General features: G+C 70.0%; 54 protein-coding genes (1 of these 54 only partly in view). 21 read left to right on the plus strand and 33 right to left on the minus strand.

Annotated features, from left to right (window positions below; translation table 11 throughout):
- The 7 genes from hrpB to MKL11_RS11880 form a co-directional block, all read left to right on the plus strand.
- Nucleotides 1-1,423, plus strand: partial view of an ATP-dependent helicase HrpB gene (gene hrpB, locus MKL11_RS11850; protein ID WP_243943488.1) — the 3' portion only. The gene continues 1,031 nt to the left of window position 1, outside the view; the window shows 1,423 of its 2,454 coding nt (coding positions 1,032-2,454); the start codon falls outside the window, past its left edge; its stop codon occupies nt 1,421-1,423.
- 48 nt (nt 1,424-1,471) lie between these two features.
- Nucleotides 1,472-1,897: a PaaI family thioesterase gene (locus MKL11_RS11855; RefSeq protein ID WP_243943491.1), complete on the plus strand. Its 426-nt coding sequence runs from the start codon at nt 1,472-1,474 to the stop codon at nt 1,895-1,897.
- A gap of 79 nt (nt 1,898-1,976) precedes the next feature.
- Complete coding sequence (locus MKL11_RS11860; RefSeq protein ID WP_409565850.1) at nt 1,977-3,188, plus strand: SMP-30/gluconolactonase/LRE family protein; 1,212 nt, start codon at nt 1,977-1,979, stop codon at nt 3,186-3,188.
- A gap of 83 nt (nt 3,189-3,271) precedes the next feature.
- Nucleotides 3,272-3,856 carry a DUF1285 domain-containing protein gene (locus MKL11_RS11865; RefSeq protein WP_243943493.1) on the plus strand — a complete coding sequence of 195 codons (585 nt, stop codon included), beginning with the start codon at nt 3,272-3,274 and terminating at the stop codon, nt 3,854-3,856.
- Complete coding sequence (locus MKL11_RS11870; protein WP_243943495.1) at nt 3,853-4,500, plus strand: CoA pyrophosphatase; 648 nt, start codon at nt 3,853-3,855, stop codon at nt 4,498-4,500. The genes MKL11_RS11865 and MKL11_RS11870 overlap by 4 nt, the downstream gene beginning before the upstream one ends.
- Nucleotides 4,501-4,628: 128 nt before the next feature.
- The gene (locus tag MKL11_RS11875) at nt 4,629-4,886 is read left to right on the plus strand and encodes a DUF6111 family protein (protein WP_243943497.1); all 258 of its coding nucleotides are present in this window, start codon (nt 4,629-4,631) and stop codon (nt 4,884-4,886) included.
- The gene (locus MKL11_RS11880) at nt 4,883-6,133 is read left to right on the plus strand and encodes a CCA tRNA nucleotidyltransferase (protein WP_243943500.1); all 1,251 of its coding nucleotides are present in this window, start codon (nt 4,883-4,885) and stop codon (nt 6,131-6,133) included. Before MKL11_RS11875 ends, MKL11_RS11880 begins: the two co-directional genes overlap by 4 nt.
- Here MKL11_RS11880 and MKL11_RS11885 read toward each other — a convergent pair.
- The 7 genes from MKL11_RS11885 to MKL11_RS11915 form a co-directional block, all read right to left on the minus strand.
- Nucleotides 6,130-6,531: a F0F1 ATP synthase subunit epsilon gene (locus MKL11_RS11885; protein ID WP_243943502.1), complete on the minus strand. Its 402-nt coding sequence runs from the start codon at nt 6,529-6,531 to the stop codon at nt 6,130-6,132. The genes MKL11_RS11880 and MKL11_RS11885 overlap by 4 nt on opposite strands.
- A gap of 156 nt (nt 6,532-6,687) precedes the next feature.
- Nucleotides 6,688-8,145 (minus strand): F0F1 ATP synthase subunit beta, encoded by a 1,458-nt coding sequence (gene atpD / locus MKL11_RS11890; RefSeq protein WP_243943504.1) that lies wholly within the window; start codon nt 8,143-8,145, stop codon nt 6,688-6,690.
- Between the two features lie 42 nt (nt 8,146-8,187).
- Entirely contained in the window at nt 8,188-9,078 is an 891-nt protein-coding gene (locus MKL11_RS11895; RefSeq protein WP_243943506.1) for a F0F1 ATP synthase subunit gamma, read from the minus strand.
- Nucleotides 9,079-9,239: 161 nt separating this feature from the next.
- Complete coding sequence (gene atpA / locus MKL11_RS11900) at nt 9,240-10,775, minus strand: F0F1 ATP synthase subunit alpha (protein WP_243943508.1); 1,536 nt, start codon at nt 10,773-10,775, stop codon at nt 9,240-9,242.
- A 55-nt stretch (nt 10,776-10,830) separates the two neighbouring features.
- Nucleotides 10,831-11,403, minus strand: coding sequence for a F0F1 ATP synthase subunit delta (locus MKL11_RS11905; protein ID WP_243943510.1), 573 nt, complete (start codon nt 11,401-11,403; stop codon nt 10,831-10,833).
- Between the two features lie 215 nt (nt 11,404-11,618).
- On the minus strand, nt 11,619-12,311 hold the full coding sequence (locus MKL11_RS11910; RefSeq protein WP_243943512.1) for a DsbA family protein: 693 nt from the start codon (nt 12,309-12,311) through the stop codon (nt 11,619-11,621).
- Between the two features lie 93 nt (nt 12,312-12,404).
- The gene (locus MKL11_RS11915; RefSeq protein WP_243943515.1) at nt 12,405-13,031 is read right to left on the minus strand and encodes a 2-hydroxychromene-2-carboxylate isomerase; all 627 of its coding nucleotides are present in this window, start codon (nt 13,029-13,031) and stop codon (nt 12,405-12,407) included.
- Nucleotides 13,032-13,235: 204 nt separating this feature from the next.
- Between MKL11_RS11915 and MKL11_RS11920 the strand changes: the two genes are divergently transcribed.
- The gene (locus MKL11_RS11920) at nt 13,236-14,474 is read left to right on the plus strand and encodes an argininosuccinate synthase (protein ID WP_243943517.1); all 1,239 of its coding nucleotides are present in this window, start codon (nt 13,236-13,238) and stop codon (nt 14,472-14,474) included.
- Nucleotides 14,475-14,493: 19 nt separating this feature from the next.
- On the opposite strand, the gene MKL11_RS11925 is transcribed toward MKL11_RS11920, so the two are convergent.
- Complete coding sequence (locus MKL11_RS11925; protein WP_243943519.1) at nt 14,494-15,114, minus strand: hypothetical protein; 621 nt, start codon at nt 15,112-15,114, stop codon at nt 14,494-14,496.
- 63 nt (nt 15,115-15,177) lie between these two features.
- Complete coding sequence (gene mtgA, locus MKL11_RS11930; protein ID WP_243943521.1) at nt 15,178-15,840, minus strand: monofunctional biosynthetic peptidoglycan transglycosylase; 663 nt, start codon at nt 15,838-15,840, stop codon at nt 15,178-15,180.
- A 144-nt stretch (nt 15,841-15,984) separates the two neighbouring features.
- On the opposite strand from mtgA, the gene MKL11_RS11935 reads away from it, so the two are divergent.
- Together MKL11_RS11935 and MKL11_RS11940 are read left to right on the plus strand one after the other, a co-directional pair.
- A complete protein-coding gene (locus MKL11_RS11935) occupies nt 15,985-16,956 on the plus strand; it encodes a polyprenyl synthetase family protein (RefSeq protein WP_243943523.1) in 972 nt (323 codons plus the stop codon).
- Between the two features lie 112 nt (nt 16,957-17,068).
- On the plus strand, nt 17,069-17,422 hold the full coding sequence (locus MKL11_RS11940) for a hypothetical protein (protein WP_243943526.1): 354 nt from the start codon (nt 17,069-17,071) through the stop codon (nt 17,420-17,422).
- Between the two features lie 32 nt (nt 17,423-17,454).
- Here MKL11_RS11940 and mmsB read toward each other — a convergent pair whose 3' ends face one another.
- The 4 genes from mmsB to MKL11_RS11960 form a co-directional block, all read right to left on the minus strand.
- Complete coding sequence (mmsB, locus tag MKL11_RS11945; RefSeq protein ID WP_243943528.1) at nt 17,455-18,684, minus strand: multiple monosaccharide ABC transporter permease; 1,230 nt, start codon at nt 18,682-18,684, stop codon at nt 17,455-17,457.
- Entirely contained in the window at nt 18,681-20,216 is a 1,536-nt protein-coding gene (mmsA, locus tag MKL11_RS11950; protein WP_243943530.1) for a multiple monosaccharide ABC transporter ATP-binding protein, read from the minus strand. The genes mmsB and mmsA overlap by 4 nt, the downstream gene beginning before the upstream one ends.
- Nucleotides 20,217-20,315: 99 nt before the next feature.
- On the minus strand, nt 20,316-21,389 hold the full coding sequence (chvE, locus tag MKL11_RS11955; protein ID WP_243943532.1) for a multiple monosaccharide ABC transporter substrate-binding protein: 1,074 nt from the start codon (nt 21,387-21,389) through the stop codon (nt 20,316-20,318).
- 439 nt (nt 21,390-21,828) lie between these two features.
- The gene (locus MKL11_RS11960; RefSeq protein ID WP_243943534.1) at nt 21,829-22,581 is read right to left on the minus strand and encodes an SDR family oxidoreductase; all 753 of its coding nucleotides are present in this window, start codon (nt 22,579-22,581) and stop codon (nt 21,829-21,831) included.
- 196 nt (nt 22,582-22,777) lie between these two features.
- On the opposite strand from MKL11_RS11960, the gene MKL11_RS11965 reads away from it, so the two are divergent.
- The 5 genes from MKL11_RS11965 (at nt 22,778) to mutS (ending at nt 29,209) form a co-directional block, all read left to right on the plus strand.
- Nucleotides 22,778-24,511 (plus strand): patatin-like phospholipase family protein, encoded by a 1,734-nt coding sequence (locus MKL11_RS11965; RefSeq protein WP_243943536.1) that lies wholly within the window; start codon nt 22,778-22,780, stop codon nt 24,509-24,511.
- A 139-nt stretch (nt 24,512-24,650) separates the two neighbouring features.
- Complete coding sequence (locus tag MKL11_RS11970) at nt 24,651-24,866, plus strand: hypothetical protein (RefSeq protein ID WP_243943538.1); 216 nt, start codon at nt 24,651-24,653, stop codon at nt 24,864-24,866.
- A 61-nt stretch (nt 24,867-24,927) separates the two neighbouring features.
- Entirely contained in the window at nt 24,928-25,788 is an 861-nt protein-coding gene (locus MKL11_RS11975) for an alpha/beta fold hydrolase (protein ID WP_243943540.1), read from the plus strand.
- A 255-nt stretch (nt 25,789-26,043) separates the two neighbouring features.
- A complete protein-coding gene (locus tag MKL11_RS11980; protein WP_243943542.1) occupies nt 26,044-26,340 on the plus strand; it encodes a hypothetical protein in 297 nt (98 codons plus the stop codon).
- 151 nt (nt 26,341-26,491) lie between these two features.
- A complete protein-coding gene (gene mutS / locus MKL11_RS11985; protein WP_243943544.1) occupies nt 26,492-29,209 on the plus strand; it encodes a DNA mismatch repair protein MutS in 2,718 nt (905 codons plus the stop codon).
- Between the two features lie 177 nt (nt 29,210-29,386).
- On the opposite strand, the gene MKL11_RS11990 is transcribed toward mutS, so the two are convergent.
- Together MKL11_RS11990 and MKL11_RS11995 are read right to left on the minus strand one after the other, a co-directional pair.
- Nucleotides 29,387-29,830: a response regulator gene (locus MKL11_RS11990; protein WP_243943546.1), complete on the minus strand. Its 444-nt coding sequence runs from the start codon at nt 29,828-29,830 to the stop codon at nt 29,387-29,389.
- A 66-nt stretch (nt 29,831-29,896) separates the two neighbouring features.
- Nucleotides 29,897-30,937, minus strand: coding sequence for a PAS domain-containing protein (locus tag MKL11_RS11995; RefSeq protein WP_243943884.1), 1,041 nt, complete (start codon nt 30,935-30,937; stop codon nt 29,897-29,899).
- Nucleotides 30,938-31,177: 240 nt separating this feature from the next.
- Here MKL11_RS11995 and MKL11_RS12000 point away from each other — a divergent pair, with 240 nt between their 5' ends.
- The 3 genes from MKL11_RS12000 (at nt 31,178) to MKL11_RS12010 (ending at nt 34,400) form a co-directional block, all read left to right on the plus strand.
- Entirely contained in the window at nt 31,178-32,560 is a 1,383-nt protein-coding gene (locus MKL11_RS12000; protein WP_243943548.1) for an AmpG family muropeptide MFS transporter, read from the plus strand.
- Between the two features lie 25 nt (nt 32,561-32,585).
- Nucleotides 32,586-33,524: an EcsC family protein gene (locus MKL11_RS12005; protein ID WP_243943550.1), complete on the plus strand. Its 939-nt coding sequence runs from the start codon at nt 32,586-32,588 to the stop codon at nt 33,522-33,524.
- A gap of 216 nt (nt 33,525-33,740) precedes the next feature.
- On the plus strand, nt 33,741-34,400 hold the full coding sequence (locus MKL11_RS12010) for an MgtC/SapB family protein (RefSeq protein ID WP_243943552.1): 660 nt from the start codon (nt 33,741-33,743) through the stop codon (nt 34,398-34,400).
- Here MKL11_RS12010 and ilvA read toward each other — a convergent pair.
- The 3 genes from ilvA to MKL11_RS12025 are packed head-to-tail and all read right to left on the minus strand — an operon-like array spanning nt 34,397 to nt 36,536.
- On the minus strand, nt 34,397-35,980 hold the full coding sequence (gene ilvA / locus MKL11_RS12015) for a threonine ammonia-lyase, biosynthetic (protein WP_409565853.1): 1,584 nt from the start codon (nt 35,978-35,980) through the stop codon (nt 34,397-34,399). The genes MKL11_RS12010 and ilvA overlap by 4 nt on opposite strands.
- Nucleotides 35,981-35,997: 17 nt before the next feature.
- Nucleotides 35,998-36,288 (minus strand): type II toxin-antitoxin system RelE/ParE family toxin, encoded by a 291-nt coding sequence (locus MKL11_RS12020; protein ID WP_243943557.1) that lies wholly within the window; start codon nt 36,286-36,288, stop codon nt 35,998-36,000.
- Nucleotides 36,285-36,536 (minus strand): type II toxin-antitoxin system ParD family antitoxin, encoded by a 252-nt coding sequence (locus MKL11_RS12025; RefSeq protein ID WP_243943568.1) that lies wholly within the window; start codon nt 36,534-36,536, stop codon nt 36,285-36,287. The genes MKL11_RS12020 and MKL11_RS12025 overlap by 4 nt, the downstream gene beginning before the upstream one ends.
- A gap of 152 nt (nt 36,537-36,688) precedes the next feature.
- Between MKL11_RS12025 and MKL11_RS12030 the strand changes: the two genes are divergently transcribed.
- Nucleotides 36,689-37,258 carry a DUF433 domain-containing protein gene (locus MKL11_RS12030; RefSeq protein WP_243943570.1) on the plus strand — a complete coding sequence of 190 codons (570 nt, stop codon included), beginning with the start codon at nt 36,689-36,691 and terminating at the stop codon, nt 37,256-37,258.
- Nucleotides 37,242-37,607 carry a DUF5615 family PIN-like protein gene (locus tag MKL11_RS12035; RefSeq protein ID WP_243943572.1) on the plus strand — a complete coding sequence of 122 codons (366 nt, stop codon included), beginning with the start codon at nt 37,242-37,244 and terminating at the stop codon, nt 37,605-37,607. The genes MKL11_RS12030 and MKL11_RS12035 overlap by 17 nt, the downstream gene beginning before the upstream one ends.
- A gap of 13 nt (nt 37,608-37,620) precedes the next feature.
- Here MKL11_RS12035 and MKL11_RS12040 read toward each other — a convergent pair whose 3' ends face one another.
- The 4 genes from MKL11_RS12040 to MKL11_RS12055 form a co-directional block, all read right to left on the minus strand.
- A complete protein-coding gene (locus MKL11_RS12040) occupies nt 37,621-37,968 on the minus strand; it encodes a diacylglycerol kinase (protein WP_243943574.1) in 348 nt (115 codons plus the stop codon).
- A complete protein-coding gene (locus MKL11_RS12045) occupies nt 37,965-39,023 on the minus strand; it encodes an AbrB family transcriptional regulator (protein WP_243943575.1) in 1,059 nt (352 codons plus the stop codon). The genes MKL11_RS12040 and MKL11_RS12045 overlap by 4 nt, the downstream gene beginning before the upstream one ends.
- 360 nt (nt 39,024-39,383) lie before the next feature.
- Complete coding sequence (locus MKL11_RS12050; RefSeq protein WP_243943577.1) at nt 39,384-40,874, minus strand: argininosuccinate lyase; 1,491 nt, start codon at nt 40,872-40,874, stop codon at nt 39,384-39,386.
- A gap of 259 nt (nt 40,875-41,133) precedes the next feature.
- Complete coding sequence (locus tag MKL11_RS12055) at nt 41,134-42,063, minus strand: LysR substrate-binding domain-containing protein (protein WP_243943579.1); 930 nt, start codon at nt 42,061-42,063, stop codon at nt 41,134-41,136.
- A 137-nt stretch (nt 42,064-42,200) separates the two neighbouring features.
- Here MKL11_RS12055 and MKL11_RS12060 point away from each other — a divergent pair, with 137 nt between their 5' ends.
- Entirely contained in the window at nt 42,201-43,790 is a 1,590-nt protein-coding gene (locus MKL11_RS12060) for a catalase (protein WP_243943581.1), read from the plus strand.
- 103 nt (nt 43,791-43,893) lie between these two features.
- Here the strand turns inward: MKL11_RS12060 and MKL11_RS12065 are convergent, their stop codons facing one another.
- From MKL11_RS12065 to tsaB, 11 genes are all read right to left on the minus strand, one after another.
- Nucleotides 43,894-44,409 carry a BA14K family protein gene (locus MKL11_RS12065; RefSeq protein ID WP_243943583.1) on the minus strand — a complete coding sequence of 172 codons (516 nt, stop codon included), beginning with the start codon at nt 44,407-44,409 and terminating at the stop codon, nt 43,894-43,896.
- Nucleotides 44,410-44,599: 190 nt separating this feature from the next.
- Nucleotides 44,600-45,829, minus strand: a complete 1,230-nt coding sequence (locus tag MKL11_RS12070; RefSeq protein WP_243943585.1) for an MFS transporter — start codon at nt 45,827-45,829, stop codon at nt 44,600-44,602.
- The gene (gene lnt / locus MKL11_RS12075; RefSeq protein ID WP_243943886.1) at nt 45,826-47,442 is read right to left on the minus strand and encodes an apolipoprotein N-acyltransferase; all 1,617 of its coding nucleotides are present in this window, start codon (nt 47,440-47,442) and stop codon (nt 45,826-45,828) included. The genes MKL11_RS12070 and lnt overlap by 4 nt, the downstream gene beginning before the upstream one ends.
- Before the next feature lie 78 nt (nt 47,443-47,520).
- Nucleotides 47,521-48,651 (minus strand): hemolysin family protein, encoded by a 1,131-nt coding sequence (locus MKL11_RS12080; RefSeq protein WP_243943587.1) that lies wholly within the window; start codon nt 48,649-48,651, stop codon nt 47,521-47,523.
- 36 nt (nt 48,652-48,687) lie between these two features.
- The gene (gene ybeY, locus MKL11_RS12085; RefSeq protein WP_243943592.1) at nt 48,688-49,170 is read right to left on the minus strand and encodes an rRNA maturation RNase YbeY; all 483 of its coding nucleotides are present in this window, start codon (nt 49,168-49,170) and stop codon (nt 48,688-48,690) included.
- A gap of 85 nt (nt 49,171-49,255) precedes the next feature.
- Complete coding sequence (locus MKL11_RS12090) at nt 49,256-50,338, minus strand: PhoH family protein (RefSeq protein WP_243943594.1); 1,083 nt, start codon at nt 50,336-50,338, stop codon at nt 49,256-49,258.
- Between the two features lie 60 nt (nt 50,339-50,398).
- A complete protein-coding gene (gene miaB, locus MKL11_RS12095; protein WP_243943888.1) occupies nt 50,399-51,736 on the minus strand; it encodes a tRNA (N6-isopentenyl adenosine(37)-C2)-methylthiotransferase MiaB in 1,338 nt (445 codons plus the stop codon).
- Nucleotides 51,737-51,952: 216 nt separating this feature from the next.
- Nucleotides 51,953-53,686 (minus strand): L-lactate permease, encoded by a 1,734-nt coding sequence (locus MKL11_RS12100; RefSeq protein ID WP_243943596.1) that lies wholly within the window; start codon nt 53,684-53,686, stop codon nt 51,953-51,955.
- Between the two features lie 265 nt (nt 53,687-53,951).
- Complete coding sequence (locus MKL11_RS12105) at nt 53,952-54,821, minus strand: lysophospholipid acyltransferase family protein (protein WP_243943598.1); 870 nt, start codon at nt 54,819-54,821, stop codon at nt 53,952-53,954.
- A 4-nt stretch (nt 54,822-54,825) separates the two neighbouring features.
- On the minus strand, nt 54,826-55,341 hold the full coding sequence (locus MKL11_RS12110; RefSeq protein ID WP_243943600.1) for a GNAT family N-acetyltransferase: 516 nt from the start codon (nt 55,339-55,341) through the stop codon (nt 54,826-54,828).
- Complete coding sequence (gene tsaB / locus MKL11_RS12115) at nt 55,338-56,012, minus strand: tRNA (adenosine(37)-N6)-threonylcarbamoyltransferase complex dimerization subunit type 1 TsaB (protein WP_243943608.1); 675 nt, start codon at nt 56,010-56,012, stop codon at nt 55,338-55,340. The genes MKL11_RS12110 and tsaB overlap by 4 nt, the downstream gene beginning before the upstream one ends.
- Between the last annotated feature and the right edge of the window lie 380 nt (nt 56,013-56,392).

Consider the following 56,392-nt stretch of genomic DNA (forward strand, 5'->3'; position numbering starts at 1 on the left):
CGGCACCAGCGCGCTCGAACCGTTCACCCGTCCCGAGATCCTGTCGGCCGATCTCGCCGGGCTGCTCCTCGACTGCGCGGCCTGGGGCGTCACCGACCCGCGCAGGCTCGCCTTCCTGGATCCGCCGCCCGCGGCGGCGCTCACGGAAGCTCGCACCATGCTCGCCGCCCTCGGGGCGCTCGATTCCGACGGGCGGCTCACCGAGATCGGCACGAAACTGCGCGCCCTCCCGCTACCGCCGCGGCTCGCCCGGATGGTCACGGTGGCGGCGGGGGTCGGCCAGGCGCGGGCCGCCGCGGACCTGGCGGCGGTGCTGGTGGAGCGCGGGCTCGGCGGCGACGGCATCGACCTCGACGAGCGGGTCGAGCGCTTCCTCCGGGACCGGGGTGGCCGGGCCGCGGACATGCGTCGCCTCGCCGAGAATTGGGCGCGCATCGCCGGGGGCGCTCGACAGAACGACCGGGAAGCGGCCGGCCCGCTGCTGGCGCTGGCCTATCCCGACCGGGTCGCCCGCGCCCGGGGCCGGGAGGGCGAGTTCGTGATGGCCAGCGGTCGCGCAGGCCGGCTCGACCCGGCGAGCCCGCTCGCCCGGGAGACCTATCTGGTGGTCGCCGACCTCGCGGGCGCCGCCGGCAATGCCCGCATCCTGGCGGCGGCTTCGATCGGCGCCGAGGCGATCGAGCGCCTCTTCGCCGACCGGATCAAGGCCTGCACCGAGGTGACCTTCGATCCCCAGGCCGCCGCCCTGCGGGCGCGGGCGGTCCGTCGCCTGGGCGCGGTCGGTCTCGGGGAACGGCCGCTGCCGGTTCCGGCCGGCCAAGACTCCGCCGCGATCCTGGCCCAGGGCATCGTCGGGCTGGGCATCGATCGCCTGCCCTGGACGCCGGCACTTTCGCAATGGCGCGCCCGGGTTCAGTTCTTGCGCACGGCCGAGGGGGCCGAATGGCCGGACCTGTCCGATGCCGCCCTCGCGGCGAGCGCCGAGACCTGGCTGGCGCCGGCTTTGGTCGGGCGCAATTCCGTGGCCGCCATCACCGCGGACGACCTCGCGGGGTCCTTGCTGGGCCTGCTGCCCTGGCAGCTTCGCGGCCGCCTCGATGCCGAGGCGCCGACCCATGTCGAGGTGCCGACCGGCTCGCGCATCCCGGTCGACTACACCGAGGCCGAACCGATCCTGGCCGTCCGGGTGCAGGAGTTGTTCGGCCTCGACCGGCACCCGACCGCCGGCGGCCGGCCCCTCGTTCTGCACCTGCTCTCGCCGGCTCACCGTCCGATCCAGATCACCCGGGACCTGCCGGGCTTCTGGCGCGGCTCCTGGGCTTCGGTGCGGGCGGAGATGCGCGGGCGCTACCTCCGCCACCCCTGGCCGGAAGACCCGCTCGCCGAGGCGCCGACCCGGCGGGCCAAGCCCCGCGGGACATGAATCCCCGATGCTCATCGACCACCACCACGACAGGACGGACGCGACGCGATGACGACCGACCCGAAAACCTTCGATCCCGTATCCGAGGGCTGGGCGGCGGTAGAGGACAGGGGCTTCATCGCCCATGTCGGGCCACTGCACTTTCGCGACGCGGACGGGGCCTACGCGTTCCGGGCGGAGCAGAAGCACGCCAACCTGATCGGCGTGGTCCATGGCGGCATGCTGATGAGCTTCGCCGACCGGGCGCTCGGCGAGACCGCGATGCGGGCTGCCGACGGCGCCAATTGCGTCACGATCCAGCTCGAGATGAAGTTCATCGATGTCGGCCGCCTCGGCGACTGGATCGAGGTGCACCCCCAGGTGGTCAAGCGCACCGGCTCCCTCGTGTTCATGCGCGGGGACGTCCGGGAGGGTACGCGCCTCGTGGCGTCGGCCGACGGCGTCTGGAAGATCCTGCGGCGCCGGCCCGGTTGAACCGTCATAACACCGCGTCATAATGACGCGACTCGCGACGGTTCGATCGACGGTCGATCGACCCACGGGGAGGAATGTCATGCAGCAAATGCAGGATGATGCGACCAAGACCCGGCTCGCGATGCCGTCCCGGCGCACCATGCTGGTAGGTGCCGGCGTGGCCTTGGCCAGCACCACGAGCGCTTTCGGCCAGCCGGAGCCGCCGAGCACCGTGACCAACCCGCCGCGCGACTTCCGCCCCGGCGCACCGCCGACCACGTATTTCACCGATCCCGACGTACTCACGGTCGATCCGGCGTTCGAGCGATACATCGTGCCCAACAGCGCCATCCGCCGCCTCTGGACCGGCGCGCTTTGGGCCGAAGGGCCAGCCTGGAACAGTCTCGGCCGCTTCCTGATCTGGAGCGACATCCCGAACGACCGCCAGATGCGGTGGCTCGAGGAGGACGGCCATGTCGGAATCTTCCGCAGCCACAGCAACAACTCGAACGGCAACAGCTTCGATCGCCAGGGCCGCCAGATTTCCTGCGAGCACATCACCCGGCGGGTGGTGCGCTACGAGCTCGACGGCTCCGCAACCATCCTGGCCGACCACTTCGACGGCAAGCCGTTCAATTCGCCCAACGACATCGAGCAGCACGCCGACGGATCGTACTGGTTCACCGATCCACCCTACGGCGAACAATTGTACGAGGGAACGCCGGACGAGGCGGGCGGCCCCTCGAACCCGCAGGGTCGCCTCAATCCGCGGCTCGGGCAGCCGGCCGGTCTCTGGACGGGCAAGCGCGGGCTCCCCAACGCGCTCTACCGGATCGACCCGACCGGCCGGATCGACCAGGTGCTGACCGACGCGCAGGTGCCGAACCCGAACGGCCTCTGCTTCGCGCCCGACCACAAGACGCTCTACCTCTCCTCCACCGGCAAGGGCCCGGGCGATACCGGACCCGGCGGCAAGGGCGAGATCTACGCCTTCGATGTCGGGACCGGTCCCGCCGTCTCGAACAAGCGGCTGTTCTCGGATTGCGTCGTGGACGGCGTGAAATGCGGCCCCGACGGCATGCGGGCCGATGTCGACGGCAACCTCTGGGTGGCGAGCAATGCCGGCCGCGCCGTGGGCTACAACGGCGTCACGGTCTGGTCGCCGCAGGGCAAGCTGATCGGCCGGATCCGCCTGCCCGAGGTCTGCGGCAACCTCACCTTCGGCGGTCCGAAGCGGAACCGCCTGTTCATGACCGCCAGCCAGTCGCTCTACGCGGTCTACGTCAACACACAGGGGGCGGGACCGGCGTGAGCAGGGAGAGGCGGGTCGGGCAAGGGCGACAGGTAGCAATCTGACCGTGGTTGCCGGGCCTCCGCGGCGCTATCTGGAGCGGCATGAGCGACGATCCCGACCCCGACCCGAACCTGAGCCGCCTCAGCGCAGCCCTGGGCGACCTGCCCAGGCGCGGGCTGCCGCCGGTCGAAAAGTGGGATCCGCCCTATTGCGGGCCTATCGATATCCGCATCGCCGCGGACGGGACCTGGCATCACAACGGTTCGCCGATTCGCCGGGACAAGCTGGTCAGGCTGTTTTCCACGATCCTGCGGTGCGAGCCGGACGGGCGGGTCGTGCTGGTCACCCCGGTGGAGAGCGTCGGCATCACCGTGGAGGATGCCGCCTTCATCGCCGTGGAGATGGCTGTCGACGGCACCGGGGAAGGCCGGCGGATCTCGTTCCGGACCAATGTCGACGACCTCGTCAGTGTCGATCCCGAACATGGCCTGCGCTTCGAGCAGGGCCCGGACGGGGCGTTGAAGCCCTATCTCCATGTCCGGCGCGGGCTATGGGCGCTGGTGACCCGGGCGCTCACCTACGATCTGGTGGATCTGGCCGAGGAACGCTCGGTCGACGGGCGGCCATGGCTCGGCCTCTGGGCCGGCGGCACTTTCCACACCATTGCCCCGGCCGAGGCCGCGTGAGCGACCCGCGCGCCGATTTCCTCGCCCGCGCCGCGTGCCACCTGTCTCCGGACCCGCCGGGCCCGGACGACCCGACCTCGAATCCCGGGGGCGACCACAGCCTCGACCCGGGCGGCACCGCCCTGATCCCGCCGCCACCGCACCGGCGGGCCGCGGTGCTGGTCCCGGTGGTGTTCCGGCCGGCCGGACCGTACCTGGTGCTGACCCAGCGTGCCGCCAATCTGCGCGACCATTCCGGGCAGGTCGCGCTGCCGGGCGGCAAGATCGACCCCGCCGATCCCGGCCCCGCGGACGCGGCGCTGCGGGAGGCCCACGAGGAGATCGGACTTCCACCCGAATCCGTACGCCTGCTCGGCTATCTCGACCCCTACCTGTCCGGCACCGGGTTCCTGGTCACGCCGGTGATCGGCGTCGTCGGACCGGAAGCCACCTTCACGCCAAACCCCACAGAGGTGGCGGACGTGTTCGAGGTGCCGCTGGCGGTGCTGATGGATCGGGACCGCTACGTTCTGCAAGCCCGGGTCTGGCAGGGACGGCCGCGCCGATACTATGCCCTGACCTTCGAGGACCGGCTGATCTGGGGCGTCACCGCCGGGATCCTGAACAACCTCCGGGAGCGCCTCTACCCGGAGACGAGAGTGTGATGCGGCAAAGAGGATTCCGGTCTTTCGGACCTCTCATGCGATGACACGGAGTTGGAAACGGGCTGTCGTTCACGAAAAACTGCCGCTCGCTCCAGCGCTGACCCAGCGGGATAAGGCTACACACCGTCATGCTGCGCCGCCTCATCGAAGAGTTCGGCCTCTTCCTCATCCCCTTCGCCCTGTTCATGGTCTATCTCGTGCTGGCCGGCCGCAACCCGCTGCGCCGGGTGCATTGGGATCCGCACATCGTCCGCCTTGTGCTGGCCGGCCTTGCCGTGGTGATCGGCACGCTGGTCTACGAGGGCTTGTTCTCGGAGCGCCGGGCCGGCGGCTACGTGCCGACCCATATGGAGAACGGCCGCCTGGTGCCGGGCGCATTCAAGTGACGCGGGCGCTCGATCACGGCGCACTGACCGCCCTGCTCGACCAGCCGGGCGTGCGCCGGGCGCTCACGGCCCTGGATCGGCCCGGCGCCGAGACCCGCCTGGTCGGCGGCTGCGTGCGCGATGCGCTGCTCGGGACCCGGTCCGCCGATATCGACCTCGCGACCACGCTCCTGCCGGACGCGGTGATCGCCGCCGCCCGCACTGCACCGGGCCTCAAGGCGGTGCCTACCGGAATCGAGCACGGCACGATCACCCTTGTCACCGAGGACGGCCCGATCGAGGTGACGACCCTGCGCGAGGATGTCGAGACCGACGGCCGCCACGCGGTGGTGCGTTTCGGCCGCGACTTCGCTCGCGATGCCGAGCGGCGCGACTTCACCGTCAACGCACTGTCCCTCGCGGCCGACGGGCGCCTGCACGATACGGTCGGCGGTTTGGCCGATCTCAAGGCCGGGCGGGTCCGGTTCATCGGCGATCCGGCCACCCGCATCCGCGAGGATGCCCTGCGGATTCTGCGGTTCTTTCGCTTCCACGCACGCTTCGGCGCCGGGCCGCCGGATGAAGCCGCGCTCTCCGCCTGCATCGCCGCCCGGCAAGCCCTGGACCGGCTCTCCCGTGAACGGGTCCGGTCGGAATTCATGAAGCTGCTGGAAGCCCGGGGCTGTCTGCCGATGGTCCGCACGTTGAGCGCGACCGGACTGCTCCAGCAGATCACCGGCGGCGTCGCCGAACTGGGGCGGCTCGAGCGGGCGGTAACCGCCTCTCTCACACCCGTGATGCGGCTGGCGGCGCTCTCGGTCAATGGCCGGCACGACGCGGATCGGCTGCGGGATCGGCTGCGCCTGTCGAAGCAGGAGCACGCGCAGCTGACCGCCTACGCGGACGCGCTGGCGAACCTGCATGGCCGCGCGGCGATCGACGCGCAAGCGGCCAGGTCGCTCACGGCCGAGCACGGGTTGCCGGTGCTGAACGAGACGCTGGCGATCCTGGACGGCGGGCCGCGGCCCATCCTGGAGGATGAGGCCCGGCGGGCGCTTCAGGTTCTGGGCGGGGAGGGGGGCGCGCCGCGCTTTCCGCTCACGGGAGCGGATCTGGTGGCCGCGGGCCTATCGGCCGGACCGTCCATCGGCCGGGGATTGGCTGCGGCCCGAGCGCTCTGGCTGGAGCGCGGATGCCCGACCGACGCCGAGGCGCGGGCCGAGCTTTTAACGCACGCGCTCGACAGCGCGCGCCAATCCCACATTTAAAGCTTGAGGAGCGCCTTGGTCTCCCGGAGCTGGACGATCTGCCCGTTCAGCTCTTCGCGCTTCTGCAGATCCTCGGTGGCGTCCCGCTGCAGCTCGGCCGCCTCGATATCCTTGTCGAGGGAGTCGTGGGTCAGCTCCTCGATCGGCGCGGCACGCTCGGCGAGGACCGTCACGGCGGTCGGGCCGATATCGGCGAAGCCGCCGCGGACGTAGATCCGCTTGCCGCTGCCCTGGCTCTCGGTGATCACGATGACACCGACCCGCAGGGAGGTCAGGACCGGGGCGTGGCCCGGCATCACTGTCATCTCGCCCTCGGTGCCGGGCAGCTGAACGGCGGTCACTTCGCCGGAATACAGCGTCCGCTCGGGGCCGACGAAATCGAAGTGGAAGGTGGCCATCGGTCTCTAGCTTCCCGAACCCGCAACGCGCGCTCCTCCCCCTTGGGGGGAGGAGGTGGAGGTGGGGGTGTGGCAGGAGGCACCGGATCCGCTCAATCCTGCACCGGCCCCACCCCTAACCCCTCCCCGCAAGGGGGAGGGGATGCCCGCACTTACTTACGCGGCCTTGAGCTTCTTGGCCTTTTCCTGGGCCTGCTCGATCGTGCCGACCATGTAGAAGGCGGCCTCCGGCAGGTCGTCGTAATCGCCGTTCACCAGGCCCTTGAAGCCCTTGATGGTGTCTTCGAGCGGCACCTGCACGCCCGGCGAGCCGGTGAACACCTCGGCCACCGTGAAGGGCTGCGAGAAGAAGCGCTCGATCTTGCGGGCGCGGGCGACGGTGAGCTTATCCTCCTCGGACAACTCGTCCATGCCCAGGATCGCGATGATGTCCTGGAGCGCCTTGTAGCGCTGCAGGGTCTGCTGGACGCGGCGGGCGACGTCGTAATGCTCCTCGCCGAGGATCGCCGGCGACAGCATGCGCGAGGTCGAGTCCAGCGGATCCACCGCCGGGTAGATGCCCTTCTCGGCGATCGAGCGCGACAGCACGGTCGTGGCGTCGAGGTGGGCGAAGGACGCCGCAGGCGCCGGATCGGTCAGATCGTCGGCGGGCACGTAGATCGCCTGCACCGAGGTGATCGAGCCCTTGGTGGTGGTGGTGATGCGCTCCTGGAGGGCGCCCATGTCGGTGGCGAGCGTCGGCTGGTAGCCCACCGCCGACGGGATGCGGCCGAGAAGCGCCGAAACCTCGGAGCCCGCCTGGGTGAAGCGGAAGATGTTGTCCACGAAGAACAGCACGTCCTGGCCCTCGTCGCGGAACTGCTCCGCGATGGTCAGGCCGGTGAGCGCCACCCGCGAGCGGGCGCCGGGCGACTCGTTCATCTGGCCGTAGACCAGGGCGCACTTGGAGCCCTCGGCCGAGCCGCCATGCTCCTTCGGGTCGACGTTCACCTTGGATTCGATCATCTCGTGATAGAGATCGTTGCCCTCGCGGGTCCGCTCACCGACGCCGGCGAACACCGAGTAGCCAGAGTGAACCTTGGCGATGTTGTTGATCAGCTCCATGATCAGCACGGTCTTGCCGACGCCGGCGCCGCCGAACAGGCCGACCTTGCCGCCCTTGGAGTAGGGGGCCAGCAGGTCCACCACCTTGATGCCGGTGACGAGAATCTGCGCCTCGGTCGACTGGTCGGCATAGGACGGGGCCGGCTGGTGGATGGCGCGGTAGGTGTCGCACACCACCGGGCCGAGCTCGTCGATCGGCTCACCGATGACGTTCATGATCCGGCCGAGGGTGTTCATGCCGACCGGCACCTTGATCGGCTCGCCGGTATCCATGCACTCCTGGCCGCGGGTCAGGCCCTCGGACGTGTCCATGGCGATGCAGCGGACGGTGCTCTCACCGAGCTGCTGGGCCACCTCGAGGACGAGGCGGGCGCCGTTGTTCTTGGTCTCCAGAGCGTTCAGGATCTCGGGCAGGTGGCCGTCGAACTGGACGTCGACCACAGGGCCAATGACCTGGGTGATCTTGCCGACCTTGTTGGAGCCGGCGCCGGGGAGTGCGGTGTTCGCCATCGTAAACCTACCCTTCAAGCTGTGCGTTCAGGTCGGGGAGCCTCAGAGGGCTTCCGCGCCCGAGATGATCTCGATGAGTTCTTTGGTGATCATGGCCTGACGCGTGCGGTTGTAGATCAGCGTCTGCTTCTTGATCATCTCGCCCGCATTGCGGGTAGCCGAGTCCATGGCGCTCATGCGCGCACCCTGCTCGGACGCGGCATTTTCCAGGAGCGCCCGGTAGACCTGCACGGTGAGGTTCTTCGGCAGCAGCGTCTCCAGGATCGCCTCCTCGGAGGGCTCGAACTCCAGGGCGGCGTTGCCGTTGGCGCTCTTCGCGGAGGTGTCGGCCTCGGGCAGCTCCGCCGGGATCAGGCGCTGCGCGGTGGGGATCTGCGAGATCACCGACCGGAACTCGGAATAGAACAGCGTCGCGACGTCGAACTCGCCGGCCTCGAAGCGGGTGAGGATCTTGTCAGCGATCTCGGCGGCGAACTCGTAATCGACCGGGCGATTGCCGCGGATGTCCATGCTCTCGACGATCTGATCGCGGTAGAGGCGGCGCAGCTGATCGGCGCCCTTCTTGCCGACCGTCATGATCTTGACGGTCTTGCCCGCGGCGGTGAGCTTCTGGATGTATTCCCGGACCGCCAGACGGACGATCGAGGAGTTGAACGCGCCGCACAGGCCGCGGTCGCCGGTGCAGACGACCAGGAGATGGGTCTGCTCGGAACCGGTCCCGGAGAGGAGCTTGGGAGCGCCGACGCCGCCGACCAGATTGCCCGCGAGGTTGCCGAGCACCTGGGCCATCTTCTCGGCGAAGGGCCGGCCCGCCTCGGCGGCCATCTGCGCCCGGCGCAGCTTGGCGGCGGCGACCATCTGCATGGCCTTGGTGATCTTCTGCGTCGCCTTCACCGAGGTGATGCGGTTGCGCAGGTCCTTCAAACTCGCCATCGGGCCGCGTCCAGATCCGTTCCAGGGCCTCTCCTCCCCCGTGCGGGGAGGAGCCGAAGGTGGTGGCGGTGCCGGGTATGGCGGCCGACGGTGCCCGCGGCACCGGCTCCATCCCGATCCTCCCCACCGGAGGCGGGGAGGTCACCGTGGTGGCTATCCGATCAGTTGCCGATCGACTTGGCCACGCCCTCGACCACGCTCTTGAGCTTGCCGGCGCTCTCGTCCGACAGGTCCTTGGAGGTGGCGATGGCGCTGAGCAGGTCCTGGTGCTTCGAGCGCAGCGTGCTGAGCAGGCTGTCCTCGAAGGCGCGGATCTTGCTGACCGGGAGCTTGTCCAGGTAGCCGTTCACGCCGGCGTAGATCACCGCGACCTGCTCTTCCATCTTCAGCGGCGAGAATTGCGGCTGCTTCAGGAGCTCGGTGAGCCGCGAGCCGCGGTTCAGGAGCTGCTGGGTCGAGGCGTCGAGATCGGAACCGAACTGCGCGAAGGCCGCCATCTCGCGGTACTGCGCCAACTCGCCTTTGATCTTGCCGGCAACCTTCTTCATCGCCTTGGTCTGGGCCGAGGAGCCCACCCGCGACACCGAGAGGCCGACGTTCACCGCCGGGCGGATGCCCTGGTAGAACAGGTCGGTCTCGAGGAAGATCTGGCCGTCGGTGATCGAGATCACGTTGGTCGGGATGTAGGCCGAGACGTCGTTTGCCTGGGTCTCGATGACCGGCAGGGCGGTCAGCGAGCCGTTGCCGGCGGCGTCGCCCATCTTGGCGGCGCGCTCGAGCAGGCGGCTGTGGAGGTAGAACACGTCGCCCGGATAGGCCTCGCGGCCCGGCGGGCGGCGCAGCAGCAGCGACATCTGGCGGTAGGCGACGGCCTGCTTGGACAGATCGTCATACACGATCACGGCGTGCATGCCGTTATCGCGAAAGTACTCGCCCATGGCGCAGCCGGCGAAGGGCGCGATGAACTGCATCGGCGCGGCGTCCGAGGCGGTGGCGGCGATGACGATGGAATATTCCAGGGCGCCCTGGTCCTCCAGCACCTTCACGAACTGCGCCACCGTGGAGCGCTTCTGGCCGATGGCGACGTAGATGCAGTAGAGCTTGGACGCCTCGTCCCCGCTCGCGGCGTGGCCGGGCTTCTGGTTCAGGATCGTGTCGAGGGCGATGGCGGTCTTGCCCGTCTGGCGGTCGCCGATGATCAGCTCGCGCTGGCCGCGGCCCACCGGGATCAGGGCGTCGATCGCCTTCAGGCCCGTGGCCATCGGCTCGTGCACCGACTTGCGCGGGATGATGCCCGGGGCCTTCACGTCGACGCGGCGACGCTCGGTGGAGGCGATCGGGCCCTTGCCGTCGATCGGGTTGCCGAGGCCGTCGACCACGCGGCCGAGCAAGCCCTTGCCGACCGGCACGTCCACGATGGCGCCGGTGCGCTTGACGGTCTGGCCTTCCTTGATCTCGCGGTCGGAGCCGAAGATCACGATGCCGACGTTGTCCTGCTCGAGGTTGAGCGCCATGCCGCGCACCCCCGACTCGAACTCGACCATCTCGCCGGCCTGGACGTTGTCGAGGCCGTAGGCGCGGGCGATGCCGTCACCGACGGACAGGACCTGCCCGACCTCGGAGACCTCGGCCTCTTCGCCGAAGTTCTTGATCTGGTCCTTCAGGATCGCGGAGATCTCGGCTGCGCGGATGTCCATACTCGGGCCTCTGTCGCTAAATCGTCAGTGCTTGTTCGGATCGGATGAGGCGCGCTTACCGCGCGGCCTGCATCGCGAGGCGGATACCGTTGAGCTTGGTCTTCAGGGACGCATCGATCATGCGCGAGCCCATGCGGACGACGAGGCCGCCGATCAGGCTCGGGTCGACCACGAGGTCGAGATCGATATCGGCCTTGGCGACGTCGCGGAGCGACGCCTTGATCTCCTCGATCAGGGCGTCGGAGGGCCGTTCGGCCACCCGCACTTCGGCGCGCACGATTCCCTTGGAATCCTGCACCAACGAGCGGAAGGCGGCGATCATGCCCGGAAGGGCGAACAACCGCCGATTCGAGGCCGCGAGTCGGATGAAATTGCCGGCCAGTCCACCGATCCCGGCGCGGTCGAGCACCGCACCGATGGCGGCTTCCTGCTCGTTGGGCGTGAAGGCCGGGCTGCGGACGAGGCGGCGGAGATCCGCGCTCTCCTTCAGCAGGCCATCGAATTGATTGAGGCCCTCGGCGACGGCATCGATCTGGCGCTCGTCGCGCGCGAGCTCGAACAGGGCGGAAGCGTACCGGCCCGCCACGCCTGCAACCAGGGGACCAGCCTCGGAACCGTTCTGCGCCACCCGTCGCTCTCTTCTCTGTTGCCCGCCCGCTCCGCGCGCTCCGGCCGGGAACGCGGTGCGGAGACCGTACGGGACATGGGATCGCGCCAGCAGTGGAACGGTCGAGGACCAGCCCTTGTGGCGCGGCGACCGCCTAGCATGTCAGCATGGCCGCACGCAACACGGACCGGGGTGGCTCTGCGCGATACGGAGGCGGAAGTGTGACGCCGCGTGGTTCAGCAGGCGAGCCGATCGCATCGCCGGGTGCTGGCGATCATCCTCGCCATGGCGTTGGCGCCCGGATGGCCGAGGATGCCGCTGTTGCCGAGCACGTAGGACGGCGTCGCGTAGAGGCCGAGATCGGCCGCCATCCGCATCTGGCCCTTGAGCGCCAGACGGACCTCGTCGCTGTCGGCGATCTCCTCGATCTCCGCCTGCGGGATGCCGAGCGCGGCCGCCGCCGTCAGGGCGCCGGGTCCGTCGATGCGGCCGGGCTTGCCCAGGAGCGTGCGGTAGAAAGTCCACGCGGCGGCCGAGCCGAGCTTGCGCTGCACCGCGAGCATCACCTTGGCGGCCTGGGCGGATTGCGGCGACAGGATCGGGTTGCTGACGAGGCCGATGCGCAGGTCCGGATCGGACTCGTGCAGGGCGACGACGTCGGCCGCGGCCTTGCGGCAGTACGGGCAGTTGAAGTCGAAGAACTCGTACAAGGTGGTCTGAGCCTCGGGCGGTCCGGCATAGGTGACGCCGCGCAAGGCCGGGATCTGCCCGGTGATCTCCCCCGGCAGGATCGAGTTCGCGACCGCCCTGCCATCGTCGCCGGTCACGGCGACGCGCTGGCCGTAGGATTGCGCGCCGACACGCCCCGGTCCGGCACCCAGGGACGCGCCGGCAGCGATCGCGAGGAGGTGACGACGGGACAGCGTCATGGAAAACGTCCGGGCTAAAAGGTTGGTTCGGTCGAGGCTCGACCGGCCTGCGGGGTCGCCGCACCGTGATGGCGCAGGTCCGTCAACGCCGCCCTACCGGATCCCGGCCGGCCGGTCGCCCACCGCCCAGGCCAGGGCCTGCTCCAGGCGGTCATTGCCCCAGAACAGCTCGCCGTCCTCGGCCAGGAAGGTCGGGGCGCCGTAGATGCCCCGCGAGCGTGCCTCCTCGACGCTGACCCTGAGCCGCGTCTTGTTCGGCTCGCCGGCGGCGGCGCGCACGGTCTGGGTGCCGTCGAGACCCAGCGAATCGAGGATCTCGACCACGGCGGCCGGCTCCGCGATGGAGCGGCCCTCGGCGAAGCTCGCGGAAAACACCGCCTTCGAGAACGGCACCAGCCAATCCTGATCGTGGCCGTAGACCGCCGCCCGCACCGCGCTGAGGCTGTTCTGGGGAAACTGCGCCGGCCGGGTGAGCGGCGGCAGGCGGAGGCGGGCGGCCTCGCGCTCCACGTCGCGCCACATGTTCTTGCCCTTGGCCGGGTAGAGATTGAACGGCGAGGTCGTCCAGCCCTGCGACGCGAACAGCGGCCCGACCAGGAACGGCCGCCAGCGTATCGCGACCCCGGCCTCAGCGGCGGCGGCCTCGATTCGCATCGCCGCGAGGTAGGAATACGAGGAGGCGAATTCGTACCAGAACTCCAGGGTTGGCTGGCGCGCCATGGACTTCGCTTCTCCGATGCTCTTCATGCGGCGGGGATCAGGCAATGCCCGCGCCGCGCCGTGCCTCACACGGCCGCAAGGCCGTCATGAGGCGAAACGCTGTCGATCGTCCGGCAACAGGCTACGCGCGAAGCGGCACGCCGGTTGCAGGCCGGTGACACCCGCGATAAGCCGCCGACACCCCGCACCAGTTCCGGAACCAGCATGTCCGATCCCGCGAAGAGCCCCGTGAAGAAGGTGGTGCTGGCCTATTCCGGCGGCCTCGACACCTCGATCATCCTGAAGTGGCTGCAGACCACCTACGGCTGCGAGGTCATCACCTTCACGGCCGATCTCGGCCAGGGGGAAGAGCTGGAGCCCGCCCGCCGCAAGGCGGAGCTGCTCGGGATCAAGCCCGAGAACATCTTCATCGAGGACCTGCGCGAGGAGTTCGTGCGGGACTACGTGTTCCCGATGTTCCGGGCCAACGCCGTCTACGAGGGCGTGTATCTGCTGGGCACCTCGATCGCGCGGCCTCTGATCGCCAAGAAGCAGATCGAGATCGCCGAGCGGCTCGGAGCCGACGCGGTCTGCCACGGTGCCACCGGCAAGGGCAACGACCAAGTCCGGTTCGAGCTCGGCTATTATGCCCTGAAGCCCGATGTCACGGTGATCGCCCCCTGGCGCGAGTGGGACCTGCGCTCCCGCGAGCAGCTGATCGCCTTCGCCGAGCAGCACCAGATCCCGATCGCCAAGGACAAGCGCGGCGAGAGCCCGTTCTCGGTGGACGCCAACCTCCTGCACGCCTCCTCGGAGGGCAAGGTGCTGGAGGATCCGGCCGTCGAGGTGCCCGATTACGTCTTCTCCCGGACGATCTCGCCCGAGCAGGCGCCGGACACGCCGACCATCGTCACGATCGGGTTCGAGAAGGGCGACGCGGTCTCGATCGACGGCGAAAAACTCTCACCCGCGAGCCTGCTGGCCAAGCTCAACCAGCTCGGCCACGACAACGGCATCGGCCGGCTCGACCTCGTGGAGAACCGCTTCGTCGGCATGAAGAGCCGCGGCATGTACGAGACGCCGGGCGGCACGATCCTGCTGCCGGCCCACCGGGCGATCGAGTCAATCACGCTGGACCGGGGCGCGGCCCACCTCAAGGACCAGCTGATGCCGCAATACGCGGAGCTGATCTACAACGGTTTCTGGTTCTCGCCCGAGCGCGAGATGATCCAGGCGCTGATCGACAAGAGCCAGGAGAAGGTCACCGGCACGGTGCGGCTGAAGCTCTACAAGGGCGGCGTCCACGTGATCGGGCGCGAGAGCCCGAACTCGCTCTATGACCAAGACCTCGTGACCTTCGAGGACGGCGCCGTCGCCTACGACCACCGCGACGCGGCGGGGTTCATCAAGCTCAACGCGCTCCGGCTGCGCACCCTGGCGCAGCGCAAGAAGCGGGACGCCTGAGCCCCCCGGGGGCCCGCGCTCAGGCGGGCTCCCAGGCCGACGCGGCGTTGCGACGGAACAGGCCGGGCCCGAGATCGGCGTAGCGCAGAAAGATCTGGAAGGCCGGCTGCATCTCGCGATGGAGCCGGGCCATGCTGCCTGCGTCGGACGCGCCGCCGAGATGGCGGCCCATGTCCTGCGTGTACGGCTCCGTGCCGCCATAGGGCTGGTCCGGGTCGATGCGCGGCACGCCGTGGGTCTCGTCCCAGACGTGGTTGAGGCGCGGGATCAGCGCGAGGTGTTCGTCCGTCACCGCGAAAGTGATGTGCTCCGGCGTCTCGCCGGTGGCGACATCCCGGAAGACGTCGGTGATCGCCGCGCAATCCAGCTTGGCGAGCGGGTTGTGGTACTGGTAGCGGCCGGGCTTGAGCTTGGCGTTCTGCGAGAACACGGCGATCCCGTCCTCGAGCGCCCGGTGCTCCTCCTCGGCGCCGTCATCGTCCCCGGTGACATTGGCGATGTCGCCGTCCCGATCATGGCTGCCGTAGGGCGCCTCCGGATGGATCATCGGCGCGCCGGGCTCGGCGCCGTTCCAGGCGACCACCATCCGGCGGATCAACGCGATGCGCTCGAGGGTGAGGTCGTAGACGGCATCGTTCATGATCGGTCGGTCCCAGGGTGTCGCGGATCTGGCGCCCCTCTTACAGAGCCGATTCGGCGGCTGCTACCGTCGCAGGCAGCCCGCGAGCCCCTCGATCTGGCCCATCATGGCCTGGATCTGCGCGGCGCGGCGGCGGACCCCGGGGGAGGGGCGGCCGGCGCTGCGGGTGATCGGGTTCGGCAGCACAGCGACCAGGAGGGCCGCCTCGCTCCGGGTCAGCCGGCTCGCATCCTTGCCGAACCAGTGGCGGCTCGCCGCCTGGGCGCCGTAGATCCCGTCGCCCCATTCGGCGACGTTGAGGTAGATCTCCATCATCCGCCGCTTGCCCCAGAGAGCGTCGAGCGCCAGCGCGAGCGGGATCTCCAGACCCTTGCGGATGTAGGAGCGGCCCGGCCACAGGAAGACGTTCTTCACCGTCTGCATGGCGATGGTCGACGCGCCCCGGCTCGGCGAATCCTCGTCCTCCACGACTTCGCGGATCGCGCCGAAATCGACGCCGTAATCCAGGCAGAAGCGCTGGTCCTCCGAGGCGATCACCGCCTGCAGCAGCGCCGGCGCGATCGCCGCGAGCGGCACCGGATCCCGGCTCACGGGCTGAAGCGTCAACCACCGGCCGAGCATCAGGGTCGACGGCGGCGTCACCGCGCTATAGACGAGCGCCAGCGTGAGCGTGAAGATGAATCCGACGGCAGGGAGCAGCAGCAGCGCTCCCACGATCCGACGCACACGGCGGGAACGCCTCGGGCGGGCGCGCGGCAGATCGCGCTCTGCCGCGTTTCGCCTGGGTCCGGTTCGGTCGAACGTGATTTCATCTCCGCGCAAAGCGACGCCCGATTGATTTCGCCAGGCCAAGACCGGACGCAGCGCCCGATGACCTCGACTTCCTCAACGCAGGCTCAGACCGGTTCGGTCAAGGCAGGCACACAAGCCGCCGAGTTTTCCCACAGGCTGGCGCAGGTCGCCGAGACGGTCGAGACCTTTTTGGTCGACCGTCTCGGCCCCGAGATCGGCCCCGGCGAGATCGCCCGGCCGCCGCGCCTGATGGAGGCGATGCGGCACGCCGTGCTCGGCGGCGGCAAGCGCCTGCGCCCGTTCCTCGCCATCGAGACCGCCCGGATGCTCGGCGGCTCCGAGGCCGCCGCGCTCGCGGCCGGTGCCGGGGTCGAGCTCGTGCATTGCTACAGCCTCGTCCACGACGACCTGCCGGCCATGGACGACGACGACATGCGCCGCGGCAAGCCGACGGTGCACAAGGCCTACGACGAGGCGACCGCCATCCTCGTGGGCGATGCCCTGCAGACGCTGGCCTTCGAGATCGTCGCCGACCCGGCCTGGCAGCCCGACGCGCGGATCCGCGCCGACCTGGTGCTCGGGCTGGCCCGCGCCTCCGGCCTCGGCGGCATGGTCGGCGGCCAGCTCCTCGACCTCACCGCCGAGGGACGGTTCGGCGCCGCCAATATGGACGTGGACGACACCCTGCGGATGCAGGCGATGAAGACCGGGGCGATCCTGGCCTTCTCGGTGGAAGCCGGCGCGATCGTCGGCGGCGCCGACGAAGGGCAGCGGGCGGCGCTGCTGCGCTACGGGCTGGCGCTGGGCCAGGCGTTCCAGATCGCCGACGACATTTTGGACCGGGAGGCCTCCCCGGAGGCGATGGGCAAGGCCACCGGCAAGGACAAGGATGCCGGCAAGGCTACGCTGGTCGATCGCCTCGGCCTCGACGGGGCCCGGGCCGAGTGCGACCGCCTGGTCGGCGTCTGCGAGGACGCGGTGGCGCTCTGGGGCGAGAAGGCGCGGACCCTGCGGGACGCAGCCCGCTTCACGGTCGCCCGCAAGACCTGATCAGACCGGTAACCGGAGCCGGACATGCGCTCAGGGCAGGGCAGGGCCGGATCGCGACAATTGAACGGGTCGGTTTGACCGACCCGCAAGGACATAGCCCCGATTGTTGGGCATGCCCTCCTATCCGCCCCTGTCCCGCATCCTGGCCGCCGGCTCAGGGCTCGGCGGGCTCGGCTACATGATGACCCATCCGGATCCGTCCGTGGAGAGCGTCGTGACCGGTCTGTCGTGCCTGGTGCTGTGTGTCGGCTTCTCGGCGATGCCGGCACCGAAGAAGCCGAAGCCGCGGGTGCCCGTCCCGACCCCGTTGCCGCCGGCGCCCGAGCCGCAGGCGATTCCGCTCCTGCCGGGTCCGCAGCCGCATCGGCTGCTCATGACGACGGTCGTGCCGCCGGGCCGCGACCTCCCCGAGCTGGGGAGCCAACGGCAGCGCAGCGACGACCGGCAGCCCCAACGGACCTCGTAGATCCGCGGCGGCGCACCGGCCGTCTTCCGGCGTCAGGCGCGATTCTTCTTGTTGTAGACGTCGAGGCAGACCGCGGCGAGCAGCACGATGCCCTTGATCACCTGCTGGTAGTCGATGCCGATCCCGAGGATCGACATGCCGTTGTTCATCACGCCGATGATGAACGCCCCGATGACCACGCCCGAGACCTTGCCGATGCCACCGGCCGCCGACGCGCCGCCGATGAAGCAGGCCGCGATCACGTCGAGCTCGAAGCCGACGCCGGCCTTCGGGGTCGCGGTGTTGAGCCGCGCGGCGAAGATCATGCCGGCGAGCCCCGCCAGGGCGCCCATATTGGCGAAGGTCAGGAAGGTGAGCCGCTCGGTCTTGATGCCGGACAGGCGCGCGGCCTTGATGTTGCCGCCGAGCGCGTAGATCCGCCGCCCGATCGTCGTCCGCGTGGTGACGAAGCGATAGAGCATCACCAGCACGAACATCACGATCAGCACGTTCGGCAGGCCGCGATACGCGCTCATCTGGTACGCGAAGGCGAGGATCACGATGGTCGTGATACCGTTGCGGGCCACGAACGCGGCCAGGCTGTCGGGCTGGCTGCCATGGCGGACCTGCACGGCACGGCGCTGCCAGTTCATGCCGAACAGGATCAGCGAGAGCACGATCCCGATCAGGACCGAGGTCCAGGGGCCGGCGAAATTGACCAGAAACCCCTTGGCGAGAAGCTGGAACACCTCCGGGAACGGTCCGATCGAGGCGCCCTGGAGCAGTGCGAGGGTCAGGCCGCGGAACACCAGCATGCCGGCCAGCGTGACGATGAAGCTCGGAATGCCGAGATAGGCCACGAAAGACCCCTGCAGCCCGCCGATGGCCGCGCCGACCGCGAGGCAAATGATCGTCGCGGACAGGGGATCGACGTCGAAGCGGACCATCAGCAGCGCCGCCAGCGCACCGACGAAGCCGACGATCGACCCGATCGACAGGTCGATATGCCCGGCCACGATGACCAGCAGCATGCCCAGCGCCATCACGACGACGTAGCTGTTCTGCAGGATCAGGTTGGTCAGGTTGAGCGGCTGGAACAGCACGCCGTTCGTCGTGTATTCGAAGAACAGCGTGATCAGCAGCAGGGCGATCACCAGCCCGTAATCCCGGAATTGCGAAGTCCCGAGGAGGCCGCGCTTGGCACGCGCATCGGCGGCGGGCTTGGCCTCCGGGATCGAATCGGGGCCGGAGGGCATCGTCTTGGCCGCAGAGATCTCGGTCATCCGTTCAGTTCCTTCGAGCGCATGATCGCGCGCATGATCGCCTCCTGGCTCGCCTCCGAGCGTTGGAACTCGCCCACGAAGCGCCCCTCGTTCATCACGTAGATGCGGTCGCATAGGCCGAGCAGCTCCGGCATCTCCGACGAGATCATCAGCACGCCCCGGCCGCCATCGGCCAACTCGTTGATGATCGAATAGATTTCGTACTTGGCGCCGACATCGATACCGCGCGTCGGCTCGTCCAGGATCAGCACCTTGGGGTGCGTGAACAGCCACTTGCTGAGCACGACCTTCTGCTGGTTGCCGCCGGACAGGTTCACGGTCTGCTGCGCGACGCCGAAGGAGCGGATCCGCATCTTGGTCCGATAGTCGGTGGCGACGCCGCGCTCCTTGTCCTCGTCGATCACCGCCGCCCTGGACACGCCCGGCAGGTTCGCCAGCGTCGTGTTCTTGGTGATGGTCTCGTCGAGGACGAGGCCGAGCTGCTTCCGGTCCTCGGTGACGTAGGCGATGCCGGCCGCGATCGCCTTGCCGATGGTCGAGACATCGACATCCCGGCCCTCGATCCGGGCGCTGCCCGAGATGCCCTGGCCGTAGGCGCGGCCGAACAGGCTCATGGCGAGCTCGGTGCGGCCCGAGCCCATCAGGCCGGCGATCCCGACGATCTCGCCCTTGCGGACGGTGAGGTTGACGTTGCGCACCACCGGGCGGTCGGCGTGGACGGCGTGGTGCACCGTCCAGTCGCGCACCTCCAGCATCACGTCGCCGATCCGCGGCGCGCGGGCGGGATAGCGATTCGCCATCTCGCGGCCGACCATGCCGCGGATGATGCGGTCCTCGTCGATCGACCCGTCCCGGCAATCGAGGGTCTCGACCGTGGTGCCGTCGCGCAGGACGGTGATCCGGTCGGCGACCTTGGAAATCTCGTTGAGCTTATGGGAGATCAGGATCGACGCGATGCCCTGCTCGCGGAAGCTGATCAGCAGGCGCAGGAGCGCGTCGCTGTCCTTCTCGCTCAGGCTCGCGGTCGGCTCGTCGAGGATGAGCAGCTTGACCTGCTTCGACAGTGCCTTGGCGATCTCGACGAGCTGCTGCTTGCCGACCCCGAGATGGGTGACCAGCGTATCGGGGTTCTCTTCGAGCCCCACGGTCCTGAGGAGCTCGACCGCCCGGGTGAACATCCGGTCCCGGTCGATGATGCCGAGCCGGGCCGGCTCGTTGCCGAGGAAGATCTTCTCGGCAATCGACAGGAACGGCACCAGCGCCAGCTCCTGGTGGATGATGACAATCCCGACGCGCTCGCTGTCGGAGATGTCCCGGAACTGGCTGAGCCGGCCCTCGTAGTGGATCTCGCCCTCGTAGGTGCCCTGCGGGTAGACCCCGCTCAGGACCTTCATCAGCGTCGATTTGCCGGCGCCGTTCTCGCCGACCAGGGCGTGGATCTCGGCGGGCTCAATCGTCAGGTTGACGTCGGTGAGCGCCTTGACGCCGGGGAAGGACTTGGAAATTCCCCGCATTTCGAGGACGGGCTGCATGCGACCACTTCCGGCTCGTCGTTCAAATGTCGGCAGCCGATGCCGGGGGTGCCGGCATCGGCCAGGATCGGTCGGGGCCGGCACCCGGCCCCGAGAGGCTCACTTGAGCTGGTCGAGCGTGTAGTAGCCCGTATCCACCAGGGCCGGCTTCCAGTTGGCCTTGGTGACGACCACCGGCTTCAGCAGGTAGGACGGGACGACCTTCTTGCCGTTGTTGTAGGTCTTGGTGTCGTTGACCTCCGGCTGCTGGCCGGACTCGATCGCGTCGATCATCGCGACCGTCACCTTGGCCAAGTCGCGCGTATCCTTGAACACCGTCGAGTATTGCTCGCCGGCGATGATCGACTTGACCGATTGCAGCTCGGCATCCTGGCCACTGACCACCGGCATCTTCAGGCTGCCGGAGCCGTAGCCGACGCCCTTGAGCGACGAGATGATGCCGATCGAGATGCCGTCATAGGGCGACAGGACCGCGTCGAGCTTGGCGCTGCCGTAATAGGCCGAGAGCAGGTTATCCATGCGGGCCTGGGCGGTGGCCGGGTCCCAGCGCAGGGTCGAGACCTTGTCCATCCCGGTCTGGCCCGAGCGCACGACGAGCTTCTTGGCGTCGAGATACGGCTTCAGCACCGACAGGGCGCCGTCGTAGAAGAAGTAGGCGTTGTTGTCGTCCGGCGAGCCGCCGAACAGCTCGATGTTGAACGGGCCCTTGCCGTCCTTGAGCCCGAGTGCATCGACGATCGAGGTGGCCTGCTGCACGCCGACCTGAAAGTTGTCGAACGTGGCGTAATAATCGACGTTCGGGGTGCCCTTGATCAGGCGATCGTAGGCGATGACCTTGACGCCGGCATCCTTGGCCTTCGACAGCACGTCGCTCAACGTCGTCCCGTCGATCGAGGCGATCACCAGGACCTTCGCGCCCTTGGTGAGCATGTTCTCGATCTGGGCGAGCTGGTTCGGGATGTCGTCGTCGGCGTATTGCAGGTCCGGCTTGTAGCCCTTGGCGGCCAGCTGCTTCACGATGTTGTTGCCGTCGTCGATCCAGCGCTGGGACGACTTGGTCGGCATGGCGACGCCGATCAGGTCCCCACTCGCGGCGAGTGCCCCCGGCACGGCGACGCCCGTCAGCAACGAGGCGGCGAGCGCAATCTTGAGAAAGGTCTGCCTGGTAATCATCAAGTCCCCCCGGTCGTATCGCAATCCCGCGCGCCCTGTCGGCGCGCTTCGCATTGTGCGAATGTTTTTTTGATTGGCAGAAATTACCGTCCCACCGGTCTCGACGAGCCCGGTTCGACAATGAAATCGCTTTGCTAAAGCTCTTTCGGCCTGTTCGAGCCGATCAAAAGTCTTCAACACCGGCACAGACCATCCGCGCGTCTTGCGGACGCTCGGCGGCTGGACCAGCGAAGGCGGCGCACAGGTCACGAGGGCCCTCGCCCTATGCGCGACCGAGTTTTCCACTCGGCCGTTTTTGTTGAGCGATTTGTATGAGTTATAAAACGGGGCGTCAATCGGCGCCGCGCCGGGCGCACGGGAAAAAGCTTGGCTGTTGGTAAGCGCGGGTGCGCGGTTCGGCCGGGCGGCGCCCGAGAGCGCCGATTTCAAATAAAAAAGGTCAGCCGCGGCCGACGAACGGCATCTTGGTCGCCATCACGGTCATGAACTGGACATTGGCCTCCAGCGGCAGGTTCGCCATCATCAGCACCGCGTCGCCGACATGGTCCGGGTCCATCACCGCCTCGGCCCGCGTGGAACCGTCGGCCTGCGCGACGCCCTCTTTCATCTTGCCGCCCATCGGGGTGTCGGCGTTGCCGATATCGATCTGGCCGCAGGCGATGTCGTAGGCGCGCCCGTCGAGCGAAGTCGTCTTGGTGATGCCGGTCACGGCGTGCTTGGTCGCCGTGTAGGCGATCGAGTTCGGCCGCGGCGCATGGGCCGAGATCGAGCCGTTGTTGATGATCCGGCCGCCCCGGGGATCCTGGTCGCGCATGATCCTGAAGGCGTGCTGGGTGCACAGGAACAGCGCGGTGAGGTTGGTGTCGACCACTTGGCGCCAGGTCTCGAGCGGCAGGTCTTCCAGCGGCACCGGCGGCGCGCCGATTCCGGCATTGTTGAACAACAAGTCGAGGCGACCGAAACGGGATTTGGTCTGCGCGAACAGGTTGGCGATCGAATCCGGGTCGGTCACGTCGGTGGGCACCACGAGGGCGCGCCCCGGCTCGATCCGCGCCGCGACCTCGTCGAGGGGCGCCTGCCGCCGACCGGAGAGCACCACGGTCCACCCGGCTCCGGCGAGCGCCAGGGCGGAAGCCCTGCCGACCCCCGTCCCCGCCCCGGTCACGATCGCGATCCGACCCGCCACCGACATCGCTGCCTCCCTGTTTATGCCGTTGTCCTGCCTGTACCGGACGGCTGCGGCGGCGCGAAGGGCGATCCGTTTCAGATACGAGCAGACCGTAGCGGCTTCCGACGCGCTATGCTGGGACACGGGGGACGCGGATCAGGAGCGGCGGGATGCGAGCGTATCGGGGGCCGGGCGTGGCCGCGATCACGGCGGGGCAGGGGTGAGGGCACCCGAGATCCCGTTCCTGGCCGGCCTCGACGCGGAGGCCGCCGAGGCGGTGCGGGCCCGCATGGTCGCGATGGCGGTGCCGGGCGGCCGGACCCTGTTCGAGCAGGGCGATGCCGGCGACGCGCTCTACACCCTGGTCTCCGGCGCGGTCGGCGTCTCGACCCGCGACCAGCACGGGCTCCAGACCCGGATCGCCCGCCTGAGGCCGCCCGAGATTTTTGGCGAGATGGCGCTCCTGTCCGACGCGCCGCGGGCCGCGACCGTGATGGCGCTGCGCGATTCGCAGCTCCTGTGCCTCACCCGCGCGGCTTTCGAGGCCGTGATCACCGAGCATCCGCACACGCTTCTGTATTTCGCCCGCATGCTCGCCGAGCGCCTGCGCGCCCTCTACGAGGGTCATTCGGTACACCATGCGCCGCGCACCTTCGTGGTGCTCGCGGTGACCGACAGTCCCGATCCGGAGCCGTTCGCTCGGGCCTTCGCCGCCGCCCTGGACGCGATCCTGCCGGGCGAGACCGGGTGCCTGACCCGATGGCCGGAGGGGGCGGACGAGGACTCGATCCACGCTTTCGAGGCCCGGCATGCGCGGACGGTGTTCCTGGCCCGGGAGATCGACGGACCGTGGTCCCGGTTGAGCCAGCGCCTCGGCGACCACATCCTGCTGCTGGCCGAGCCCGGCGCGCCGCCGCGCCCGGGCGCGACCGCCTATCTGGAGCAAGTGCGCTCCGACTGGATCCGCATGGATCTGGTGGTGCGCCAGGATCCCCGGGCGCAGCGGCCCAAGGCCCTGCACCCCGACGTCGCCGGCCTGCCCGCGGCCATGCGGATCCAGATCCGCCCCGGTCGGCCGGACGACATGGCACGGCTCGCCCGGCTCGCCTGCGGCGCGGCGCGGGGCCTCGTGCTCGGCGGCGGCGGCGCGCGGGCGCTGGCCCATCTCGGGGTGCTCAAGGCCCTGGATGAGATCGGCTGCAAGGTGGATTTCGTCGGGGGCACCAGCATGGGCGCGGTGATCGCCGCCAGTCTCGCCATGGGCTGGAGCCTCGGCGAGATTTGGGGTCACACCGAAGCCGCCTTCGCCGGCCGCAACCTGATCAACGATTACACGCTGCCGATCCACGCCCTGACCCGGGGCGCCAAGGTCGATGCCAGCCTCGCCGAGCGCTACGGCGGCGCGCGCATCGAGGATCTGTGGCTGCCGTTCTTCTGCGTCTCGTCGAACCTGACGACCGGACGGGCGATGATCCACCGCGACGGCGACCTGCCGAGGGCGCTGCGGGCCAGCATCGCCATCCCGGGACTGCTGCCGCCGGTCCTGTGCGACGAAGGCGTGCTGGTCGATGGCGGCATGATGAACAACGTGCCGGCGGATGTGGCGGCGGATTTGGAGCGGGGCCCGGTCCTCGCCGTCGACGTCGGCAGCGACCGCGCGTTCCAGGACATGCCGATGCGGGGCTGGCGCGGCCGGCTCCTGCGCCGGCTGATCGGCTCGCCGGTGGCGATGCCGGGCCTCGCGCCGCTCCTGCTGCGCGCCGCCACGGTCTCGAGCGACGCGCAGACCATGGTGGCGGCGGCCCATGCCACCGCCCTGCTCAGGCCGCCGCTCGCGGGCATCGACCTGCGCGCCTGGTCGAGCTTCCGGGAATCCGCCGAACTCGGCTACCTGGACACGCGCGCGAACATCGCGGCCGGCCACCTGGCGCAGTGGCTCGACCCGATGCGTTGAAGGCCCGATGCATTGAAGGATCGGCGCGCCGCGCCGGCCTGGCGGGCGTGCGCCAGCGCACTGCGGCAAACGGCGGCCGGTAACCGGACGCCCCGGGCGACGATCTTCCCTGCAGAGAAGACACGGTGAGCCCCGAATCATGACGACCCATTCTGCAAGACCGCATGCTGCGGCCAACACGAACGCGGCGCGAAGCCTACGGGCCGGCGACGGATCGCCCTATGTCCCGGCGACCGGTGCCCTGCTGCACGGTGCAGCCTTCGTCCTGCTCTGCCTCTGGACGCGGACCTCGCCGGACCGCCTCAGGGACCAACTCGACGCCGAGGCGGGCGCCTGTTCCGCCCTCGGCTTCTGACGGGACGGACACGCTTCGACAGCGGGCCTGAACCGGCGGACACGACGGAGCGCGGGATCGGATGAGCGATGTGGCGGGTGTTGCGTTTCGCCGGGTCGGCCTGCCGGAGGTGAGCCTGCACGTGGCCGAGGCCGGCCCGCAGGCGGGCCCCCCGACCATCCTGCTGCATGGGTTTCCCGAATTCTGGTACGGCTGGCGCCACCAGATCGGGCCGCTCGCCGAGGCCGGCCTGCGTCTGGTCGTACCCGACCAGCGCGGCTACGGCCTCAGCGACAAGCCGCTGGGCGTCGCCGCCTACCACCTCGACCGGCTGGCCGGCGACGTGATCGCCCTGGCGGACGCCTCCGGCTTCGCGACCATCCGCCTCGTCGGCCACGATTGGGGCGGCCTCGTCGCGTGGTGGACCGCCAGCCGCTATCCCGACCGGATCGACCGGCTCGCGATCCTCAACGCGCCGCATCCGGGCATTGTCGGCTCCTACATCCGCCGCCACCCGGGTCAGTGGCTGCGCAGTTCCTATGTCGGCCTGTTCCAGATCCCCGTGCTGCCCGAGCGGCTGCTCACGGCGGATCGGTGCCGGGCGCTGCGGCGGGCGCTGACCCGCACGAGCCGGCCGGGCGCCTTCGCGCCCTCCGACCTCGACCGCTACGTCGAAGCCTGGCTGCGGCCCGGCGCGATGACCGCGATGCTGAACTGGTATCGCGCCCTGGCCCAGTTGCCGCGGACGGCACCCCCGCGGGTCCGCGTCCCGACCCTGATCCTCTGGGGCAGGCAGGACACCGCCCTGCAATCCGGCCTCGCGGAAGCGAGCCTCGACCTCTGCGAGGCCGGGCGGATCGCATGGTACGACCGGGCGACCCACTGGCTCGCCCACGAGGAGCCAACAGCGGTGAACGCCGCCTTGCGGCAGTTCCTGGTCTGACCCGGCGTCGAGGCGGGCGCAGCAGCAGAGCTTCGGCGATCTACGTAGCCGACGGCGTTCTTCACCTCAGAAGTTGCATCTACACAGTTCAGCCATTGCTTAGAGTCGTCGCACCGTGCCCTTACGGTTTGTACCGCGGGTTAATCCTGCTTTTTGGCAGACTGCACAGAAGCTTTTTTACAGCGTTACGAGGAACATCCCAGTCCGCGAGCCATTGTGGGGGAACTTCTCGGACTGGACTGGAGCATTTCAACAATGTCATTTCGTTCACTGCTGACCGCGGGCATGGTCTTCGGCGGTCTCGTCGCTGGAACCGCGGCGGTCCAGGCTGCACCGGCGATGCCGCAATCGGGCTTGGCCGGCCACGACATGGTCGAGACCGTGGCGATGCATCATCACCATCACCGGATGCACCGCCACCACTCGACGCGCCACGAGCGCCGGATGCGCCGCATGAACACGATGCGCCACGGCAGTCCGAACGCGAAGAACCCGGCCCTGCGCGGCCACCAGCAGAACCTCGGCAACACCACCGGCGGCCCGCGCTACTGAACCGTTCCCCTCGATCCGAACGACAGCCCGGCGCTCACAGCGCCGGGTTTTTTGTTTCGGGGAGGCCTCATCCACCGGTGGTGATGGTTTCTCCCCAGGCGCGTCGCGCGGCACGGCCTGATTCGGCAACGGCTCTCTGCTAAGAGGCGGGATGGCCCGAACCGCCGTCCGCACCGCCCCCGAACCGCCGCCCACCGCCGCCCTGGATCCGGCCGGCGCCACGCCGATGATGGCGCAGTATATCGAGATCAAGGCGGCCAACCCCGATTGCCTCCTGTTCTACCGGATGGGGGATTTCTACGAGCTGTTCTTCGGCGACGCGGAGATCGCCTCGCGGGCCCTCGGCATCGTGCTGACCAAGCGCGGCCGGCACGGCGGCGCGGAGATCCCGATGTGCGGAGTCCCGGTGGACCGGGCCGACGACTACCTCAGCCGCCTGATCGCGTTGGGCAACCGGGTCGCTGTCTGCGAGCAGACCGAGGATCCCGCCGAGGCCAAGCGGCGCGGGCCGAAATCGGTGGTGCGGCGGGAGGTGGTGCGCCTTGTCACGCCGGGCACGATCACCGAGGATCGCCTGCTCGATCCGGCGAGCGCCAACCTCCTGCTGGCGATCGGGCGGCGCAAGACCGGAGAGGGCGCCACCGCCTACGGCCTGGCCGCCATCGACATCTCCACCGGGCGCTTCTCCCTGAGCGAGGTTGCGAGCGGCGATCTCGCCGGGGCGGTCGCCCGGCACGATCCCCGGGAGATCGTCCTGTCCGAGGCGATCCATGCCGATCCGGCGTTGGCGCGGATCTGGCAGGAAAGCCGGGCTGCCATCGTCCCCCTGGCCCAGGCGGAACTGGAGCCCGCGGCGGCCGAGCGGCGGGTGCGGGAGCAATACGGCGTCTCGACGCTCGATGGGTTCGGCAGCTTCACCCGGGCCGAGATCCAGGCGGCCGGGACCGGGCTCCTGTACATCGCCCGCACCCAGCTCGCCGCCCGGGCGCCTCTCTCGGTGCCCACTCGCGAAGAGGCGGGCTCGACACTGGCCATCGACGCGGCGACCCGCGCCAACCTCGAACTGACCCGTACGCTCTCGGGCGAGCGTACCGGCAGCCTGCTCGACACGATCGACCGGACCGTGACCGCCAACGGCGCCCGGCTGCTCGCCGAGCGCCTGGCCGGGCCACTGACCGACCTGGCGCGGATCGCTCGCCGGCACGAGACGGTGGCGTATCTCGCCGAGGACCACGCCCTCCGCCGGGCAATCCGCGAGACGCTGGCCCGGGCACCCGACTTGGCGCGGGCACTCTCCCGGGTGGGTCTGGGGCGCGGAGGTCCCCGCGACCTCGCTGCGATCCGGGACGGGCTGATCGCGGCGGCGGGGCTCGGCGCGGTGCTGACCCAGGCGGGGGCGGCAACAGCCGAGCTCGCCGAGATCGCCGAATCCCTCAGGGCGGCCGATCCGGCCCTGGCGCAGACGCTGCAGGCGGCTCTGGCGGATGAGCTGCCCCTGTCCCGTCGGGATGGCGGCTTCGTCCGCGCGGGCTATTCGGCGGAGATCGACGAGGCGCGCCTGCTCGGCCAGGATTCCCGGAAGGTCGTGGCGGCGCTCCAGGCCCGCTATGCCGAGGAAACCGGCTGCCGGACCCTTCGGATCAAGCACAACAACCTGCTCGGTTACTTCATCGAGGTTCCGCAATCGGTGGGCGAGGCCTGCCTGAAGGGCCTCCAACGGGACTTCGTGCATCGCCAGACCATGGTCGACGCGATGCGCTTCACCAGCGTCGAACTCGGCGACCTGGAGTGCAGGATCTCCGGCGCGTCGGACCGCGCGCTCGCCCTCGAATCCGCGATTTTCGACGCGTTGGCCGCGCGTATCGTCGAACAGTCTTCGCAGACTGCGCAGGTCGCCGAAGCCCTGGCGGCGATCGATGTCGCGGCCAGCAACGCCGAGCTCGCGGTCGAGCTGGACTGGCGCCGGCCCGAGGTCGACGATTCGCTGGCGTTTGCCATCACCGGTGGTCGTCACCCCGTGGTCGAGGCGGCCCTGCGCCGGGCCGGCGAGCCGTTCATCGCCAACGATTGCGACCTGTCGGGCGAGACGCGCGGCCGGATCCGGCTGATCACCGGCCCGAACATGGGCGGCAAGTCGACCTTCCTGCGCCAGAACGCGCTGATCGCGGTGCTGGCCCAGATGGGCGCCTTCGTGCCGGCGGCCTCGGCCCGGATCGGGCGGGTCGACCGGCTGTTCTCCCGGGTCGGTGCCGCCGACGATTTGGCGCGGGGGCAATCGACCTTCATGGTCGAGATGGTCGAGACCGCGGCGATCCTCAATCAGGCGACCCGGCGCTCCCTGGTGATCCTCGACGAGATCGGCCGGGGCACCGCGACTTTCGACGGGCTGTCGATCGCCTGGGCCTGCCTGGAACACCTTCACGAGGCCAATGCCTGCCGGGCGCTGTTCGCCACGCATTTCCACGAGCTGACCGCGCTCGGCGACCGGCTGGCCCGGCTCGACAATGCCACGCTCAAGGTGGCCGAGCATCGCGACGGCGTGGTGTTCCTACACGAGGTGGTGCCGGGCATCGCCGAGCGCAGCTACGGCCTGCAGGTCGCGCGGCTGGCCGGACTGCCCGGCAGCGTCGTGGCGCGGGCCGGGGCGATCCTCAGAAGCCTGGAGAAGGCCGAACGCGGACGCCCGGCCAGGGCCAAGATCGACGATCTGCCGCTGTTCGCCGCGCTCGCACCGCCACCGCCGCCGGAGCCCCCGGCCGAGGATCCCCTGGGCGCGCTCATCGACGCCATCGACCCGGACGCGCTGACGCCCCGGGAGGCGCTGGATGCGCTCTACCGGCTGAAGCGGGAGCGGGTTGAGAGGCGGTGATCGTGGGGCGTGCGGCGTCTCCCACCACCCCCCCTTATCGTCAGGTGGTGCTGCGCAGCAGCCTCGAAGGAGGGCTCCAGGGATCGTACGGCTGGCTGGAGGCCTCCTGCGAAGCCTTCGCTTCGCTGCGTCACCTCGGCATGAGGAGGGTCGTCGGGAGAGCCGGTTGCAGAAAAACTATGGCACCGGCGCGAAATGAAACCCGTCCGGCGCCCCATGCTCGGGCACGCGGCCGGCCCGGCGGGCGGCGACCCAGTCCAGGATGCTGGCGACCACGCGCTCGGAATAGGGTTTGGCGATCACCCCGATGGCGCCGGCAAAGTCGGCCGGGATGCGCTTGGCGTTGGCGGTCATGAACACCACGGTGATTCGCGGGTCGGCCGCGAGCGCCCGGGCGACCTCGACGCCGGTCGGGCCGTCGACCAGATGGATGTCCACGAAGGCGACGTCTGGCTCGGCCGCGCGGCCGAGCGCGATCGCCTCCGCCGAACTTCCGGCGATGCCGACCGTGACGTGCCCGAGTTCGTCGAGCAGACATTCGAGCTCGAGCGCGATCAGCACCTCATCCTCGACCACGAGGATGCGGAGCGCAGCGTCCGCGCCGGCGTTCCCACCCCTCATGCGATCTCCCTTTTGGTGTCTCGACCGCTGAGCTTGCCGCGAGCTTGAAGCGTTTGGCTCGAATTCTCAAGCCGGCAGCTGGAGCGGGATATCGATCTCGACATGGGTGCCGGGACCGGCATCGGCCCAGGCGATGGTGCCGCGCAGCTGGCGGACCACCATCTCCACGAGATTCCGGCCGAAGCCGGCGGGGTTCGGGGGCGCCGCGGCCAGGCCCACGCCGTCGTCCCGGATCGTCAGCTGCATGCCGGCCTCGGTGCGGCGGGCCGTGATCGAGACGCGCCCCTCCCGGGCATTCGGAAAGGCGTGGCGCAGGGCGTTGGCGGTCAGTTCGTGGATCAGCAGGGCCAGCGGCGCGGCCATGGCGGCCGCCACCGCGATCGGCTCGACCTCGGCCTCGACCCGCTGCTTGTCGTGGTCGAGCCCGGCATTGATGTCGGACAGGAACTCGGCGGCGAAGTCGCCGAGGTTGAAATGGGTGCAGTCGCCCTCCGAGTAGAGCATCCGGTGCGCGGTCGAGAGTGCGCCGATCCGCTCGGCCATGCCCTGGAGCGCGTCGCGCGCATCGCCCTCCGGGGTGCGGCGGGCCTTGAGCAGCATCAGCGAGGAGATCACCTGAAGATTGTTCTTCACCCGGTGATCGACCTCGTGGAGCAACGCCGTCTTCTGCTCCAGGGCGGCGCTGAGGTCGCGGGTCCGGGCCGCGACCAGGCGCTCCAGCTCGTCGTTGGTGACGCGCATCGTCACCTCGCGCTCGCGGGTATGGGTCATATCGGCCTGCGCCGCGTAGAAATAGGCGAGGCCGGCTTCGTCATGGACCGGCGTGATCGTCATCGCGCTCCAGTATGTCGAGCCGTCCTTGCGGTAGTTCAGCAGCTCCGCGGTCACCGGATTGCCGGCCTCGACGGCGGCACGGATCCGGGCGACCTCGGCCGGATCGGTTCCCGATCCCTGGAGCATGCGGCAGTTGCGACCTAGGAGCTCGTCGACGTCGAACCCGGTCAGCGCCAGGAATGCGTCGTTGGCCCAGGAGATCGGGTTGTCGGGCGCGCGCGCGTCGGTGATGACCATTGGCGATGGACTGCGCGCGAAGGCATCGACCAGCATCGCGTGCGGCGAACTGGGCTCGGAACGGGCACTCAACACATCATTCCACACTTGGTCGACACGACTTGGGCGCGCGGCGGGCCCCTGCGCACTCCGCGGATGCGGAACGTGGACGCCGCGTTAAACATGCTTCGACCATGATAAAGGCGCTCGGCCTCCCGATTCAGCCAAGACCCGAACGGCCCAAGGCTGCCACGATTTCGCGAGATCAAGGCCAATAGCGCTCAGGAGTTCCATGCGATGGGCAACCCGCCACAGGCTTTGCGTCGCTTTCACCTGCGCGACATCGTCGAGGACCGGCGGATCGTGCTGATGCTGGCGCTCGGATTCTCCTCCGGACTGCCGCTTTTGCTGGTGCTCGGGACCTTCACGCTCCGGCTCGCCTTCTCGGATATCGACGTGCGGGCGATCGGCCTGTTCAGCTACGTGGCGCTGCCGTACTCGCTGAAATTCCTGTGGGCGCCGGCGATCGACCGGCTGAACGTCCCGGTCCTGACCAATCGGCTCGGTCGGCGCCGGGCCTGGATGGTGACGACGCAAGGCGCCGTCGCCCTGTGCCTGATCCTGATGGCCTTCTCCGACCCGAAGACCAATCTGGCCCTGCTCGGCCTCGGCGCATTCCTGGTGGCGTTCTGTGCGGCCAGCCAGGACGTCGTGGTGGATGGTTGGCGGATTGACGCCGCCGGCAGCGATTTCCAGGGGATCCTGGCGGCGACCTCGAACCTCGGCTACCGGCTCGGGCTGATCGCGGCCGGGGCCGGCGCCCTGTTCATCGCCGCGTCCGGGGGCTGGACGCTCGCCTACCTGACCATGGCGGCCCTGATGCTGGTGGGCATGATCGCCGCCCTGCTGGCGCCGGCCTTCGACGCGCCGCCGCGGGTGCAGGCGGACGCCACCGGCCATTCCCGGTTCTGGTCGATGCGCCGGGCGGTGCTGGAGCCGCTGATCGAGCTGCACGGCCGCTTCGGCGGCGCGCTATGGGGCATCCTGCTGCTGGTGGCGCTCTACCGCCTGCCGGACTTCCTCTCCGGCGTGATGGCGAGCCCGCTCTACCGCACGCTCGGCTTCGACCTGAAGGAGATCGCCACCGTCACGAAGCTCTACGGCATCTGGGTCGGCATCGCCGGAGGCTTCGCCGGCGGCTGGGCGCTCGCGCGGCTGGGGCTGTTCCCGACCCTGCTGCTCGGCGCGTTCCTGGCCGCCGCCTCGCATCTCGCCTTCGCATGGCTCTCGGCCGGCGCCCCCGAGATCTGGCGCTTGACGGTGGCGATCTCGATCGAGAACTTCTGCGGCTCCTTCGCGGGCATCGTCCTCATCGCGTATATGTCCAGCCTCACCAGCACCGCCTATGCGGCGACGCAGTACGCGCTGTTCTCCTCGCTCTACGCCCTGCCGGGCAAGCTGATCGCCGGCTCCTCGGGCTTCGTGGTCGCGGCGATCGGCTACCCGGCCTTCTTCGTGATGACATCGCTGGTCGGGATCCCGGTGCTGATCCTGTGCCTCGCGGTCGGACGGCGCGGGCAGCGGCAGGACGAGGCCGCGGCGCGGGCGGCCGAGGCGGCGGGGAACCGCATCCCGGCGCCCGAGCTTCCTTCCACGGCGCGGGCCTCCGGCACCGCGTGACGCGACCAGATCCAGGGATTCCCGGATGAGCACGACCGACCTCACCCGCGCCGACGCGACCGTGCCGGCGACGATTCCCGAGACGGCCCTGAGCGACGCCGATCTCGCCGCCCTGCGCCGGGCCGTGCAGGTGCTGGAGCGGCCGAGCCTGGCCGCCCGGCTGTCCTCGGCCGCCGGCGCCCCCCTCGACATCATCGGCCGCTCGCTGCCCGCCCCGGTCACCGAGGCGGTCGGCCGGTCCACCGAGGCGGCGATGCGCGGCGCCCTGCGGGTCGCCCTGGCGACGCTGCCGCGCACGAACGTGGTCCCCGCGGACGGCACCGCGATCGAGGCGGGCGTCGCCAAGACCGAGAGCCGGCTGACCCGGCTGCTCGGCTCGGGCGACACCAAGCACAAGGCGTTCGCCGCCCTGTCCGGCGCCATCGGCGGCGCGTTCGGGCTGGCGACCCTGGCCGTCGAGCTTCCGGTCTCGACCACATTGATGCTGCGCTCGATCGCCGAGATCGCCCGGGAGGAGGGCGAGGATCTGGAGACGCCGGAGGGTGCCCTCGCCTGCGTCCAGGTCTTCGCCCTGGGCGGCCGTACGGCGTCCGAGACCGAGGCAGGCTCGGCGCTGAACGAGAGCGGCTACTTCGCCGTCCGCGCGGCGCTCGCCAAGACCCTGTCCGAGGCGGCGCGCTATGCCGGCAGCAAGACTCTCCTCGACCAGTCGGCACCGGCCCTGATCCGGTTCACCGCGCAGATCGCAGCCCGGTTCGGCCTCGTGGTCTCCCAGAAGGTTGCCGCCCAGGCGGTACCGGTGCTGGGTGCCTTCGGCGGCGCCGCGGTGAACACCGCCTTCATGAGCCACTTCCAGTCGACCGCCCGCGCGCATTTCACCGTGCGGCGGCTGGAGCGGAACTATGGTCCGGCCGTGGTGCGGGCAGCCTACGAGGTGGAGAAGGCGGCACTCGGGGTGGCCTGAGCGGTTTTTCCGCTTCACCGTCATTGCGAGCGCAGCGAAGCGACCCAGAGATACGCCGAGTTCGGGGATCGCGCGCCACGCTGGGTTGCTTCGCTGCGCTCGCAATGACGGCGTGCGGTCAAATTCCGAACCCGCCTTGATCCGTCCTCCCGGCACCGCCAGAACCGGTCCGGGTGACTCGGAGCGACGGAGGCGATCCTGATCAGCAACGCCGAGATGGTGACCCGTCTCGCCCTGGCGGCTCTGGCCGGCAGCGTGATCGGGCTGGAGCGGGAGCGGCTGCTCTGGGCGGCGGGCCTGCGGACGCACATGCTCGTCTGCGTCGGTTCCTGCCTGATCATGATCGTCTCGGCTTTCGGCTTCAGCGACGTGCTCGGCACCAAGAACGTCGTGCTCGATCCCTCGCGCATCGCCGCGCAGGTGGTGTCGGGAATCGGGTTCCTGGGGGCGGGCACGATCCTGCTGCGCGGCGAGGTGGTGAAGGGCCTCACCACCGCGGCGAGCCTCTGGGGCGTGGCGGCGATCGGGCTCGCGGTGGGCAGCGGGCTCTACGTGCCGGCGCTGGCGACCACCGCCCTCGTGGTCGGGATCCTGGCCGGGATCAAGCCGTTCGAGGAGCGCTGGCGCGCGCGGATGCGGTCCCAGACCCTGCGGATGACCGTCCGCAAGGGCACGATGTCGATCGACACCCTCCACGACGTCACCGGCGCGCGCGCCTCGCGGGTGCGCCAGTTCACCACCCGCCCGGCCGCCGACCCGGAACTCGACGCGGTCACCGTCACCTTCGTCCGGCTGTCGCGCACCAGCTTCGAGGTGATCGCCGCCAAGCTGCGCGAGACCCCGGACGTGATCTCGGTCGACACGGTCGAGGGTTAGGCAGCCGCCTCGCCGTCGAGGAACAGCCGGTAGGCCGGGTTCTCGGTCTCGTCGGTGGCCGGGTAGCCCAGCGCCTCGATCGCTGCGTCGAACCGGGCGCGCTCTTCCGGCGGCACCGCGATCCCGGCCAGCACCCGGCCATAATCGGCGCCGTGGTTGCGGTAGTGGAACAGGGTGATGTCGAAGTTCGGGCCGAGCGCATCCAGGAACTTCATCAGCGCGCCCGGCCGCTCCGGGAACTGGAAACGGAACAGCCGCTCGTGGGCCACGCCCACGGCCCGGCCGCCGACCATGTAGCGGACATGGACCTTGGCCATCTCGTTGTCGCTCATGTCGAGCACCCGGTAGCCGCCCTCGCGCAGGTCGCCGATCAGCGCCTGCTTCTCGCGCTTGCCCCCGGCGACGTTGATGCCGACGAAGATCTGCGCCTCGGCGCCGGGCGCGTGGCGGTAGTTGAATTCGGTGATCGCGCGGGGCCCGAGCGCCCGGATGAAGGCCCGGTAGGCGCCGGGCTGCTCCGGGATGGTGACCCCGAGCAGCACCTCGCGCTGCTCGCCGATCTCCGCCCGCTCGGCGATGTGGCGCAGCCGATCGAAGTTGAGATTCGCCCCCGAGGAGATCGCGATCAGGGTGCCGTCGCCGCCCTCGCGCTCGGCGTAGAGCTTGGCCCCGGCGAGGCTCAGCGCGCCCGACGGCTCGGACACCGCGCGCGTGTCGTCGAAGATGTCCTTGACCGCCGCGCACATGGCATCGGTGTCGACGGTGATGACCTCGTCGAGATGCTCGCGGCACAGCCGGAACGTCTCCTCGCCGGCTTGGCGCACGGCGACGCCGTCGGCGAACAGCCCGACCGAGGGGAGGCTGACCCGGGTGTCGGCGGCGAGCGCCGCGGCCATGCAGGCGGCGTCCTCCGGCTCGACCCCGATCACCTTGGTGCCCGGCCGCAGGTACTTCACGAAGGTCGCGATCCCGGCCGCGAGCCCGCCGCCGCCCACCGGCACGAAGATCGCCTCGATCGGGCCGGTATGCTGCTCCAGGATCTCCTTGCCGATGGTCCCCTGGCCGGCGATCACCTCGGGATCGTCGAATGGGTGCAGGAAGGTCAGTCCCTGCTCGGCCTCTTGGATCCTCGCGTGGGCCAGGGCCTCGTCGAAGGCGTCGCCGTGCAGCACCACCTCGGCGCCGCGCGCCCGGCAGGCATCGACCTTGATCGACGGGGTGGTGCGCGGCATCACGATCACCGCCCGCGCCCCGAGCTTGGCCGCGGCCAGGGCCACCCCCTGCGCATGGTTGCCCGCCGAGGCGCAGACCACGCCGCGGGCGATCTGGTCCGGGCTCAGGCCCGACATCTTGTTGTAGGCGCCGCGCAGCTTGAACGAGAAGACCGGCTGCAGGTCCTCGCGCTTCAAGAGCACGGGCCGACCGAGCCGCTGCGTCATCCGCGGCATCGGATCGAGCGGGCTCTCGATCGCCACGTCGTAGACGCGAGCGGTCAGGATCTTTCGGATGTAGTCGGTCATTTTTTTGGGACTTGGGCGCGCGGCGCGGATGGGCCGAGATAGACCCTCGCGCCGCGAGATGCGAGCGTCGTGCCCGTTCAGGTCAGATGCCGCGCCCAATCCTGGCGGCCGTGCAGAACGCGGACGATCAGGATGCCGTCCGCCTGCTCGACATACGCGACGACATGGGCGCGGTAGGGATACAGCCGCACCGGCCGCACGAAATCATCCCGCAGGCGGGCCATCAGCGGGTTCTCGGCCAGCAGGGCGAACAGCGCCTTCAGCCCTGCATAGTACCGCTCGGCTTGGTCGCTGCCGAAGGCGGCGGCACCGGCCGCGTAGATATCGATGAGATCCCGGTCCGCCTGCCGCGTCGTCCGGATGGTCACGGATTTCGGGTAACCCGCACGCGCTCCCGGGCCTCGGCCAGGACATCATCCAGCGACTGCTCACTGATGCCGCTGTCGAACCCTTCGGCAATCAGCGTCTGAAGCTGCGCAAGGCCGTCGCTCTTTTCCTGATCCCGGCGGATCAGATCGCGGACATAGGCGCTAGCGCTGCCAAAGCGCCCGGTCCCGGCCTGAGCCTCGACCCAGTCCTTCATCGCCTCAGGCAACGACACGTTCAGGGTTACCATGCCGAACGGCCTCCATCGTCGCGCAGCATGGCAAAGATTTTCACCGGATGCCATGCCGACTCAGCTTGGCAGCCAGCGACACGTCGGACCGATCATTCTTGCACGTGGGTCCTGCGCCTCATAAATTGATCCGCCGTCACGGATAGGTTTCGATGCCGCTGGCCCGCCACCCCCTCACGGTCCCGGAAGCCGCCTTCGTCACCCAGTCCAGCGTGCGCGGGGTGAACGTCGAGATCGATGCCGGCATCGTCGCGGGGCGCGGTCAAACCACCCGCGAGATCGGCAGCGCGGATCTGCTCTACCTCGCCGCCGTGCGCGATCTGCGCGTCGATCTGGCCCCGGCCCTGCGGCAACGCTTGCGCGATGCGATCGCGGCAGCACATGAAGCGCGGGGGAACACCGCCCGGATCGGTCATCTCAGCGTCGCCCTTGATGCCGTGGAGGCCGAACTCGCCGATCGACTGCGGATCCTCGATCAGTTGCACCACGAGGCGATCGAGCGGAACGCCGAGATCCTGGGCGGCGAGCCGGTTCTGCGCGGGACGCGGATCCCGGCCCGGCACATCGCCGACATGGTCCGGCAAGGCACCTCGCCGGAGACGCTGGCCGAGGAATTCGACTTGCCGCCCGATCAGGTCTCCGCTGCCATCCTCTTCGACCGCGTCAGCCCGCGCCAGGGCCGGCCGCCCCGAAAAGCGCGCCGCGTTGTACCTGCTCCTTGACGAGTGCTGCCCAAAATCCCTGGTCGGCATCGCGGACGGGTTGGGCCACACCGCGCAGCGCACCCTCGTCGTCGCCGAACTCGGCCGCCAGGCGACGGACGCGGCGATCTTCGCCTTCGCATGCGAGGCCCGCGCGGTCGTGGTTACGGTGAACGCCGGCGATTTTTTGGCCCTGGCCGCGCGGGTGCCGGATCATCCGGGGCCGATCCTGCTGCCCTCGTTGCCGCCGAGCGAGACCGGCCAGCTGTTCCGAAAGGTCCTCGGGGCGGCGGACGAGGCGCTGCGGAAGCCGGGTGGCGTGATCCGGATCGATCGCGCCGGCCGCCTTCACCGCCTCGGAGCGTCGTAGAACCGGGGGCACCTCACCCCACCCGCTCCACCAACGCCGCCACCCAGACCAGCAACGCCGCAACCTGCGCCATGAAGGTGCCGGCCGAGGCGAGGTCCTTCACGGTGCCGATCATCGGGTGGTGGCCCGGATGGACGTGGTCGCAGAGCTTTTCCACGGCGGTGTTGAGGAACTCGGCGGCCAGCATCAACAGCAGGCTCACCATCAGGGCGACCCGGACCCACAGGGTCGCGCCGAGGAAGAGCGCCACCGGCACGCCGAGCGCCAGCAGCACCAGCTCCTGCCGCACCGCCCGCTCCGTGCGGGCGCCGTGGCGCAGGCCGCGCCAGGAATTGAGGAAGGCGAGGACGAGCGCGTTCATCGGGCCATGCCCTCCGGCACAGACCGGCTGATCCATTTGGCGAGCAGCGGCCCGGTGAGCAGCACGACGAAGAGCCGCAACGTCTGCACGGCCAGCACGAAGGAGACATCCGCCTTCGAGCCGACCGCGATGATCGCCACGGAATCGAGGCCGCCCGGGCTGGTGGCCAGCACCGCCGTGAGCAAATCGATCGGCAGCAGGAATGTCAGGCCCCAGCCCCAGGCGGCGCACAGGGCGATCACGCAGCAGGTCGCCGTCAGGATCCCGGGGAGCGCCGTCACGGTCAGCCGCAGGGTCTCGCGGGTGAAGCGCAGGCCGACATAGATGCCGATGCAGGCATAGGCGAGTTCGAGGATCGGCGCCGGCAGGGACATGCGCACCAGGCCGCTGGCATGGAGCAGGCTGCCGAGCACCATCGGGCCGACCTGCGCGCCGGCCGGCACCCGCAGGGCCAGGGCCGTGCCGGCACCGACCACCGCGACCGCCAGCGTCGCCAGCAGCGAGAGCGGCCCGGTCGCCTCGGCCGCCCCGGCGGCGGCGCCCGGGACCGGTGTCTCCATCAGGAACCGGGCGGCGAGCGAGGCCGAGAACACCACGGCAGCGACTCGGACATATTGCATGAAGGCGACGAGCCGCGGATCCGCGCCGAAATCCTCCGCCATCGCCACCATGGCCGAGGCGCCACCCGGGGACGAACCCCAGGCCGCGGTCGTTCCGGGCAGAACCCGCAGCCGCGTCAGGACCCAGCCCACGAAGCCGCTCGCCGCCACGGTCACCAGCACGACCGCCACGATCAGCGGCCCGTCCTCGAACAGGGTCTGGGCGATCTGCCCGGTCACCGCGTGGGCCACCAGGCAGCCGATCATCGCCTGCGCGGCGTTGAAGGCGACGCGCGGCACGTGCAGACGCGAGCCGCCGACCCCGAAGGCGATCGCCGCGATCATCGGTCCGAGCAGCAGCGCCGCGGGGAAACCCGCCTGCAGCAGGCCGTACGAGACGGCTGCCGACGCGACGGCGAGGGCGGCCCATAGGCCGATTGTGCGGGAGGAGGGCAAGGCGACCGGTGGGGATTCACCCGCACGGATTGCCGGGCGGAGGCCCGCTACACTGCAATCTGGGCCCTGTCACGGCAAAGATTTTTCGGAATGCCAATGTCAGAGCTGGCGAGCTTCGGTGTTCACGCAGGGTTGCGTGAACTCGGCCCTCGCAAGCTGAAGCATCTCGACCGCGTGCCGCCCGCCACCCGGCCGATCCCACCCACCCCCACATCCTGAGGTGCCCGCGTCAGCGGGCCTCGAAGGAGCCCTCCAGCCGGCCGCGCGATCCCTGGAGCGCTCCTTCGAGGCCTTCGCTGCGCTTCGGCACTTCAGGATGAGGGGAGGGTGGGTTGGAGGGGCGTTTCCGCAGGGGCGTTTTCACGGCGCCCGGGTGATATCCCCGAAAGCCGCATCGAGCCGGCCGCTTGCCGCCGCGAGCGCTGCGCGGCGATCGGCCAGCCAGGTCCGGTCGGCGTCGAGCCGCGTCCGGGCGGTGGCGAGCATCCGCCGGACCTCCGCGGGTTGCGGGCCGCCAAGGCCCTTGGCGGCGTCGATCATGCCCCGCGCCGACAAGGCCGCCCGGAACCGGGCCTCGTCGAGGGGCAGGTCCGGCTTGAGTCCCGAGCCAGCGGCGGCCTCCGCGTAGATCCGCTTCACCTCGGCGAACGGCAGGTCGGCCGGCCGCAGGTCGTGGCCGCGGCCGTAGCTCACCAGCTCGGAGGCGAAATGGTGCCCGAGCCGGAACGGAACATCGGCCTCGCGCTGGAGCGTGTCGGCCAGCTCCGTGGTGGTGGAGTAATCGGCCGCGACCTCGTCGGCGGCCCGGACCCGGTCGATCACCAGCCCGTCGAGGACGCGGGTCCAGCGCCGGCAGGTCTCGGCCGCCTCGGAGACGGTCCGCCCCGGCGGCTCGGCCTGGTTGCGCTTGTAGTCCGGCATGCCCGAATCGACGTTGTGGGCCATGATGACGAAAGCCTGCGCGGCACCGACCACGTCGCTCGCCTTCATGCGCAGGCTGTAGAGGGCCACCGGATTGCGCTTCTGCGGCATGATGCTGCTCGGGCCGGTCAGGGCCCCCTCGCGCAGCAGGATCCAAGGACGGGTCTGGTGATACTGTGCGTAGAGATCCTGCGCGAAGGTGCCGGCCGTGGTGGCCAGGTTGGCGGACAGGCCGGTCAGCTCCAGGCCGAGATCCATCGGCGCCAGTTGGCCGGCATCGTAGCTGTTCTCCACCGGTGCATCGAAGCCGAGCAGCCCGGCGAGGCGGACGCGATCGACCGAAAAACTCGACGTGCCGAGTGCCGCGGCGCCGAGCGGCGACAGGTTCACCCGCGCCCAGCTCTCGCGCAGGCGGTCGGAGTCGCGGGCCAGCACCGCCGCATAGCCGAGCAGGACATGGCCCAGCGTGGTCGGCTGAGCCTGCACGCCGTTGGTGTAAGCCGGGACGATCGTGTCGGCCTCGCGCTCCGCGACGGTCAGGAGGGCTGCACGGGTGCCGTCCAGGGCTTCGGCCAGATCAAGGAGGCGGTCGCGCTGGTCGAGCTTCAGCACCGTCGGGATGATGTCCTGGCGGCTGCGGCCGGAATGCATCCGGGTGGCGTCCGGGCCGGCGATGGCCGTGATCAGCGGCTCGATCCGCAGGTAATCGTCCGGCCGTTCGGCCCCCGGTTTGGCGGCATCCGCGGCGACCTGATCGAGGGCCTGGGCGATCCGCGCGCCAAGGTCCCGCGGGACGATGCCGGCTTCCACGGTCATCACCAGGGAGGCGCGATCGATGGCGTCGATGCGGGCGAAGCTGTCGCGCGGCTCGGCGAGGGCCGCCGCGGGGGTGAGGACGGCGACCAGGGTCGCGATCAGTCTGCGCCGCATGCGCCTGCTCCTGTGGGCCGGCGTCTTGTGTCGGCCTCAGCATCCTCTCCGATACGGAGCGGATTCACACCTCACATTCCGGATCGTGTGCGGCGGGGGCACCGATTGGGAAAGCCCTGGCCCGTCGGCAGCAAGGTTCGAAGGGTGGTCCAGCCGGCAGCCGTAAGACACCTCCCATCACCTTGGGGCCGCAAAACCGAGCCCCGGGATGACGCGGGGGTGATCGGACGGCCAAGCCGCGTTTCTCAAGGTCTGGAATTCACACCGCCCCATCCCGGCAGGCCGCCGTGCCGGGCGGCGCATGCGCGCGGAAGAACGCCGCGAGGTTCGCCAGGCCGGACGCGCGCGGGTCGCTTGCCCGCCAGGCGAGCGCGATGGTGCGGCCCGGGCCGTCGACGTCGAAGGACCGGGTGACGGTCAGGCCGGTCGGGTCGGGCCCGGGGGGCACGGCCAGCGCCGGCAGCAGCGTGTAGCCGGACCCGGCCGCCACCATCGAGCGGAGCGTCTCCAGGCTGGTGGCGTGTCGGCCCACCGAGGAGCCCGCGCCGCAGGCCGCGATCGCCTGGTCGCGCAGGCAATTGCCTTCGTCGAGGAGCAGCAGGTCCGGCCCGGCGATCTCGGTGGCCGACAGGGCGCCGCCGCGGGCGAGCGCGTGCTCGGCGGGGCAGGCGAGCCAGAACGGCTCGACGAACAGCGGCGCGACCGCCAGCCCGACGGGGGGCAGCGGCAGGGAGACCAGGGCGGCGTCGATGCGCCCGTCGCGCAGGCCCTCCACGATCTCGGCGGTGCGCGATTCGGACAGCGACAGGGTCAGCAGCGGGTATTGCTGGCGCAGGGGCCGCAGCACCAGCGGGAAGAAATAGGGCCCCAACGTCTGGATCGCGGCCAGCACCAGCCGGCCGGTGAGCGGCGAGCCGCGGCCCTCGGTGGCGAGCGCTAGGAGCCGCTGCGCCTCGGCCAGGACGATCCGCGACTGCCGGACGATCCCCTGTCCGGATTCCGTGAGCAGCACCCGGCGGTTCGAGCGCTCGAACAGGGTCAGGCCCAGGGCGGCCTCGAGCTTGCGGACCTGGACGCTCAAGGTCGGCTGGCTGACGTTGCAGCGCTCCGCGGCCCTGCCGAAATGGCCCTCGTCCGCGACGGCGACGACGTATTCCAAGTCGCGCAGCGACAGGCCCGACAGGTTCATAGGCTGTGCCTATCACGGCGTTTGCGACGATGCATTAGCCATTGGCACCGCGGAGGTCCATAACCTCGTCGGAACGGTTCCAGCCTGGCGAGTCGGCCCCATATGCCGGCCACAGGCATCACGGAGAGACGAGACGCATGAGCGATCAACGCCCGATCCTGACCACCCGCCAGGGCCATCCGGTCCGCGACAACCAGAGCACCCGCACGGTCGGCGAGCGCGGCCCCGCGACGCTTGAGAACTACCAGTTCATCGAGAAGATCACGCATTTCGATCGCGAGCGCATTCCGGAGCGCGTCGTCCACGCCCGCGGCGCCGGCGCCCACGGCTATTTCGAGGCCTACGGCAAGATCGGCAACGAGCCGGCCTCCAAGTACACCCGCGCCCGCGTGCTGACCGAGACCGGCGTGAAGACGCCGATGTTCGTGCGCTTCTCCACCGTGGCCGGCGCCAAGGAGAGCCCCGAGACCGAGCGCGACCCGCGCGGCTTCGCGGTGAAGTTCAAGACCGTCGACGGCAACTGGGATCTGGTTGGCAACAACCTGAAGGTGTTCTTCATCCGGGACGCGATCAAGTTCCCCGACATGATCCACGCGTTCAAGCCGGACCCGGTGACCAACCGCCAGGAGGCGTGGCGCTTCTTCGACTTCGTCTCGCAGCACCCCGAATCGATCCACATGGTGACGCACCTGAAGTCGCCCTGGGGCATCCCGGCCAATTACCGTGAGATGGAAGGCTCGGGCGTCAACACCTACAAGCTGGTCAACGACCAGGGCGAGGCAGTGCTCTGCAAATTCCACTGGATCCCGAAGCAGGGCGTCCGGAACCTGACCTCGGCCCAGGCCGCCGAGATCCAGGGCAAGGATGTGGGCCACGCGACCCGCGACCTCTACGACAACATCAAGGCCGGCAACTTCCCCGAGTGGGAATTCGCCGTGCAGATCATGCCGGACGGCCCGAACGACCACCTGTCGTTCGACCCGCTGGACGACACGAAGCTGTGGCCGGTGGACCAGTTCCCGCTGCTGCCCTGCGGCCGGATGGTGCTCGACCGGGTGCCGGACAACTTCTTCGCCGAGGTCGAGCAGTCGGCCTTCGGCACCGGCGTGCTGGTCGACGGCATCGACTTCTCGGACGACAAGATGCTGCAGGGCCGGACGCTGTCCTACTCGGACACCCAGCGCTACCGAGTCGGCGCCAACTACCTCCAGCTGCCGATCAACGCGCCGCAGCCCGGCGTGAAGGTCTACTCGAACCAGCGCGACGGTCAGATGGCCTACATGGTCGACGGCACCGGCCCGAACAAGCACATCAACTACGAGCCGTCGACGCTGGCCGAAGGTCTGCGCGAGGCGCCGAAGCCCGCCAAGGACTACCATCAGCCGGTTCAGGGCAATCTCGGCCGCTACCAGACCTCGCGGACCGAGGACGACTACACCCAGGCCGGCGTCCGCTACCGCTCGTTCCAGGATTGGGAGCGTGACGACCTGATTGCCAACCTCGTCAACGACATGAAGCAGTGCCCGGAGCCGATCCAGCTGCGGATGGTCTGGCACTTTTGGCACGCGGACGAGGATTACGGCCGCCGCGTCGCCGAGGGTGCGGGCATCGATCTGGAGAAGGCCAAGGCCCTGCCGCCGCTGCCGGGCCGCGCCGCCCCGGGAAAGCGCCTGCAGTCCGAGACCTACACCGACGGCTCTCAGGCCCACCGGGTCGCCGCCGAGTAAGCTTTTTACTCCGCGCCGAACCGGATCGTGAAGGACAGAAGGCCCCGCGGGTTGAAGCCCGCGGGGCCTTCTTTTTGGCCTCATCCCGAGGCGCGAACGGCGCTTAGGGGCAGTGGCGGCGGACGTAGCCCTTGCCGATATAGGTCTGGGTCGTGGGTTCGTAGGTCTTGAAGCGGCGGGCGCAGGCCGCGACGGCCGCGGAGAGATCGGCCCCGCCGTCCGGCTCGACGACGGGCGGCACGTCGGCCGGAGCCGCGTAGACCTGCGGCGCGTAGACATAGTCGTTGTCGTAGAATGGATAGCCGTCATCGAACCACAGGCTGCCCAGGCCGAAGCCGAGCCCGAGGCCGGCGAGCCCGTAGCCGTAAGGGCCGCCATACCAGGGCCGGTGATAAGAGGGACGCCGGAACGCGAAGCCGGGCCGGTGCGCCCGCCCGCCAACGATGGCGGGACCGGGCCGGACCGGCCCCAGAGGCCGCCCCCAGGCTCCGACCCGATTCCCAAAACCGCCATGAAAGCCGCCTCCGAAGCCGCGCGCCTCTGCGCCCGCCATCATCGGAGGAAGCGCGATGATGGCGGCGGCAGCCAGAAGAAGTGCCGACTTGTCGATGCGTGTCATGCGGTTCACCCGAAGCAAGACGCCGGTCGCGCTCGCAGGCGGACGCAGCGGAATACTCTGAGTTATCGCGAGCCGGACACGGCCTCCGTCAAGGGGATTTTGCCTGCGCTTCCGGCAACGCAGCCGCGACTGTCGGGTGCGGGCGACAGCCTTTCCGGCACTCGGCAGCCAGATGCGGCGCGCGCTCCGATCAGCGGCTGCTGGCCGGGAGCGTCGACGGCTGAAGCGGCGCGGGACCCAGGTCCGGCGCGGCGGCGCTGACCTTGCGGTCGCGGCCGGCGGCCTGACCGACCAGGATGGCGGTGACCGCGATGCCTACGAACAGGGCACCGGCGAGGCCCCAGCCGCCCGTCGCCTCGTGGGCCAGCCCGAAGGCCAGGGGGCCGAGGCAGGCACCGGTATAGCCGATGCCCTGCGCCATGGCCGAGAGGCCGGCGGCGCTGGCGGCATCGGCGGCGCGCAGGACGATCAGGGTCAGCCCGAGGCCGAAGCAGCCGCCGATGCCGAAGCCGAGCGCACAGGCTCCGGGGATGCGCAACGCCTCCGGTCCGAAGGCGAGCACGAGGAACGCGGCCGCCGTGAGCCCCGGAATGACGACGATCCAGGCCCGCTGGTCCCGCGCCCGGGCCGCCAGCATGGCGGTGATCAGCGCGCCGGGCGCCTGCACCAGGGTCATCAGCGAGGCGTAGAGGCCGGCATCGAGGGGCGAGAGGCCGCGGGCCTGGAGCAGCAGCGGCAGCCAGCCGAACAGGGTGTAGGCCAGGGAAGATTGCAGGCCCATGAAGCCCGTGACCCACCAGGCCAGGGGATCGCGCAGCAGCCGTCCGGCCGAGGGCGCCGCCCGCGAGGCCGTGCGGCGCGCGAACGGGACCCACAGGAACCCCGCGAGCAGCGCCGGCAGCGCCCAGACCGCGAGCGCCGAGGGCCAGCCGCCGCCCAGCGCGTGCTCCACCGGGACCGCCGCGCCCGCGCCCGCCGCCGCGCCGAGGCAGAGGGTCATCGTGTAGAGGCCGGTCATCAGGCCGCCGCTGCCGGAGAAGTCGCGCTTCACCAGGGCCGGCAGGAGCACGTTGTCGAGCCCGATCCCGATGGCGGCCAGCGCCGTCCCGGCGAAGAGCGGCCCGAGGCCGCCGAGCCCGCGCAGGGCCAAGCCCGCGGCCAGGATCGTGGCGCCGACGAGGACGGCGAGGTCGGGCCCGATCCGGCGGATCAGCGGCGCCGCCAGGGCGCAGGCGATCCCGAGGCACAGGACCGGCAGGGTTGTGAGGATCGCGGCGCCGCCGGCGCTCAAGCCCGTGCTGTCCCGGATCGTCGCGAGCAGCGGCCCGATCGTGCTCAGGGCCGGGCGCAGGTTGAACGCCACCAGCATCAGCGCCAGTGCGAGCAGGATCCGGCCCCGAGCCGTGCGCTCGGGGCTCATGCCCGCCGCCGGGCGGTGAGGGCGCCGCCGAGGCAGGCGGCGAGCATCAGCGCGAAGGCGGCGTCGCCGAACCGGCCGTACAGGGTGCCGCCGACGATGCGGGCCGGCAGGTCGGCATCGAGCCAGGTCTCCGTGTCGAGTTCAGTCCGCGCGACGATGCGGCCATGCGGGTCGATCACCGCGGAGATCCCGGTATTGGCGTCGCGGACCAGCGGCAGCCCTTCCTCGACGGCGCGCAGCCGCGCCTGGGCCAAGTGCTGGCGGGGGCCGGGCGTGTCGCCGAACCACGCATCGTTGGTGACGTTCAGGATCAGCCCGGGCGGGCGCGGCCCCGAGGGCGCGGTCGCTGGCAGGATCGCGTGCGGGAAGATCGCCTCGTAGCAGATCGTGGCCGCCACGGGCGGCAGGCCCGGCACTGTGAGGATCCGCTGCGCCGCCAGGGTCCCGGCGGAGAAGCCGCCGGGAATCGCCACGAACTGGCGCAGGCCCATCGCCCGGAGCGCCGCGTCCAGGGGCGCCGGCAAATACTCGCCGAACGGGACGAGGTGGACCTTGTCGTAGGTGTCGGAGATCACGCCGTCCGGCCCGATCACCATCACGGCGTTGAAGTAGCGCAGGCGCTCGCCGGGCAGCGGTTCCTCCGCCCGGGCTGCCCCGGTGATCAGGTGCTGCCCGGGCTTGAGGCCGGCCGCCACCTTGGCGAGCGCGTCGGGATCGCGCTGGATCAGGAACGGGAAGGCCGATTCGGGCCAGACGATATGGGTCGGCTCGGGCTCTCCGGCCTCGGTCGGGCGCTGGCTGAGCTCGATGTAGCGGTCGACGATGTCGGCGCGGTTCTCGGGCCGGAACTTGGCATCCTGCGGCAGGTTCGGCTGGACGAGGCGCAAGCGGACGCCCGTCACCACCGGATCGGGCGGCCCGACGCGCGCGGCGCCGTAGAGCGCCATGCCGATCAGGACGATCGCGGCGGCGGCGCTCGGCCCGAACCGGCTGCGCGGATGCGAGCCGGTCGCCAGGGTCGCCGGCGCGGCGCAGACCAGCACGGCCAGGATGGTCAGGCCGTACAGGCCGATCGCGGCGGCCCATTGCATCAGCCAGAGGTTCTGGGCGAGCGCCATCCCGATCGTGTTCCAGGGGAAGCCCGTGAACAGGTGGCCGCGCAGCCACTCGGCGGCGCCGATCCCGAGGGCCAGGGCGGCGATCCGCGCCGGGCCGCGCGCCCAGAGCAAGCCGGCCGCCCCGAACCCCGCGCCGTAGAACAGGCCGAGGGCGAAGGGCAGGCCGATCACGCCGAGCGGCAGCGCCCATAGGAACTCGTCGGCCTCCACCAGGAAGGCTTGGCCGAGCCACCACAGGCCGGCGGTGAGATAGCCGAAGCCCCAGGCCCAGCCGATCAGGAAGCCGGGCCGGAGCCGCCGCAGGGCCGTCCGGTCCGCAGTGGCCCCGTCCATGAGCCAGACCGCCACCGACAGGGACACGGCCAGCGCCGGCAGGAATCCGTAGGGCGGCATCGCCAGGGCGCCGAACGCACCGGCAAGCCAGGCGAGCCCGAGCCGCCGCCAGCCGGTCAGTTGGGCGATCGCCAGGACGAAGCCCGGGGCGGGGCGGCCCATGGGGCTGATCGGACTCGCCGCATCCCGGGCATGCCCCACGGTCAGAACCGCCACGCCGCGCCCGTCATCGGATGACCGTCATGGATGCGGCGACTCGGGAACCGGGGGCGGGGCGGGCGGGGGCAGGGCGAGCGGCACGACGTTGCCGATCCGCGCCGCGCCCTTATGGAACCGCAATCGCTTCAGGCGACGCGGGTCGGCATCGAGCACCTCGAATTCGAGGTTGCCCGGCCCGACGATCAGCTCGCCCCTGGACGGAACGCGCCCGGCCAGGGTGACGATCATGCCGCCCAGGGTATCGATCTCCTCGGCCATGTCGCCGACCGCCGCCACGAGGTCGACCCCGGTGGCCTCCGAGACCTCGGCGAGCGGCGTGCGGGCATCGGCCACGAACACCTCGTCCTCGCCGTCGACCCGCTGGACCTGCTTGGCCTCGGCGACGTCGTGCTCGTCCTCGATGTCGCCGACCACCACCTCGATCAGGTCCTCGATCGAGATCAGCCCGTCGGTGCCGCCATACTCGTCGATGACCAGGGCCATGTGGGTGCGCGTCGCCTGCATCCGCACCAGCAGGTCGATCGCCGGCATGGACGGGGGCACGAACAGCACCGGCCGCTGGATGCGGGCGGCGGCGAGCGTCGTGGTGAGGTCGACCTTGCCGAGATCGAGCGCCCGAGGCAGCCGCACGGGCGCCCGACGGGCAGGCCGCGGCGCCACGGTGGCGTCGGCCTCGCCCTCGGCGGGGACGGCGGGCCGGACCGCGGTCGCGGTGCGCCGGGTCGGCTCGGCCTTGGCGGCGATGTGATCGACGAGGTCGCGGATGTGGACCATGCCGCGGGGATCATCCAGCGTCTCGCCGTAGACCGGCAGGCGGGAATGGCCGGCCGTGCGGAACAGCTTGAGCAGGTCGCCGAGATTGGTGTCGTTGGAGACCGCGACGATGTCGGCCCGGGGGACCATCACGTCGTCGACCCGCACCTTGTGCAGGCCGAGCACGTTCTTGAGCATCACCCGCTCTAGGGGGGTGAGACCGCTCTCGCCGGCATCGGGCTCGGCGAGCGCCTCCTCGAGACCCTCGCGCAGCGAATCGCGCGGCTTAAGGTGGAGCGCCTGCAGGAGGCGGTCGTACCAGGGCTCCCGGGATTGGGGCTCGCCCTCGGTGGAACTGGGCGCGGCCAGGGCCGCGCCGCGACTTCGATCGTTGCTCATGTCTCTCGGATCTGGGGGCGGTGGGGAATCGGCCGCTCAGGCATAGGGGTCGGGAATGCCCAAGGTCGCGAGGGCCGCGACTTCGAGCGCTTCCATGGCCTCGGCCTCGGCCTCGCCGATCTCGTGGTCCTGACCGAGACAATGCAGGGTGCCATGGACGAGGAGGTGCGCGAGGTGATTCTGGAGCGGCTTCGATTGCTCGGCACTCTCGCGCACAAGGGTCTCGTAGGCAAGGACCACATCGCCGAGCGGCCGCGCGGCACCCGCATGCCGGGGCTGCGGGGCGGCCGGGAAGGACAGCACGTTGGTGGGTTTGTCCTTGCCGCGCCAGGTGCGGTTCAGCTCCTGGATCGCGGCGTCGTCGGTCAGCACGACGCTGACCTCCACGGGCCCGTCCGGCAGCTCCGGGGCAATCGCGAGGCCAGCCTCCACGGCGCGGATCACCAGCGATTCGAGCTCCGGGACCGCGGTTTCCCAACGGTCGTCCTCGACCGCGATATCGATGTCGTGGCCGGTCATTGCGCGCGACTCCCGCGCCTCTCCCTCCCCCCTCTGCGGGGGGAGGGAAGGGCAGGCGGAGCAGCCAGCTGTCTCAATACGATGCTCACGCCAGCGGCCGGCGCCGGGGGTTGGGATTGCGGTCGGCGTCACCGTCGCCGTGGGAGGCGCGCTCGTAGGCGGTGACGATCCGGCGCACGAGGTCGTGGCGGACCACGTCCACGTCCTTGAAGGTCACCCGGCCGATCCCCTCGACGCCGTCGAGCACGTTCACCGCCTCAACGAGGCCCGATTTCTGCCCCGGCGGCAGGTCGATCTGGCTCGGGTCGCCGGTGATGATCATGCGCGAGCCCTCGCCGAGGCGGGTCAGGAACATCTTCATCTGCATGGAGGTGGTGTTCTGCGCCTCGTCGAGGAGCACGACCGCGTTGGTCAGCGTGCGCCCGCGCATGAAGGCCAGAGGCGCGATCTCGATGATCCCGGTCTGCAGGCCGCGGTCGACGTGGCGCGCCTCCATAAAGTCGTAGAGGGCGTCGTAGATCGGGCGCAGGTACGGATCGACCTTGTCGCGCATGTCGCCGGGCAGGAAGCCCAGACGCTCGCCGGCCTCGACGGCAGGCCGCGACAGGATCAGCCGCTCGGCATGGCCCTGCTCGAGCAGCGACACGGCGTGGCCGACGGCGAGCCAGGTCTTGCCGGTACCGGCCGGGCCTTCGGCGAAGACCAGCTCGTTGGTGCGCAGCAGCTTGATGTACTGGTCCTGCGCCGGGTTGCGCGCCCGCACGGCCCCACGCTTGCGGGTGGCGATCTGCTCGAAATGCGGCTTGTCGGCCTCGGCGGCGATCGCCTCGGCGGGGAACAGGCTGGCCTGCGCGGTGGATTCGCGGATCGCGCCGTCGACATCGCCGAGCGTCAGGGCGCTGCCGCCGGTCCGCACCCGGGCGTAAAGCTTCTGGAAGACACGCCGAGCCTTCTCGGCGGTGTCTGGCGAGCCCTTGATGACGAGGTGGTTGCCCAAAGCCGTGGCGGTGACGTCGAGCCGGCGCTCGATATGGGCGACGTTCTGGTCGTATTGACCGAAGACGAGGCTCGCGAGGCGGTTGTCGTCGAAGGTCAGCGGCACCTCGACCGTCTCGTCCGATCCGGCCGGCCTGGCCGCCGGCCCGCGGCCCCGAAGGGCGCCGCGCATGCCAGACCCGTCCGACGCGCTCAACCTGTGATCCTCACCGGCATCCCCATCATCGCATCCTCACGCCGCCACGGCCTCGGTAGCCAGCTGGCCGAACAGGCTGTTGGTGCCGGCCCGCTCGATCCGGACCGGCACGATCGTCCCGATATGGTGGAGGGGGGCGTCGAACTGCACAGCCAGAAGGTGCGGCGTCTTGCCCGCGACCTGGCCCGGATGCCGCCCGGCCTTCTCGACCAGCACCTCGAAGACCTGGCCGACGGCGGCCCGCTGGTAGGCGTAGCGCTGCGCATCCAGCAGCGCCTGCAGCTCCGCGAGCCGCTCCGCCATCGCGGATTCGGGCACCCTGTCGGCGCGCTCGGCCGCCGGAGTGCCGGGGCGGGGGCTGTACTTGAACGAGAACGCGCTCTCGAACCCGATCTCGCGCACCAGCTGAAGGGTATCGGCGAAATCGGTATCGGTCTCGCCCGGGAAGCCGACGATGAAGTCGGAGGACAGGGCCACGTCCGGCCGCGCGGCGCGCACGCGGTCGATCAGGCGGCGATACTGATCGCGCGTGTGCTTGCGGTTCATGGCGGCGAGGATCCGGTCCGAACCCGACTGCACCGGCAGGTGCAGGTAGGGCATCAGGGCCGGCACCTCGGCATGGGCGCGGACCAGCGCGTCGTCGAAATCGTTCGGGTGGCTCGTGGTGTAGCGGATCCGCACGAGGCCGGGGATCTTCGCGACCGCCCGGATGAGTTCGGCGAGCCCGACCGGCACGCCATCGGCCCCTAAGCCGTGATAGCCATTGACGTTCTGGCCGATCAGCGTGACCTCGCGGGCCCCGCCGTCAGCGAGCTTCTGGGCCTCGGCCAGCACCGCCGCCACGGGACGCGAGACCTCGGCGCCGCGGGTATAGGGCACGACGCAGAAGGCGCAGAACTTGTCGCAGCCCTCCTGCACGGTGAGGAACGCCGTCGGGCCGGACATCCGGCGCCGGGGCAGGTGCGTGAACTTGTCCTCGATGGGAAATTCCGTGTCGACCACCCGGCGCTCGCGGGAGCGGGCCAAGAGGTCGGGCAGGCGATGGTAGCTCTGCGGGCCGACCACCACGTCGACCGCGGGCTGGCGCGCCTGGATCTCGGCGCCCTCGGCCTGAGCGACGCAGCCCGCAACGACAATGCGCGTGTCGAGGCCGCGGGCCTGCCGCTCGCCCTTCAGAACGCGCAGACGACCGAGCTCGGAATAGACCTTCTCGGCGGCTTTCTCGCGGATGTGGCAGGTGTTGAGGACGACGACGTCGGCCTCCTCCACCGAATCGGTCGCCGTGAACCCCTCAGCGCCCAGCACGTCGGCCATGCGGGCCGCGTCGTAGGCGTTCATCTGGCAACCGTAGGATTTGACGAAGGCCTTCTTCAACGCGTGCCGCCCTAAAACCATCCGCTTGCCGATCGGCCCGCCCCGGTCCTGCGCGGACCGGCGGGCGGGAGCCTGTAGCACGGATCGTGCGGGCCGTCGCGACACCCCACGGCAAGACGGGGTTTCCAAAGGGCTCGGCCCTTTGGCGGGATCTGGGGCAGAGCCCCTGAAACCCCAGGGCAGGGGAGGCGGCAGGGCGCACCTGCCGCCCCGTCGTCAGTGGGCTGCGGCCGCAGCCGGGACGTCGATGATCATCTGCTGGAAGAACGGCACGTAGGCCTGGAGCATCACGAACAGCCCGACCAGGCAGGCCAGCGCGACCGAATGCCAGAACACGAAGCGCAGGATCTTGCCTTCCTGGCCAAAATAGCCGGTGGCCGTGGAGGCGACGACGATCGACTGGGCGTCGATCATCTTGCCCATCACGCCGCCCGACGAGTTCGCCGCCGCCATCAGCACGCCCGGCAGGCCGAGCTGCTCGGAGGTGATGCGCTGGAGACTGCCGAACAGCACATTGGAGGCCGTATCCGACCCGGTCAGCGCGACGCCCATCCAGCCGAGCAGGGTGCCGAAGAATGGGTACAGAATGCCGGTGCCCGCGAAGGCGAGGCCCAGGGTGGCGTCGACGCCCGCGTAGCGGGTGAGGACACCAAGGGCCAGCATCGCCGCGATGGTGATCAGCGAGTAGCGCAGCGCCCAGATGGTCTCGATGTAGGCGGTCACGAGCCGCACCGGCGAGAACCGCATGATCAGGCCGGAGATGATCGCCGCGATCAGCACCCCGGTCCCGGTGAAGGACATGTAGGTGAACAGGAAGACCGCACCCTCGGGCGCCGGCTTCGGCACCACGGGCGGAACCTTCATGATCGCGTTGTGAAGGCCCGGCACCTCGTATTTCCAGGTGAAGAGCGGGTTCACGATGCCCTTGAACCAGCCGGTGCCCCAGATCGCCACGATCACCGACAGGATGATCCACGGCAGCCAGGCCATCAGGATCTCGCGCTGCGAGGCGGTGCGCGCGCCGATATGGACCGGGGGGCTGCCGGGAACGCCGGCACCGAGCGCCACGGGGCGGGGGGTGGCGAGCGCCAGGGACGGGTCGTGGCCGCGCAGGGCCGGCGAGATCCAGATCTCCCGGGGCTGCCAGACCTTGAGGAACAGCACGAGGGCGAGCATCGCGGCGAGCGAGGCGCCGATGTCCACGATCCAGGGATTGACGTAGTTCGAGATCAGGAACTGCGCCACCGCGAAGGACGCGCCGCAGACCAGGATCGGCGGCCAGACCCGGATCATGCCGCGGAAGCCCGCGAACACCCAGATCAGCCAGAACGGCACGATCAGCGAGAACAGCGGCAGCTGCCGGCCGATCATCGCGCCGAGGATCTCGGGCGGATAGCCGGTGACCGAGGCGAGGCCCTGGATCGGCGCGCCGAGCGCCCCGAAGGCGACCGGGGCGGTGTTGGCGATCAGCGACAAGCCCGAGGCCGCCAGCGGCGAGAAGCCGAGGCCGATCAGGATCGCACCGGTGACGGCGACCGGGGTGCCGAAGCCGCCCGCGCCCTCGAAGAAGGCCCCGAACGCGAAGGCCACCAGCAGGAGTTGCAGGCGCCGGTCGGCGGTGATGCCGGCCACCGATTGCTGCAGCACCGAGAACCAGCCCTTCTCCACCGTCAGCCGGTAGAGGAAGATGACGTTGAGGATGATCCAGCCGATCGGGAAGAAGCCCGTGACCATGCCGAGGATCGCGGCCCGGGACGCGAGGCCGGCCGGCATGCCGAAGCCCACGACGGCGACCAGAAGCGCGAGGCCCAGGGCGATGACGGCCGCAATATGGGCCTTGACGCGACCGCTCGCGATCATGGCGAGGAGGGCGATGACCGGCACGGAGGCGGCCAGGGTCGAGAGCCAGGGGCTCCCGAACGGATCATAGACCTGATTCCAGGTTTGCAACGGGCGTCCTCCGATTTCCCGACTTCACGGGTTTCGGCCTAGCTAGCAGAGCGACACCAGCCGCTCAACAGACATGCATCCTGTATTCAGGGGGTGGTTTTACCGGGACTTCACGATCGGCCCACGCTGTCCTCGCGGGCGCCGCCAAGCAGTCCCGTGATGCGCCACGTTCGGGGATCACACACGGCCCTGAGTTGCTTCGCTGCGCCTGCGCGGACAGGGAACGTCGAGGCCAGCCGGCCCAATTCGGCCTGCCACAAAAACCTCAGGCCGTCGCGATCTCGGATCCGCCCAGATCCAGGTTAGGCGAAGCCGGGCGGACGCCGGCGGCGGGCTGAGCCTCGCCGCGGCCGGTGGCGATGCCCCGCAGGGCGGCCCGCACCTCGGCCTCGGCGGCGGCGGTGGCCGACTTGCGGTCGGTCGAGGCCTCGAAGGCGATGGGCTGGCCCCAGACCACGTGGACGTCGATCGGCCCGCCGTTCACGAAGGCGGCAAGATGCGGCGCCAGCTCCATGTCGCCGTACCAGGCGATCTCGGAGCGCTCGGAGCGCACCACCGGCAAGCCGTTGCGCCGGGGGTAGGCGATGGCCAGCGGCTGGAGGCGCACGCGGCCGCGCCCGGCCTCGGCCTGCAGCGCCGCCCGGGCCGCACCGACCAGGGCGGAGCGGAACGGCAGGAGCCGGTTGCCGTCCCCGGTGGTGCCTTCGGCGAACAGCACCACCAGCTCGCCCTCGGCCAGGCGATGGCCCATCATGGCGCTGACCGTGGCGGTAGCGCCGCGGCGCTGCCGGTCGATGTAGATCGTGCGCTGGAGCGCCGCGAGGCCGCTGATCACCGGCCAGCCGGCGATCTCCGACTTCGCCACGAACGAGAGCGGGCGCAGTGACCCGATCACCACGATGTCGAGCCACGACACGTGGTTGGCCAGGACCAGGGCCGCCTCTCCGGCTTCCGGCGGCGTCCCGGATTGCGTCACCCGGACGGAGAACAGCCACAGGAAGGTGCGGTGGAACAGGATCGGCGCCACGGTCGAGCGGCGGCCGAGCAACCGCAACGCCACCCAGTGCGGCGGCCCCAGCACCAGGAAGGCGAGGGCGAGGGCCGCGATCCGCGCGATGAGGCCGAAGCGGTTCACGCCGTTACAGGTCGGCGCTCATGGTCAGCGCGGTCGCCCGGCTGCCGTCGGCCTTGAGGTAGTAGCCGGTGCGCTCGCCGACCTTCCGGAAGCCGTGGCGGGCGTAGAGCTTGAGCGCGGGGGCGTTGCCCTCGTCGACCTCCAGATGCACCCGGGCGATCCCGGAATGCGCCAAGCTGGAGAGGTGCTCGCGCAGGAGCCGGCGGCTATGGCCGCCGCCGCGCAGCGCCGGGGACAGGACCACGGTCAGGATCTCGGCCTCGTCGGCGGCCCGGCGCGACAGGACGAAGCCCTGGAGCGTCCCGGTCCGCCATAGGGCATGCGCCTGCGTCGAGCGCTCGCACAGCAGGCGTTCGAATTCGTGGGCCTCCCAGGGCCGGGCGAAGGCCGTGGCGTGGAGCCGGGCCAGGGCCGGTGCCTGCGCGGCGTCCGAGAGGGAGGTGACGTAGGGTTCCGGGGTGAGGGCATCCCACCAGGCGGCCCACCAGTCGAGGGGCCAGAACGGGAGGGGACGCGTCATTGCCGCGCGATCCTGGCATGGTCCTGGGGCCGTGCATCGGGCCCGCGGAGATAGAGCGGGCGTGGCAGCGCCTGGGCCGGATCGGCCACGAGACCGAGCGACGCCACGGCGGTGATATCGGCCGCGCCCAGGCCGGCGACCCGCGCGCTCACCCCGCGGGCGGCGAGGGCGGCCGCCACCAGGGGGGCCCCCGAGCCGGTGAGCACCACGGGGCCGGATCCCAGCCGCTCCGCGGCAATCTCCACCGGCAGGTGGGCGGGGGCGAGCCCGTCGCTCGGGCCGAGGGCCTGGACGTAGACGGCGCCGTGCCGGGCATCGATCGCGGCGGCGATCACGCCCTCGCCGGATTCCGCCAGCAGCGGCGCCAGCAGGGCGGAGAGGGTGCCGACGCCGACGACCGGCTTGCCGGTGGCGAGCCCGATGGCCCGGGCCGCCGAGAGGCCGACCCGCAGCCCGGTATAGCTGCCGGGCCCGACCGTGACGGCGATGCGGTCGATCGCCTCGAAGCCGCCCTCCACCCGGGCGATCACACGCTCGATCAGCGGCAGCAGCGCCTCGGCATGTCCGCGCACCATCGGCAGCGACTCGGCCGCGAGCGGCGCGTCGGCATCGTCCGCGGCGACGCAGGCGGCGCACAGGTCCAGCGCTGTGTCGATGGCTAGGATACGCACGCCCACTCCCGAATGCCGGATCGGACCGACGACCGCCCCCGTTCCGCCCCGAAGGACGCGAAGGTCCTAGCGATAGAACAAAACCGCAGCCCCGTCAGCGCAAGGCGCCGGTGAGAGCCGCGTTGGCAGTGAGGTGTTGCCGGCTTGCGCCGGTCGGCAGGCGCGCCAGCCCTCAGGCCGCCCGGGAAACCACCGGATACGCACGACCTCGCCGAACCTCACGCCGAGTCCATGCCTGAGCGAGTCCATGGCCCGGGAAAGTCCCTCGACGTGCCCCGGCCGCGGGCTTGCTGGGCGAACGAGGACGCGCCCCTCGACAGCACCGTCCCGTAAATCGGACCCGTGACGATGCTGCAGGTCGTTGATTCCGCGTCGTCTTT

Source organism: Methylobacterium sp. J-077, from assembly GCF_022829365.1.
Taxonomy (GTDB): domain Bacteria; phylum Pseudomonadota; class Alphaproteobacteria; order Rhizobiales; family Beijerinckiaceae; genus Methylobacterium.

Coding starts and splice junctions, on each gene's coding strand:
- MKL11_RS11855 (WP_243943491.1), top strand. CDS start 1,472: ATGACGACCGACCCGAAAACCTTCGATCCCGTATCCGAGGGCTGGGCG.
- MKL11_RS11860 (WP_409565850.1), top strand. CDS start 1,977: ATGCAGCAAATGCAGGATGATGCGACCAAGACCCGGCTCGCGATGCCG.
- MKL11_RS11865 (WP_243943493.1), top strand. CDS start 3,272: ATGAGCGACGATCCCGACCCCGACCCGAACCTGAGCCGCCTCAGCGCA.
- MKL11_RS11875 (WP_243943497.1), top strand. CDS start 4,629: ATGCTGCGCCGCCTCATCGAAGAGTTCGGCCTCTTCCTCATCCCCTTC.
- MKL11_RS11885 (WP_243943502.1), bottom strand. CDS start 6,531: ATGGCCACCTTCCACTTCGATTTCGTCGGCCCCGAGCGGACGCTGTAT.
- atpD (WP_243943504.1), bottom strand. CDS start 8,145: ATGGCGAACACCGCACTCCCCGGCGCCGGCTCCAACAAGGTCGGCAAG.
- MKL11_RS11895 (WP_243943506.1), bottom strand. CDS start 9,078: ATGGCGAGTTTGAAGGACCTGCGCAACCGCATCACCTCGGTGAAGGCG.
- atpA (WP_243943508.1), bottom strand. CDS start 10,775: ATGGACATCCGCGCAGCCGAGATCTCCGCGATCCTGAAGGACCAGATC.
- MKL11_RS11910 (WP_243943512.1), bottom strand. CDS start 12,311: ATGACGCTGTCCCGTCGTCACCTCCTCGCGATCGCTGCCGGCGCGTCC.
- MKL11_RS11915 (WP_243943515.1), bottom strand. CDS start 13,031: ATGGCGCGCCAGCCAACCCTGGAGTTCTGGTACGAATTCGCCTCCTCG.
- MKL11_RS11920 (WP_243943517.1), top strand. CDS start 13,236: ATGTCCGATCCCGCGAAGAGCCCCGTGAAGAAGGTGGTGCTGGCCTAT.
- MKL11_RS11925 (WP_243943519.1), bottom strand. CDS start 15,114: ATGAACGATGCCGTCTACGACCTCACCCTCGAGCGCATCGCGTTGATC.
- MKL11_RS11935 (WP_243943523.1), top strand. CDS start 15,985: ATGACCTCGACTTCCTCAACGCAGGCTCAGACCGGTTCGGTCAAGGCA.
- MKL11_RS11940 (WP_243943526.1), top strand. CDS start 17,069: ATGCCCTCCTATCCGCCCCTGTCCCGCATCCTGGCCGCCGGCTCAGGG.
- mmsB (WP_243943528.1), bottom strand. CDS start 18,684: ATGACCGAGATCTCTGCGGCCAAGACGATGCCCTCCGGCCCCGATTCG.
- mmsA (WP_243943530.1), bottom strand. CDS start 20,216: ATGCAGCCCGTCCTCGAAATGCGGGGAATTTCCAAGTCCTTCCCCGGC.
- chvE (WP_243943532.1), bottom strand. CDS start 21,389: ATGATTACCAGGCAGACCTTTCTCAAGATTGCGCTCGCCGCCTCGTTG.
- MKL11_RS11960 (WP_243943534.1), bottom strand. CDS start 22,581: ATGTCGGTGGCGGGTCGGATCGCGATCGTGACCGGGGCGGGGACGGGG.
- MKL11_RS11970 (WP_243943538.1), top strand. CDS start 24,651: ATGACGACCCATTCTGCAAGACCGCATGCTGCGGCCAACACGAACGCG.
- MKL11_RS11975 (WP_243943540.1), top strand. CDS start 24,928: ATGAGCGATGTGGCGGGTGTTGCGTTTCGCCGGGTCGGCCTGCCGGAG.
- MKL11_RS11980 (WP_243943542.1), top strand. CDS start 26,044: ATGTCATTTCGTTCACTGCTGACCGCGGGCATGGTCTTCGGCGGTCTC.
- mutS (WP_243943544.1), top strand. CDS start 26,492: ATGGCCCGAACCGCCGTCCGCACCGCCCCCGAACCGCCGCCCACCGCC.
- MKL11_RS11990 (WP_243943546.1), bottom strand. CDS start 29,830: ATGAGGGGTGGGAACGCCGGCGCGGACGCTGCGCTCCGCATCCTCGTG.
- MKL11_RS11995 (WP_243943884.1), bottom strand. CDS start 30,937: ATGCTGGTCGATGCCTTCGCGCGCAGTCCATCGCCAATGGTCATCACC.
- MKL11_RS12000 (WP_243943548.1), top strand. CDS start 31,178: ATGGGCAACCCGCCACAGGCTTTGCGTCGCTTTCACCTGCGCGACATC.
- MKL11_RS12005 (WP_243943550.1), top strand. CDS start 32,586: ATGAGCACGACCGACCTCACCCGCGCCGACGCGACCGTGCCGGCGACG.
- MKL11_RS12010 (WP_243943552.1), top strand. CDS start 33,741: ATGGTGACCCGTCTCGCCCTGGCGGCTCTGGCCGGCAGCGTGATCGGG.
- MKL11_RS12025 (WP_243943568.1), bottom strand. CDS start 36,536: ATGGTAACCCTGAACGTGTCGTTGCCTGAGGCGATGAAGGACTGGGTC.
- MKL11_RS12030 (WP_243943570.1), top strand. CDS start 36,689: ATGCCGCTGGCCCGCCACCCCCTCACGGTCCCGGAAGCCGCCTTCGTC.
- MKL11_RS12040 (WP_243943574.1), bottom strand. CDS start 37,968: ATGAACGCGCTCGTCCTCGCCTTCCTCAATTCCTGGCGCGGCCTGCGC.
- MKL11_RS12050 (WP_243943577.1), bottom strand. CDS start 40,874: ATGCGGCGCAGACTGATCGCGACCCTGGTCGCCGTCCTCACCCCCGCG.
- MKL11_RS12055 (WP_243943579.1), bottom strand. CDS start 42,063: ATGAACCTGTCGGGCCTGTCGCTGCGCGACTTGGAATACGTCGTCGCC.
- MKL11_RS12060 (WP_243943581.1), top strand. CDS start 42,201: ATGAGCGATCAACGCCCGATCCTGACCACCCGCCAGGGCCATCCGGTC.
- MKL11_RS12065 (WP_243943583.1), bottom strand. CDS start 44,409: ATGACACGCATCGACAAGTCGGCACTTCTTCTGGCTGCCGCCGCCATC.
- MKL11_RS12070 (WP_243943585.1), bottom strand. CDS start 45,829: ATGAGCCCCGAGCGCACGGCTCGGGGCCGGATCCTGCTCGCACTGGCG.
- lnt (WP_243943886.1), bottom strand. CDS start 47,442: ATGGGCCGCCCCGCCCCGGGCTTCGTCCTGGCGATCGCCCAACTGACC.
- MKL11_RS12080 (WP_243943587.1), bottom strand. CDS start 48,651: ATGAGCAACGATCGAAGTCGCGGCGCGGCCCTGGCCGCGCCCAGTTCC.
- ybeY (WP_243943592.1), bottom strand. CDS start 49,170: ATGACCGGCCACGACATCGATATCGCGGTCGAGGACGACCGTTGGGAA.
- MKL11_RS12090 (WP_243943594.1), bottom strand. CDS start 50,338: ATGCGCGGCGCCCTTCGGGGCCGCGGGCCGGCGGCCAGGCCGGCCGGA.
- MKL11_RS12110 (WP_243943600.1), bottom strand. CDS start 55,341: ATGACGCGTCCCCTCCCGTTCTGGCCCCTCGACTGGTGGGCCGCCTGG.